Origin of the sequence: Kribbella hippodromi (genome assembly GCF_039531045.1) — a bacterium.
In the GTDB taxonomy this organism is placed as follows: domain Bacteria; phylum Actinomycetota; class Actinomycetes; order Propionibacteriales; family Kribbellaceae; genus Kribbella; species Kribbella hippodromi.
Genome location: NZ_BAAAPH010000040.1, coordinates 1 through 47,422, shown reverse-complemented (window position 1 = coordinate 47,422; position 47,422 = coordinate 1). Strand labels below are relative to the sequence as shown.

Sequence of the window (47,422 nt, the reverse complement as noted above, 5' to 3'; positions counted from 1 at the left end):
AAGGAGTTGGTCTTGTGAGTTGTCTTCCTAAGACCGCTTGGCCTCCGACTTCCAGACCTGCACCGACACCGAACACCCCGGCGCCATCAACCACCACCGCACGCCCAGCCTCACCAGTCCACGCCCCACACCCCGCGCCACCCACGTACGCACCACGCCCGACGCCGGCACCTCACCCCGTCAGCGCAGTACCCACCTCCACCACAGCACCTGCCACGTACGCGACACCATCCCCCGCACGCACCACCGCGCCGGCGCCCGGCTACTCCACCGGAGCGACCGCCACGTATACCCCCGCTTCGACCGCAGCAGCATCAGCCGCCGCGACCAGGTCCGCGCCCGTCGGCACACCGCGGCCCGTACCCCACCCAGCAACCACCACCGCAGCTACACCGGTCGGAGCGTCCACCCCCAGCACCAGCCACCGGCCCCGGGTAGGCGTGGGACAGGCGGTTTGCTGGCAGCTTGTGATTGGACTGCTAGCTGCCTCAGCGGGACACAGCTGGGTGTTCGAGGTAGTAGCTGGACTACTCGCACTAGTAGTGGCTGCAACAACAGCAACCTGGTGGAACGGGGCCTGGACGTACACCTGGGTCCACCTGGCAATCAGCTACCTGATCCGCGGCACCAGCTTCACCCCGCTGGAAGGCGTACGCGGCCACCTCACCCTGGCAACCAACGACCTAGGCACGATCGTCCGGTCAAACGGCATCACCGTCCTGCTGGAAAGCGACCTCCCCACCGACGTGACCCCCGCAGACCTGCTGGACGAACAACCCCACCCGAAACACCCAGCACTCCACCTGAAGCTGATCCGCCGCCCCGGCCGCGTCTGGATCGGAGTCACCGCAGTGCGCTCCCAGGAGCGGCCCCAAGACACCGACCTGGAGCTACTGCTCACCAACACCATCCGCCGCCTCACCAAACGCCTCCACCGCCGCGGCCTCCGAGCCGAGCCACTCACACCGGACGAGCTATCCAACCTCCTCACCACCCTCACCCCCAAGCACGTAACCGAGGAATGGGACGCGCTGGTCCTGGACCAAACCAACACCCGCTACCGCATGTACGCGCTGCCCGCCCACCTGGCCCTCCACCAGCCCGGAGCAGTCACCGTGACAACCGCCACCAACCTGAACCACGCCCTGGTACTGGCCCAAGCCACCGCCCCACAATCCCCAGCCGCAACCCGCCAGACCGCCCGCCACCGCACCGCCTACACCGCCGCCCTGCCCTGACCACCCGCTGCTCCAGGCGTTCCTGAACAACCGCTGTACCAGCGCAAACTCCCGCTGGACGGCCGCTGTATCAGGCGGCAATCACGCCCACTGGACAGGCGCTGTATCGGCTGTATCGGGGGTGGACCGCCGCAAGACGCCCGCTGGATGACGGTTCGCGATGGTTCTCGTGTTCACACCGAGTCCATCGACTCACCGAATCGAGCGAGGTGTCCCGTGTACCACTCAGAGCCCGCCGAAGGCCCTTCGTACCCCCGTGCGGCGCGCTACCCCCGCGCCGTACAAGCGGCTGTTCAAGCAGCCCCGCAGGCCCGCACCACCGGACTGCGGCTCGCACATCTCGGCGTCGACCCGACCGCCGAGCGGATGTACCTGGTAGTGCTCGAGCGCCCCTCCTGGACCGCCGCCGAGCTGGGCGAACGGCTCGGCCTGGACGACGTCTCCACCCGCCAGCTGATCGAGCAACTGACCGCCCTCGGCCTGCTCGCCCGCGGCAGCTCGGCTGACGTGGTCCGCCCGCTCAACCCACGGCTCAGCCTCACCGCACTGCTCGCCGAGCGGGAGGCGGACCTGGCTCGCGTCACCCGCGACCTGGAACGCAGCCGGGTCGCCGCGGCCGAGATCGCCGGTGAGTACGCCCGCCGGCACCCCGCTCCACTGGGCGACAGCAACGGCGCGGTGGACTGGGCGACCAGCCCGGCCGCAGCCCAGCGCACCATCGAGGGCCTGCTCCGAGCAGCAACCGGTGAGGTGCTGGTGAGCACTCCGGCTACTACAGCCGTCTCCGACCCGATAGCCGGACTCCGTGAGCTCGGCACCAGTCCACTCATCCCACCGGTTCGCTACCGCATTCTCGTACCGGATGCGGCCCGTACGGACCCGATGCTCTCCCGCCGGCTGCAGCAGCTGACCCGCAACGGTGCACAGGTCCGTACGGCAACCACTGTCCCGCTCTGCGCGATGATCGTCGACACAGCGACCGTAGCGCTGCCGGCCGACCGGACTGGTCGCGGAGCTGTCAGCATCCTCCGACTGGCCGCAGCAGTTGGCGCAGTGACCGAGCTGTTCGAGCGGGTCTGGCACACCGCCACTCCACTCCGCCAGCCGGCCGGTCTGGGTGACGCGTCCGGTCTGACTGTCCGCGAACGCGAAGTGCTCTCGCTACTGGGTGACGGCGGCACCGACGCCTCGGCAGCCGCTCAGCTCGGTGTATCCGTCCGGACCGTCCGGCGGATGGTGTCAGAGATGATGGCGCGGCTCGGCGCGCAGAGCAGGTTCCAGGCCGGCCTGAAGGCGGCCGAGCGCGGCTGGGTGGGTCCGCGATGAGCCGTACTCTCCTGGTCGCACCAGGTCGTCCGGGCGCGTACCCGAGCATCACCGCCGCCGTACTCGATGCTCCTGTCGATGCAGTCATCTCCATCGCACCGGGGGCGTACTACGAGACCGTCGACCTCGCAGACCGTTCATTGACACTGGTGGCTGACGCCGGTGAGGTCGTCATCGACGCAACCACCGCACCCGTACCTGCACTGCGCTGCTCCAATGGCCGACTAGCTCTCCGCGAGCTGACCATCCGTGCGGGTGACGCACCGGCCGTACAGCTCGACGGCGGCACCCTGCGAGCCGAACGCTGCGCTCTGTCCGCTGGGTTCGGTCCAGTGCTGCTCGTAACCGGTCCGGCTGAGCTGTCCGTGTCGCACTGCCAGGTAGACGGCGGCGAGCACGGCCTCGTACTGGAAGACTGCACCGCCCAGGTCGAACATACGAAGGTCAATGGCGTGTCAGCCGACGGTGTCATCGTCCGTCTCGGTGCGACAGCAGTACTCCGCGACTGTCAGCTCACCGATTGCGGACGCCGAGGCGTGTACGCGTACCAGTACGGTCGTCCGACTCTGGAGAGCTGCGAGATCTCCGGTACGGCAGAAGCGGGCGTACTGATCGCGTACGACTCCACCGCTGTACTACGCCACACGCTGGTCCGCGACACTGCGGGACCGGCCATTGTGTACGGGCGTCGCTGCCGCGGCGAAGTGGTGTCCTGCCGCTGGGAGAACACCGCCGAACCAGCACTGGATGTCGCCGAGCCGGAACTGGTGTCCGTGACAGCAGCGCCACAGGTGGAAGTACAAGCCGTCGAGCCCACTGCGGCAGATGTGGAGTCGCTATTGAAGGAGTTGGACGCGATGGTCGGTCTGGCGAGTGTGAAGGACGAGGTACGCAGCCTGATCGACGAGCTACAGGTCAACGAGTGGCGCCGCAAAGCCGGACTGCCAATCGGTAGCCTGAGTCACCACCTGGTGTTCGCCGGTGCACCTGGCACTGGCAAGACGACGGTCGCCCGCATCTACGGCAAGCTACTCGCGGCGCTCGGTGTACTCCCGAAGGGCCAGTTCAACGAGGTCGCCCGGCGGGACCTGGTCGGTCAGTTCCTTGGTCACACCGCCGAGAAGACCACGACGGTGTTCGAGAGCGCGACCGGTGGCGTGCTGTTCATCGACGAGGCGTACGCGCTGTCCCGGGCCGGTGCGGAGAACGACAGCTTCGGCCAGGAGGCGATCGACACCCTGGTGAAGCTGATGGAGGACCATCGCGACGAGGCAGCGGTGATCGTGGCGGGCTACAGCGACGAGATGGTGCGGTTCATGGACGCCAACCCGGGCCTGGCGTCCAGGTTCTCCAAGACCATCGACTTCGAGAACTACGCCCCGGACGAGCTCACACTGATCGTGCAGCGGATGGTCGCCGCGCAGCAGTACGACCTGGACGACGACGCCGCACCGATCCTGGAACGGCATTTCGCGGTGGTTTCCCAGGCCGCGAACTTCGGCAACGCCCGCGACGCCCGCCGCTTGTTCGACCGGGTACGCAAAGCTCAGTCACAGCGCCTGCGCCGATTGGGCGGCATGCCCAGCGTCAGCGAGCTACGGACGTTCCAGCTCGATGACGTGATCGCGGCGGTGTCATGAGACTGGTTCAAGTACAGCGACGAACTCCGAGAGCAGGGTGGATACGCCGTCCAGGACGATGTCGAGCTGGGCGTTCGGTGCGGCCGGTTCGCTCTCGTTCTGTGCGCCGATGGTCGCCAGTACTTCGCAGTGCGCCCACAGCGACGGTGCGACCCAACCCCACTGCCACAGCTCGTACACCGTCGCGTCCACCACAGCCAGCGGGTCCAGCCCTGGTACGCCAATGGCGAACCGGTCCGGGTCGCCGCGCCGGTTGCCGAGCCCAATGAACAGTGGAAGCAGCCGGTACTGCTGCGCGAGTGTCATTGCGTCATCGGCCGTCACTAGTACCCCGCGGTCCAGCAACGCGTGTACATGTCGTTCCGCGTCCTCGATGTCCGCGTCACTGCACTCAGTCAGCAGGTCAGGCAGATTGGACCAGCGATGCGCCAGTACCCAGACGCCGAACTCGGACTCGGTCAGCTGCTCGGCTGTACGACCTACGCGGACCATGTGCTCAGCAGAAGTGAGCGGACCGGCGCCGTGGCCGACTGGGAACACTGTGGCTGTCATGGCTGCTCCGGTGCGGCGAAGTCGAGGCATGCCGCGTTTGGTGTCAGTAGTGCGTGCAGCATGGTCAGTACGGCGGTGAGGTCGACTTCGTGTTCCTTGCAGGCAGTCAGCAGGTTGGGAGACAGGTGAGCCCACAACCACAGGTCGTACAGCGCGCGGGTCATACCGGCGAGCGGCAGGTCGGTAGTGCCCGATCTGAACATGGCTGGGACGTCGGTGGTGTTCCCGAGGCCGAGCTGCAACGGCAGGAGCCGGTGGCGGGCCGCGAAGGTTGTCGGGTTGTCCGGGTCGACCTCGGCCAGCAGATGCCTGGCCAGCAGGCTGTCGATCACTGCGACCGGGAAGTCGCTGGTCAGCAGGGTCATGATGCGCGTACGGTCCCAGACCGCCTGGCCGGCGTCGCTCAGCCCGTGGGCCAGCGACCAGACGGTGAACTCCTCGTCCGACAGTTCGACGATCTCGCCGCCGAGGCGGACCTGCTGCACGTGGTCGTCCGCGCTGTCGGTGTAGTACGTCCCGAGGCAGTGACCGATCGGGAACATCAACGTGGCCATGGAACTCACGGTGCCAGGACGTGCCGGTGCCGCACCGGTGCTTGCAGCATGTGGCCAGACTGTGGCCGCACCGGCCGGTGTCGCGGCGGACGACCTGTTCGCGCGGGAAGATGTGAGTTGTGACAGACAAAGGACCTGACTCCGTCCCGGCCATCCCAGGCTGTACGGACGTGGTGCTGGTCCGGTCCGGAATCCCCCGGGTGTACCGGTGCGTGCGGCAAGGTACTGCTGCCAGTGCGCTGGTGTACCCGGTGCGGGTCGATGCTGGTACTGCAGCCACGTTCAGCAAGCAGGCGAAGGTGCTGCAGGGGGTTGATCATCCTGCGGTTGCGCGGGTGCTGGAGTCGGGGCTGGCGGACGGGTATCCGTACCTGATCAGCACTGCGGACGCCGGGACGCTGGCGGAGCAGGTCCGTGAGCAGCTCCGCTCGCCTGCTGAGCTGGCTGTGCTGGGGCAGCAGCTGGCGGAGGGGTTGGCGGCGGTGCACGCGGCCGGTCTGGTGCATGGTGGGCTTACGCCTGGCGCTGTGGTGCTGTTGCCGGACGGCCGCCCGCAGCTGTCCGCGTTGACGCTGGGGCTCGGGCAGCACACCGGGCATGCTGCGCTGAACTCACCGAGTCAGTTGTACGTAGCACCGGAGACGCTGCGGGACGGGACTGTCAGTACGGCATCCGACTTGTACGCCCTGGGTGCTGTTCTACACGCGGCAATCAGCGGCAAACCACCACTGGCCGCACGGATGGGCGAGACCGCCGGCGAACACATCCTCCGCGTACTGAACGAGGCCCCGCCCCGGCTGGATGTACTTCCGGACGCGTTCGCGGACGTGATCGCCCAACTGCTGGAGAAGACACCCGGCAGCCGCCCCCAGTCCGCAACCGCCGCAGCCCACTCCCTAGCCGCACTAGCCGCCCCCACCACCCCACCCCTCCCCGCCGTCCGCCCCGTAACCGCCACACCCGCACCCACCACAACTCCCACCCCCACTGGTTCCCCCACCAAACCCCCAGCCCCACCCCGCCCCCGCCCAGCCCTAATGTCCCGAACCCACCTAACAACATGGCCCCCAGCAACCACCCCTCACCCCACGAACACGTCTTCCCCCAGCAACTCCCCCGCCGCGAACACCACACCCGCCACGTCCCCCACCACCCAGCCCCACCCAACAACAACCACCCCCACCGCGCCGCCCCACCCGGCCATCCCAAGCCTGAACCCACACCCCACCACCCCACCGCAGCCACCACACCCGGTGCAGCCGCACGCACCCAGCACAAACACCCAGCCGACCAGCACCCCACAAACCGCACCACCACGACCCACTGGCTCAGCACAGGGCGCAGCACCCGCGACACCCGCGCCGGGCGCACATGCACAACCCGGCGGAGCACCACCACACCCGCCAGCTCCCGGCGTACACACCCAGCCACCATCACCGGTGGGAGCTCCTGCACCGGGCGGATACGCACAGCCGGGTGAGGGCACAGCCCCACAGCCATCTGTTCGGGGTGGGCAGGCGCAGCCGTGGGGTGGGGTGGCCTCAGCGGCTTCCGTGCCGGATGTGCATGCGCAGCCGAGTGGTGGAGCGCCTGGTGGACGGGGGCGGACCGGTGCGGGCGGGCATGCGCAGCCGGCAGGCGCGGTGGAGGGTGAACCGGGTGGTACGCGGGGCCGGCCGGGTGCTAGTGCGGGTCAGACGGGTGCTGGTGCGGGTGGGAAGGCTCGGCGGCGTGGGTGGTTGGTGGGGGTGGGTGGGGTGGTGATGGCGGCTGTGGTGGTTGCTGCGTTGGCGGTTGTCAATCGGAAGGACCAGAGCGACCACCAACCGATTGCCGGCACGACACCATCGCCCGCGTCGACCCCGGCGCTTGTCGTCAAGCTGCAACCGCCTGCGGACCACAGCACGTACGTGGAGCTGACCTGGACCGGACCGGCTGACGTGAACTACGCCGTCGTCGTCGCACAGGTTGGCAAACCTGCTGACTTGAAGCTCGTCTACAAACGGACCAAGTACCGGGTCGCGGTGGTCCCGGGCGTCCAGTACTGCTTCGCCGTGCAAGCAACCGACGGCATCAACACCGCCGAAACCGACCCCCGCCCAGTCCGCGACGCCCAGTGCGCCCACTGACCGAGCCCGTACAGGTGCTCTCCGGCTGATCCAGCTCAACCGCCCCGCCGGCTCCGAGCAACGGACCCGGCTGCCGGTTCGGTTAGGTGAAGAGGCTGCGCGGGTTGAGGGCCGTTCGGATTCGTTGGGTCAGTCGGCCTTCGGCCAGACCCCGGCGCGCCTTGCGGACGGCGGACCAGGCGAACTCGCGATCCGGATCAGCATCCTGTCCCGACCACAGCGCACGGTCCAGGCAGCCGGCGAGCAGCGTCATCGCCTGCGACACCGGACCGTCCGACTCGCGCGCCAGATCGCGTGCGGTAGCAGCTGGTGTCACCCGCATCCCGTGGTCGCGAAGCAGGTCACGCGCCTCCGCCCAAGCACCGACCGTCCCCCGTCGCCGACGCCGCCGACGTCGTACGACCTTGACCAACGGCACCCCCACAACCCAAAGCAGCAGCGCCCCACCCACAGCCGCACCAGCCACCAGCAGCGCGACCCAGCCCGGCCAATCGTGGCCGGCAGAGCTCTCAACAGCAGGCAGCGTCGGCTCAGCCTGGTGCTCCCGCTCGATCTCCTTGGTCGACGGCAACTGCTTCCGCACCGCCTCGGCCGCACTCGCCAACCCGCCGCCACCTGTCTTGGACACAGCCGTCCCAGTCGGATCAAGCGGTACCCATCCCACACCAGCCACCGCAACCTCCGGCCAGGCAAGTACGTCGCGATTCCGCACCACGTACGTCCCATCCCGGCTCGGCGTATCCGGCTGCTTGAACCCAACCACCAACCGCGCCGGCAACCCCAGCAACCGAGCCATCACCACGTACGACGCAGCGAACTGCTCCGACGTACCGCGCTTGCTCCGCAACAGGAAGTGGTTGAGCTGCGGGTACCCATGCCCTGTCGGCAAGTCATCACCGGTAGCGAGCTTGTAGTTCGTCCGCAGGTACTTCTCGAGCACCAGCGCCAACTGGAACGACGGGCGTACGTCACCGGCAATCTCCCGCGCCAGTTCATCAATCCCAACGGGTACCTCGCCCAGATCAGCACCCGTACTCAGATCCGAAGCAACCCCCGCCGAAGCGAGATCGCCAACGTCAACAGCCGGTTCCGCCCAGTTGATCCGGTACTGGGACGGCCGCGACTGCGCAGCGAGCAGTGCACCGGACGCGGGGTCGACCAGCAACGGCTGCTCATCCACCACCGACAGAGTCCTGGTCTGACTGGGCAACCACGGCAGTGACCAATCAGCAAGAGCTACATCCGCCGACTGCCGACGGACCTGAACTGTCACGTGCGAGTCGAGCGGCAACTCCCGGCCAAGCCGCTGGAAGCGCGGTGCAGCCGTCCAGGTCACCCCATCGAAAGTGTCCAACGCTATGACCGGCCACCGATCCACCGGACCATCAGCACGAGCAGTGAACACCACCGTGTCAGGAGAACGCAGCCGCGCGGCAATCTCGGTGAGCGGATTGCTCAGCACAGTAGGCGAATCCGATGGAGCCGGTCTCGCCAGGTGTACGCCGGCACTAGTCGGCAATGTCAGTCCAAGGGTGGTCGCACCAACAACCATCGCAACCAATGCAGCAACCAGCCGGACCCAGGCACCGCGGTCACCAGGCCACTCCAGCAACACCAGCGCAAAACACCCAGCCAGTGCCAGTCCAACAACCAGTGCATCCACTCCGGCAACAGTCACGTACGCCTGCGACAGGCCAGCCACCAGAACAGCAGGCAGCAACGCCAGCACCCGCGAGCGCTGCAGCACGCGCACACCGACCAGACAGGCGAGCAGAACCAGCACAGGCACGAACGCCACCAAGTCAGGCGCCGGACTGGCAGGCCAAGTCGACTCAAGCGTACGGCGCCAGCCGGACGTCACCGCCTCCCACACACTGACCGGCCGCTGCGCCGCACCAGGAATGACCGCCAGCAAGGCGATCAGGCCGCCAATCAGCGTGAACGGCACCCGCCACCGCGCCAGCCCCGGCCGCCGCAGAATCGCTTCTTCCACCAGATAAACGACTACGGCAACAGCGAGCATCGGCCAAAGCACAGCAGTCGTGCCGAACACTGGCGCGAACAGACAGCCCGCCACCACCGCCGCAGCAAGCACTCCGACCACAGAGAGACGTCTCATGCCGGTACGGAGTTCCAGGCGTCGACTGCGTTCTGTGCCGAGTCAGCGTGCACCACATGTACTCCGAGCGCAGTGTGCACCGCCGGTTCGTCATGCGTGACGTCAATGCAGACAATCGGCCGGTAGCTCGACCGGAGCTTCGGCACCTCGGTCAGACCGGCGGCATCACCAGTCAGTACCGCCAGCGCGCCACCGTCCGGTCCTATCGGCAGGAACTCCAGCAGGTTGGCGGACTGCTGCGACTGCTCGAGCTGAGCAAGCTCATCAAGCAAATCGCTCACCGACTGCACGTCATGATCAGTACCGCAGGGAGTAGTAAGCCGCAGCCGCTGACCGGACTGCGCGGCAACCACAGCAATCGACGCAGCCACCGAAACCGCAGTGTCGAACTGATCCGGCGTCAGAGCGCTCGTACGAGTGTCCAGAAGCACCTGCAGCCGCGGCTGATCCGGATCGACGTACTCACGCACCATCAGCCGACCAGCACGGGCAGACGCCTTCCAGTGCACATGGCGTACCTCGTCACCCGGTACGTACTCACGCAGTCGCCGCAGATCGATCGAGCCACGTAGCGGCCCCGCCGACACCGGTCCTTCGAAGTGATGCCGTTGCCGGATGCCGGTCGCAGGACGAGCCGCGTACCGGCGTGGATGTACTAGCAGCGTGGCAGCCGTACCGATCGACACCCGGCAAGTCACCAGACCGAACGGATCGGACCGGCGAAGCACCAACGGACCGACCGGCACCGGTCCGCGCCGGGACGTCGGGAGCTCGTAGTGGTAGGTAGCAACGCCAGCAGGTGCCAGCGCCGCAACCGATACCTCGGACTGGTGCGGACCCACACTGTCCGCAGCCACGAACGCAGGCTGCCGCCTTGTGGACTCGTTCCTTACCACCAACCGCGCCAACGCCGGCTGCCCGCACTCCACACGATCGGGATACAGCACCCGCTCAACCGCGACCTTAGGACGGCGTACGACGGTCAGCACACTCACCAACACCACAGCGATCCCCGCACCGGCTAGCACCTGCAGCAGCGGGTACCCCAACAGCTGCCCCGCTACGAGCAGTGCAGCCGAGCCGGCCAGCACTGCCCAGGCTCGTAGCGTGAGCCGGGTGTTCATGACACGACGCCAAGAGACCGCTTGAGGTCGCGGCGCACCGGGTTGCCCGGCGCCGGGGTGTCTTCGAGGACATCGTCAACAACGCTCTCCGCCGTACGACGAGCCAGCGAGGCGTCCGCGGTCAGTACCAGCCGATGAGCCAGTACTGGGCGCGCAATGCTCTTCACGTCATCCGGTGTCACAAAGGACCGGCCATCGGTCGCCGCAATCGCCCGGGCCGCGCGTACCAGTGCGATGCTGCCGCGCGGGCTAGCGCCGTACCGAACCGCACTGTGCAGCCGGGTCGCAGCGGCGAGCCGGACCGCGTACGCCATCACTGCCTCATCCACGTACACGGACCGGACGGCCGCGACGACACCGCTCAGGGCCTCCGGGTCGATCACCGGCTCCAGATCGTCCGGTGTCGGACCTGCTCCGTCCAGCGCGACCACCTCGACCTCGGCGTCGTGGTCCGGGTAGCCGATCTCGATCCGGAGCAGGAACCGGTCCAGCTGCGCCTCCGGCAGCCGGTACGTACCTTCCATCTCGATCGGGTTCTGAGTGGCCAGCACCATGAACGGATCGGGTACCCGGCGGCTCTCCGCGTCGACGGTGACCTGCCGCTCGGCCATCACCTCGAGCAGCGCGGACTGCGTCTTCGGCGTACCGCGGTTCACCTCGTCGGCGAGCACGATGTTCGCGAAGATCCCACCCGGGTGGAAGACGAACCGGCCCTGCCCCTGGTCGTACACGACCACGCCGGTGATGTCACCGGGCAGCAGGTCCGGCGTGAACTGAATCCGGCTCCAGCGGCCGCCGATGCTGCGGGCCAGGCTCCTGGCCAGACTGGTCTTGCCCAGGCCCGGCAGGTCCTCGATCAGCAGGTGACCACCGGCGAACAGCGTCGCGATCGCCAGCCGAACCACCTGCGGCTTACCCCGGATCACCCGCTGTACGTTAGCCGCGATCAGCTCGTACGCCTGCTGCGGCTCCAGCACGTCCCGCTTCACTCAGTGTCCTTCCGTCGGCGCGTGGTATGTCGTACTGCAGTGGCCGGCGCACTTGCCGGTGCTCCTGGAGCGCGCTGCGCCGGAGCAGCTGATGTACTACCAGCCGCACCAGTCGCGGCGGCACTACCGGAGTTGTTGCGCTCCCGGGTGATCGCCTTGACCGTGAACGTCGTCGAGCCAACAAGCCCGGTGTAGCGCGTGCTGGTCGTCGTCACGGTCCGGTCCGCCTGTCCGGCAGCCGACACGACGTAGTGCACCAGCTGACCGCCATTGAGACTCGGTGCAGTCCAACTGAGTGACACGGCCCCCTTGCTCGGTACCGCGGTCACCTTTGGCGCCGCAGCCGGCTTGTACGGGTACACCGTGCGCGTAGACGCCGACGATGATGACGTACCCGAGCTGTTCGTCGCAGTGACCCGGTAGCTCACACCCTTGCCCAGTGCGGGGTTCAGAGTCGTGGAGGTTGTGTACGGCGGCGCCTGTGTCTTCGCACCGGTCGAGGCGATCACTGTGTAGCCGGAGATCGTGTAGTCCGTCGTACTCGGTGCGGTCCACGACACTGTCACCGAACCGTCGGGCTTCGCAGTAGCGCTGACCTTTGTCGGCGGACCGGGCGGCTCGGCCTTGCCACCGATCGACGTCACCTTGGTGTCCACAGACGGTCCGGTACCAACCCGGTTCGTGGCGGAGACGGTGAAGATGTAGCCGCCGCCGTTGAGCAGTTGCCCGAAGCTGTGACTGCGCGTACCACCTGACACGTTGACTGTGCCCGAGGCCGGTAGACCGACGACAAACGTGCCGGGAGCCACTCGGAAGCTCACCTTGTAGCCGGAGATCGCAGCACCGTTGGCCCGGGCAGCTGTCCAGCTCACGGTCGCCTTGCCGCTACCGCCCTTGGCAGACACGCCACCGGGTGCACCCGGCGCTGCCGCTGGCGGCGTGGTCGGCTTGGTCGGAGGCGGTGTAGTCGGTTTGGTCGGCCTGGTCGGTGCAGTCGGTCTGGTCGGCTTACTCGGCGGTGTGGTCGGCTTGGTGGTCTCCGGCTTCTTCGGCCTGCGCTCGTTCGTCCGCGGCGGTGCGACCGTCTCGGTCGCGTGCGGCCGCTCCGGTCCGATGGTCACGTGCACCGGCGGCAGGATCGGCCGATGCGCGGGCGGGGTCGCAGTCGGCGTGCTGCTAGGCACCGGCGGACTCGGCGTAGGCCTACTACTGGGTGTACTACTAGGCGTGGCAGACGGGGACACCGGCTTGTTTCCACCGTCGATGTTGACTTCGCTCACCGACCCGTCGCCGTCGACCACCGTGACAACAGCACCGGTCTCGTCGTCGATGTAGAGCCGCCCGTCCTCACCAGCAGTCACCCGCGGGTCGTGGCCCTTCGGCCCGCTGCCCTTCTTCTTACTCAGCTCATGCGTGTGCAGAGCCTTGCCGTCAGGTGCGAACGTACGGACCACTCGCTTGGCAGTGTCCAGTACAGCTACCGCCGCGCCTGTCGCTGCAACCGCGTCGTACCGACCTGGTGGCAGCGCGATGCTCTCTGCGGCCTTGGAGCCAGTCGCGTCCACCAGTAGCAGTCGCTGACCGGCCAAGATCGGGATCCGGCCGCCGACGTCCGACTGTGCGACAACAGAGGTAGTCGGTAGCGCACCGCTGACATCCATCGGCACCGCGCGACCAGCCTTGTCACCGGTCAACGGCGTCAAGGTCCGCTTGGACAGGTTGGCGAACGCAGGCTTCCCGGCAACGCTCAGCAGCGCCCCGGCGTCACCTGCCTGTGCCGGCAGGTCGCAGGCCAGTGCAGTCGAGGCCGGTGCGAGTCGGCAGAAGCGGTCGGCACCCCGGAGCCAGAGTGCACCGTCGGCAGTCGCGACCGCACTGGACACCGCACTGCCCACAGTGATCGTCTGCTGCTGGTCCCCGAGCCGGACGATCTGACCGTGCTTGCGATACACCAGGTACGGCCCGCTCTGTGCCTCGATGCCGAGCGGCTCTTCCGGAATCCCGATCCGCACCGTGCTCTTCACGGTCAAGTCCGACTTCCCGAACACGATCACGCCGTCGGAGCGTACGACGTACCCGTTGGTGCTGCCCTGGACAACCTGACTGCCCGCCTCGGCCTGGACACCGCGAACCTCGGCGTCCACGTTCTTGCCGCCGCCGTCGACCCGGAAGACCGCACCGAGCGTCGCGTTGTACACCCAGTGCCCAGCCTGCTGGAACGCGACGGCGGGCGCGCCGTGGCCGAACGCCGAGTACCCGACGAACGTGCCGAGCACCAGAGCCGCGACCACCCACCACGCAACGGGGCGGCGAATCGCGCGGGCGATACGAGTCATGGGGCTAAGCGTCCTCTCGGCTGTCCAGTTGTGGTCCAGCGGTGATACATCCGGCCAGTGGGCGTCCGGAAGCGGTCGTTCAGGAGGCCACCGACGACCTGGCCGGGTGCTCGGGTTCGCCCAGGTCAGCAAGGGCCTGGCGGGCCTCCGCGGCCGTGGCCGAGTCGGGCAGCAAGCGCAGCGCGCGGCGCAGGTACTCGGCCGCCTGCTGGCGCGCCCCACCGCTTGCCTCAGCCAGGGCCAGGTTCACCAGCACCGTGCCCTCCGCGTCCCGGTCGTCGTGCACGGAGGCAATGCGCAACGCCGCCGAGAACTCCGCCCGGGCGTCGTGCAGCCGACCGGCCCGCGTCTGCGCGATACCGAGGATGTTGCGAACGATGAGCTCGCCGTACCAGTCCTTACCTGCCCTGGTCGCCGCGACAACGTCAGAAACCACAGGAGCCCAGCCTGGTACGTCACCGCCGCTCTCGATGTACTGATGCACCGCGCTGGTCAACAGCCATGCGTTAGCGATGTCATTGGCAGCCAGCAGTCGACTGATGGCTGTAGGAAGCTCAGTGCGCCGGCTGACGAACCACTCACGCGCAGCGGCAGCATGCGGACCTACTAGTGCGGCGGAGGCGTCAACCACCGCCCGTACGTAGCTCTCCGACGGACCGGGCGCCGGCTCATCAGGTACATCCGACAGGAGCTGTTGCTGCAGTGCACGCAGCTCCGGGCCCGGCTCAGCACCCAGCTCGTCAACCAGTGCGCTCCGCGCCTTCTGGTACGTCGCTAGTGCGTCAGCCCGCCGGCCGGCGTCCCGGTACGCGACCAGCAGCCGCACCCAGTTCGTCTCCCGTAGCGGGTCCTCAGTGGTCAGGCTCTTGCCTAGCGCGATCGCATCGGCGAACCGGCCCGTTCCGATCAGGGCATCCGCCAAGCGCTCGCGTACAGACCAGTGCAGCTCAGTCAGCCGCGCCACCTCCGGCTGGTACCGATCAGTCACCAGCCCTTCGTACGGTGTGCCGCGCCAGAGCGACTGCGCCGCCTCCAGGTGCTTCAACGCACCAGCTGAGTCCCGCGCCGCCAGTGCGTCATCCCCTGCGGTCAGCAGCGTGCGCATCCGATCGGAGTCCAGTTCACCGGTCTCCACGCGGATGCGGTACGCCTTGGAGCGGCTCTCGATCCGCTGCCCGTCCGCGCCAAGCGGTGGGAGTGCCCGGCGCAGCTGCCAGATGTACGTGCCGATGTTGCGCTCAGCCGACACTGGTGGGGTACGACCCGACCAGACCGTGTCGATGATCTCGCCCACGCCCACCCACGTGTTCGCCTTGACCAGCAGCAACGCCAGCAACGCCCGTGGCTTGTCGGCCCGGATGTAGCTCACCGCATCGGTGCCATCGATCTCCACCGGCCCCAGCACCCGGAACAACACCGCCGCTCCACCTCCACACATGCTCACCGCAGGCCGACACCGAACCACTCGGGATCACTCGGACGCAACCTCCCCGACCCCGGTTCCGCGACTCACCGCCGATCTTCCATCACCGAAGGTAGTTACCCCGAGCCGCACCTGACGAACATAAAGGGCCGTAGGCTCAGATCCTGAGATCGGACTGTCGGATCGGGGCAGCAGCGTTCGTAGCAGGGGTGACGGGTCGCCCGCGAGGGGCACCACCGACGTACGGGAGACGACGATGCAGTACTTGGTTTCGGTGATCGACGACACGCCGAACTCCGCCACCGACGCGGAGATGGTCGCGATCAACGCGTTCAACGACGGCCTGATCGCCGACGGGCACTGGGTGTTCGCCGGCGGGCTCGCGGCGCCCGACTCGGCCACCGTCATCGACAACACCGGCGCGGCGCCGATCTTCACCGACGGGCCGTTCCTGGAGTCCAAGGAGTACCTGGCCGGCTTCTGGGTGATGGAGGCGCCGGACCTGGACGTGGCGCTCAAACTCGCCACTGCCGGGTCGAAGGCGTGCAACCGGAGGGTGGAGGTCCGGCCGTTCCTGTGAACTCGTACGAGGCCGCGATCACCCGGGTGCACCACGAGGAGTGGGCGCGGGTGGTCGCTTCGCTGGCCAAGCGGTTCGGTGACCTGGACATCGCCGAGGAGGCGGCGGCCGAGGCGTTCGCGACCGCTGTCGAGCGCTGGCCGGAGACCGGCGTCCCGCCGAACCCCGGTGCCTGGCTGACCACCACCGCGAACCGCAAGGCGATCGACCGGCTGCGCCGCGAGACCAAGCGCGACGACAAGCACAAGGAGGCTCAGATGCGGTACGAAGAACCGCCCGAGCCGCTGGGTGCGATCGACGACGAGCGGCTGCGGCTGATCTTCACCTGTTGCCACCCGGCGCTGGCGATGGAGACACGGGTGGCGCTGACGCTCCGGATGGTCGGTGGGCTGACCGTACCCGAGATCGCTCGTGCCTTCCTGGTGCAGGAGACCGCGATGGGTCAGCGGATCACCCGTGCGAAGGCGAAGATCAAGGCCGCCAACATCCCGTACCGGGTGCCGTCGGCGGAGGACCTGCCGACGCGGGTGTCCGGCGTACTCGCTGTGCTGTTCCTGGTGTTCAACGAGGGCTATCTGGCTAGTAGTGCGGACACCGACCCGGTACGGCAGGAGCTGACTGCTGAGGCGATCCGGCTGACCCGGCTGATCCGCACCCTGCTCCCTGCCGACGGGGAGGTTGCTGGGCTGCTCGCACTCATGCTGTTGACGGAAGCACGTCGCACTGCCCGGGTGTCGGCTACCGGTGAGTTGGTGTCTTTGGACGAGCAGGACCGTGGGTCGTGGGACACCACGCTGATCGCAGAGGGCCATCAGCTAGTACGGGAGCGGCTGGCCGCGCGGGTACGTCCTGGCCGGTACCAGATCCTTGCTGCGATCAATGCAGTACACACGTCTGCTCGCGACGCCCGTGACACCGACTGGTCGCAGGTTGTCGCGCTGTACGACCAGCTGCGCGTACTGGACCCGTCTCCGATCGTCGCGCTGAACCACGCGATCGCAGTGGCCGAACTAGATGGTCCTGAGGTCGCACTGGCCGCCATAGATCGACTGGAACCCAGGCTGGCCGCGTACCACCCGTACCACGCCGCCCGAGCCGACCTACTCCGCCGCCTGGGCCGCAGCCAGGAGTCCCGCGCCGCCTACGACAAGGCGATAGAGCTAACAGCCAACACCGCCGAAACCGCCTACCTAACCCGCCGCCGCTCCCAGCTCAGCTAGGCGCAACACCCAGAGCTGCGAAGCGGTCAGTCAGGTCAGCGACCCACTCCGGCGGGGTGCGATGATCCGGCAGCGGCACACCAGCTTCACTACGCCACAGCGCATCGCCCAGCGCATGCCGCACATGCCACGCCATAACCCGCTCCGGGTCGAGCTCTCCGGGGTAGTGGTGCATCGTCGCAGTCAGCAGCTCGACACCCGGCCCTGTACCGGGGAACGCGCGCAGGTCGTACTCGGGCTCTGCTAGACCAGCTGTCTCGAAGTCCACAACCGCACGGAGCTGTCCGCCGTCCCACACCTGATTGCCGCCGTGTAGATCGCCATGCACCAGTACGCTCCCCCGCGGCGTACCTAGTACCTTCTCCACCCACTCACACCACTTGATGACCGTCGCTTGCTGGTCAGGACGTGCCCACCGGCCGAACCGCTTGCGCAGTACATCCGTACTGGCCGGCTGCAACGTGGCTGGTGGATACGCGCCGCCACACGCATGCAGCGCCCCCAGGAAGGACGCGAGCTGGCGACCGGCCTCATCCCGATCGATCGAGTCGATCACCTCGAACAACGAAGCACCAGCCACCAGCTCAGTCACCAGCAACAACGGGTCCGTACTACTCGCAACCACCTTCGGCAAGTACGGCACCGGGAGCTCATCCAGTACGGCGATCTCATGCGCCAACCGCTCCGCCGCAGCACGTGACCACGCGAACTTGGCGACGTACTGCCCATCGATCACCGCGCTGGACGACCACCACATCGGGTCGTCCTTGTTCACCAAGGCGCGCGTGGTGATCGGGCGACCGTCCAGTTCCGGGGCTACCTGCCGGACTGCCTGGGCGATCGCCTCAAGGGAGTACTCCGCCAACCACCGCACTTGGTCACCCTTCCGCGGGCACCTTCTCCTCGACCGTGGCGCGGACGGCTTCGAGCTGGATCACCACGGCGCGGGCGCCGGGGTCGACGATACCGAGGACGCGGTCGCCGAGGTAGCTCGACCGTCCGCGCGCGGCCTGGATGTCAGCCGTCGACTCGGTGCCGGCGCGCGCCGCGATGACCGCATCACCCAACCGCCCCGTACGCAACGCGTCCGCCGCCGGAATCAGCGCGTCCAGCATGGTCCGATCGCCGATCCGGGCACCACCAAGCTCGGCGATCGCGCGTACGCCGGCATCGAACGCGACCGGCCACGATTCGCCGGCGTCCAGCGTCCCCGCGATCCGGAGCACGAGCGCCGCGTACAGCGGGCCGGACGTACCCCCGACCACGCGCCGTACGGTGCCCGCGATGCCGCGAAGTACAGCCGCGTCGTCGCTCCCGTCGTACTGCGCCTTGTCCTCGAGAACCGCCCGGGCACCACGAGCCAGGCTCAACCCCAGATCCCCGTCCCCGACCAGCTGATCGAGCCGGGTCAGCTCGTCCTCGGCCTCGATCAGGCTTGCGCAGATGGTCTCGACGGTGCGCCAGAGTACTGAATCACCATCGACCGGAACATTGCTCACGGCAACGTTCTCGACCAGGCTCACCGGGAACGACAGCTCGCTGGCGACCCGGCCGACATGCGCCGCCGGCCAGGTCGTGGTCTGCGTCGGAGCATCCAGCCGCGCCAGCACCTGGTCATCGACTCGCGCGAGACTCAACGAACAGCCGGCCATTTCCAGCGCGGTCAGGAACGTACCCACCCAGGCGCGCTCCACCTTGATCCCCTGCTCGCCGAGGTACGTCACGGCCCGGCGGGCGACGATGCCCAACTCCATCGTCGGCGTGCCACCGAGGTTGTTCACCAGCAGCGCGACGCGATCCCCGGCGCTGATGCCACGGTCCGCGACGAGGCGGGCCAGCAACGCGTCGACGACCTCGTCGGCGGGACGGATCGCACCACGCTCGACACCAGGCTCGCCGTGGATACCAAGGCCCCATTCGATCTCGTCCATGGCGAGCTCGAGCCCGGGCTTACCCGCGGCCGGGACCGTACATGCCGACAGCGCGACGCCCATCGTCGCGATCGAACCGGCCGCGGCGACCGCCTCCTGCTTGACCTCGGCCAGCGACAGACCCGCCTCGGCGGCGGCGCCCGCGACCTTGTGCACCAGCACGGTTCCGGCCAGACCGCGGCGCCCGGCGTTGCCTCCGTCGGCGGCGAGGGCCGCGTCGTCGGCGACCACGATCATCTCCACCTGGTGGCCCTCGGTGCGCGCGATCTCCGCCGCGAGACCGAAGTTGAGCCGGTCGCCGGTGTAGTTCTTCACGATCAGGAGTACGCCGCCCGGACCACCGACCGCGCGGATCGCGGTCAGGACGGCATCGACCGACGGCGAGGTGAAGACATCACCCACGACCGCGGCAGTCAGCATGCCGGGCCCGACGTACCCGGCGTGCGCCGGCTCGTGCCCCGCACCGCCGCCGGATACGAGCGCGACCTGGCCACGCTGCCGCAGTACGTCATGGTCGGCGCGAACCACCACGCCGTCGCCGGCCAGCCGGACCCCCGGGTTGGTCAGCACGAATCCCTGGAGCATCTCGGGGACGACCTTCGCCGGGTCGTTGACGAGCTTCTTCACGGCGAACCACCATTCCTTGAATCGAACTTCATTCGATAATGTCGAATGAAGTTCGGAGCATAGGGCGTGATTCAGCACGCTGTAAAGAGCCCGCACCGGAGCTCGGTCAGCGCGGATCCCGTCAGGACGGCAGCTCGACAGGACGTAGTCGTATGCGTACATCGCCCCGCCCGCCTGCACGGCCCGCAATTGACCGGCCGACGACCCACACCTCCTGTCGAACCGCCGACTTCAACCCACCCGAGCCCGGGCCAGCGCAGGTCAGCGGGGCCAGCGCGGGTGGGCCGGGGCGGCGCGGGTGGGCAGAGGCGGCGCGGGTGGGCAGAGGCGGCGCGGGTGGGCAGAGGCGGCGCGGGTGGGCCGGGGCGGCGCGGGTGGGCCGGGGCGGCGCGGGGTCAGCGGGGCTGGATTGGCCAGTGGGCGGCGCCGAGTTCGCGGGAGATGTTCCGGGCGGCCTCGCGGACCGCGCCGAAGGTGGCGTCGGCGGGCGCCCAGTCGACGGCCGGCAGGACGATCCCGATCGCGCCGACGACCAGCCCGGACGCATCGAAGATCGGCGCCGCGAGCCCCGCCTCGCCGAGCACCGCCTCTTCCCGCTCGGCGGCCAGCGCGTCCCGGGCGACCTCGTCGAGCTGCTTGCGCAGTTCGTCCCCGTCGATCACAGTCTCCGAGGTCATGCTGCGCAGCGGCCCCTTGGCGAGCAGTTCGTCCAGCTGATCCGGCAGGTACGCGAGCATCGCCTTGCCAAGAGCACTCGCATGCGCCGGAATCACAATCCCCACTTCGGGCATTTGCCGGCTGCCGTCCGGACGCGGCTCGTGATGAATGATCACCACCTCGTCATGCGTGAGCACGCCCGTACGTACCGCGCAACCGCTCCGCCGGGCGAGCTCCTCCGACCAGGTGACCGCCCGGGAGCGCAGCTCGAGGGTGTCCAGGTAGACGTTGCCGAGCTTCAAGACCGCCGGGCCCAGCTGGTACCGGTTGGAATCGCGATCCTGCAGCACCATGCCGTGCGCCTGCAGCGTCTTCAGGATGCCGTGCACCGTCGACGGCGGCAGCTCCAGCCGGGCGGCGAGATCGGACAGGCTCAGCCGGCGCGCGCCCTGCAGCACTCCGAGTATCCGGATCGCCCGATCGACGGACTGAATCATTGGCGAACCCCTCAGCTGAACGAGCAACTCTTTACAGCAGTGAACCACAGGCGTACCTTCCGAGTTGCGTTCGACAATGTCGAATACGCTTCGACGCACTCACCCGGCTCGTGGAGGAACTTCCATGCCTGACAACAACCTGCGGCAACGGCTCGGTACCGAACTGCTCGGCACCGCGATCCTCGTCTTCGTCGGCGTCGGCGCGGTGCCGGCGACGCTGCTCCTGAACGGTTCGGCCCCGATGACGATGGCCGATCTCGGGATGATCTCGTTCGCCTTCGCCGCCGCGGTCATCGGCACCGCGTACGCGCTCGGCCCGATCTCCGGCAACCACATCAACCCGGCCGTGACGATCGGCCTCGCGGTGTCCGGCAAGTTCCCCTGGGCCCAGGTGCCCGGGTACCTCGCGGCGCAGCTCGCCGGGGCGTTGCTCGGCGCCGGCGCGATCATCGGCGTACTCGGTTCGAAGGCGAGCGATCTTGGACTGGGCATCGCCGCGTACGGGCCGGGGGTCGGTACGGGGCAGGCGTTCATGGCGGAGTTCGTCGGAACGTTCATCCTCGTACTGACCGTCTTCGGCGCCACGCACCGCAGGGCCGCGGCCGGGTTCGCGGGCCTCGCGATCGGCTTCGTGGTCTTCGCCGTGATCATCCCGATCGCTCCGATCACAGGCGCTTCGGTCAACCCCGCCCGTACCGTCGGCCCGATGCTCATCCAGCAGCTCGCCGGCGGCCAGGTCCAGTTCAGCCAGCTCCCGATCTACGTACTCGCCGAACTCACCGCCGGCGCCCTGGCCGGCCTGACCTTCCTGGCCCTCTCCCGAACCACCACACCGACGACCGCACCGGTAACCGCGCCCGCGACTGCTCCGGGAACTGCCGCGGGGACTGCCCCGGCGACCGCGTCCGCCACTGCGCCGGCGACTGCTGCGGCTTCCGCTCCGGCTTCCGCTTCGAGTTCCGCCCCGACCGCTCCGAGTTCCGCTCCGGCGGCCGCTCCGAGTTCCGCTCCAGCTGCGAAAGGCTGACGATGCGTCCACCCGGCCTGACCGCGCCGATGCTGGCCGAGTGGCTCCGTGAGTTCGCCCGCCTGGTGAGCGAACACGAGGACCAACTCAACTCCCTGGACGCAGCGATCGGCGACGCCGACCACGGCACCAACCTCACCCGCGGGTTCCGCGCCGTCGCCGCCGACCTGCGCCCAGGCATGTCCCCCGCCGCCCTCCTCACCGCCGCCGGCCACACCATCATCAACAAGACCGGCGGCGCGGCCGGCCCCCTCTTCGGCACGTTCTTCCTCTACTTCGCCGATGCCGTAGGCAACGACCCCCTGACCCCAGCCACCTTCACCACCGGCCTCCAAGCCGGCCTGGCCGGAGTAGTAACCCGCGGCCGCCCCGACCCCGGCGACAAAACCATGTACGACGCCCTGGCCCCCGCCGTTACCGCCTTCACCAAAGCCATCCACCCGACCGGTCCGCCTGCCCGCAGCAGCAGCGCTTCGTACGCACTCCAAGCAGCCCAGCGCGCCGCCGAATCCGGCCGCGACGCCACCATCCCCATGCTCGCCCGCAAAGGCCGAGCCAGCTACCTAGGCGAACGCACCATCGGCCACCAGGACCCCGGCGCCACCTCAGCCGCCCTCCTGTTCACCGCAGCCGCAACAGCCCTACCCCTCCTCGACTAAGGCCGCCGCACCAACAGCTCCGCTTCACCGAGTCCGAAACATAGCCGCAACCTCAACCGGACTGCCAGTAGGCAACGCACTAACCCCAATAGCCGCCCGAGCATGCCGCCCAACCTCAGCGCCAAACGTAGCGATGAACAACTCAGTAGCCGCATCAGCCACCAGATGCTGCTCGTAGAAGTCCGGCGTACATGCGACCCAGATATTCACCATCCGCACCGACACAACAGACTCCAACGACCCCAAGGCCTGCTGAGCCGCCGCCACCACATTCACCGCACACTGCCAAGCACAAGCCCGCCCCTGCTCAACAGACAGCTCCGCCCCCAACCGCCCCCTCATCAACAACTCCCCAGACTCCCCCACCGCAGTCTGCCCAGAAACCGAAAGCAACCCCCCATCCAACGTCGCAGGCAACACCACCGGCCGCTCCCCCCGCACCGGACACCCCTCTTCAACCACCCGCAAAAACCCCTGCTCCACGCCAATCCCCTTAATCCCAAATCCCGAAAATAACTTCCCCATATCGTACCGTTTCGCGCCCAGGCCCGCCTAGGAGCGGCTGGGCTGATGGGTTCAGGCGGGGGTGATAGTCGGGTTGAGGAGGAGAAGCCCTTTGGGGAGGGTGTCGGCCCAGGCGGCGAGTTCGGGGGTGACTCGGACAGGTTCGGCTCTGGCGAAGGGTTGGCCTTGGGGGTCGGAGTTGCCCGTGCCGAAGGACTCCAAACGCCACTCCTGGAAATGGGCAAGGAGGACGTCGCGGACCTCGTCCAGTTGGGCGCGGGTGAAGCGGCTTCGGACCACGCAGAGCTGATTCGGGAAGCTCGGGGACAGCCTGCGGGTGACCGCTTCGACGTCGGTCGCGGCTACGACGAGAACTTCCTGGTCTTCGGAGGGACGAAAGATCGCCCGATGGACCATCGCCCCGGACGATTCCAGGTCGCGGATGTCCAGATCCAGATCCGAGACCGCGCTATGCGGCCAGCCCTCGTACCAGAACACATTCCGTGGCCAGCCCCCTGGAGGTGGTGGGCATGGTGGATGAGTCCGGTCCGCGCGTGGCCGTGGATGAGGACCTTCCGGAGTCTGTGTCTCGACCTCGATACTCTCGTCACCGAGCCGTACCTGCTCACCGGATGCGGGAGCATGCCATCTCCCGACCACGGTGATGCGACCGGGGAAGTGGTTAGGGTCGAACTCGGAGGGGACGGCCGCCGCGCCGGCACCGATCAGGCGGACCGACAGATCTGACTTCCAGCCGGGTGGCTTGATCAGCAGATCGTGGACGCGTTGCAGGTCGAGCCAGTCGCCGTCCGGGCCGGAGACGAAACGGCCGGAGGTACGGACCCTGTCGCCCGGCTGGAAAACCAAGTCTCTGGCGGCCATGCATCCATGATGACCCGGCCGCAGGTGAGTGTCCTGTGGAAGGGGGACGTAGCCGACGACAACGGGCCGCCGCTCTACGCCGCCTTGAGGTCGAGGCCGATACCGGAGGGGGCGATCAAGGTCAGCTGGTTGTGATCGATGGTGTACGAGACTGCGGTCCCGAGGGTCGCCAGCATCGCGGCCTGCACCTCGGCGGTTTCGGCAGTGCAGGCGTGGTCGGTGACAGCGACATCGGTGAAGGTCAGTTCGGTGTTGTTGCGGGTGACGGCACCGGAGAGTTCATTGCAACCGGTCCAGCCGGTCAACCGGCCGCTGCCGAAGCTGATCCACGCAGGCTCGGCCTGATAGCGATGCTGGCGCAGGTCGCCGTACGCGATGGTGGTGATGACCTTCCACCGGACCCCTTCCAGCCGACCTGGGTGCCACTGAGGCCGTCGACCCGCAGCGTCCCGTCGGTCAGCAGTTCACCGGCTCCGATGGCCGTGCCCAGCTGGTTGCAGCCGACATGCGCTCTGATGACATCCCACACCCGCGGCCCGTCCACGTCCTTGTTCGGCACTCTCGCAAACCCCAGCCGGATCCGCGTGTTCGGCAGCAACGGCCTGGTCACTGCGGTAGACAGATAAGTCTTGCCCAACGGCGACGGGGTCGATCCATCCAGTCGCGCGACCGCAGATCGGAACTCGCGCAGTCGCTCGAGGATCAGGTCCGCTCCTCCGGCCAGCTGGTCCTGGATACCGGATCGATGGAGGGTGAACCTGCCGTTCGGCTCAACCCGGAGCGTCGTGCTCGCTCCGTATGCGGCTGTCTGCTCGCGGAGGTGGTCGGCATCGATGATCAGGATGCCGTCCGGGAACTGCCTACGGGCCTCAGCGGCAGCAGGGGCCGGCGCTTCGCCGGTACGGTTGGCGCTACTTCCGTACAGGAAGGGGAAGCTCGTCCACAGAAACGCCAGCTGCCCCCAGGACCCGTCGAAGAACATCACCCAGCCGTTCTGGATCGCGGGCGCCAGCCACTCGGGCATCGCCGGGTCCGGACGGATCGGCGCCAGCACGGTGATTCGCTCGGCGAGGGCGAAGTCGATCGCGGCGAGGGTGTCGGTCCCGACGTCGAGGTACCGGAACAGCTGGTCGTGCGCGGCTTCACTGTGGATCGAGATTCCGACCGGCTGGTCGACGGGCCGGCCTTTCAGACGATTGATCGCCCGGGCATCACGGGCCACCACGCCGTACGACATCGGACTGGGTCTGGTCACGACAACAGCCCCACCACCACGCAGTACTCCAGCCGCCCGAAGTTCCGCACGATCCAGCTCAGGCAGGTCCACCTCCGCCATGCCACAAGTATCAGACGTACACCGCGATCAGACGTTCCACGGCGGCGGCACGCCCCTCATCATCGGCCCCACCTGTGGGTTGGCAGCCGACCCAGCCGGTCGTGTGAGGCGCAGGTCGCGCGGCCTCCGAGGAGGGGGCTCGGCGGGCCGGCATCTTGCTAGACCAATTGGCGGAGATTGCTCTCGCGCGAGGCGAGCCGCGCAGCAGCCGTTGAGCGTTGCCCACGCCAATCGAGCTGAGCCTGCAATCACGCGAACACGCACTGCTGACGCAATCGGCAACTCGATGACATGCCTCCTCCTTGAGCTGCCCTTACGGATGCGTTATAGTCGCTTCTAACGGAACCGTAAGGGTGGAGGCTGTGGGTGGACGACCGAGTCTTTATGGCCGATGTCGCTCGGGTGCTTGGGGTGTCGCGGCCTCGGGTCTGGCAGTTGCGGAAACGGGATGACTTTCCGGAGCCTGCGGGACGCGACGGCGGCCGGGATTACTACTACGAGACAGCGATTCTGCGGTGGGCTGCACAGGCTGGACGGGATCTGCAGGGGCGCGCGCCGTTGCTGTTCCAGCGCCCAGTCGAGGAGCAAGCGTCGAGGTTTCAGAACGCTCTCGTGTCCAGCGGGAACACCGTTCTGATTTGGGATACGAGCCTGGGACGGCTAGGGCTGATCTATCCGTCATACGCGGCGTCTGGGCTGCCCGATCAGCGTCTGGTCCGCCGGGTGCTCGAGGACACACGTCAGTTGGATGCTGCAGTGGTTGTGAGAGACGGCTACGACGCATTCGGGCCAGAACTAATCGCTGTTGATGCTCAAACGCCGGACCGAGAGTACTCACCAAACTGGGAGGATCTGGCTGAGATCTTCGGCAGCCCAGTTCCGTGGTGGCCGACAGCTCTGCGGAAGCCGAAGGAAGTCATGCGTTGGCGGCCCGGGGCAAAACAGGTGACGTCGGCGCCACTGAATGACGTCGATGTCGATGTCTTCTCCAATGCTGCGCTGGACGAACCGGCAGACTCACCCATCGCGCGGACTCTGACGGCATTCACCCGTGAGATGCGCCGGGGATCGAGGCGCCTCTGCGAACACGACGTTGCCCTCGTGTCAGAGTGCCTCGCGTGCCGGAACGGACACCTTCAGGTCGCTGCTCGGCCGATTCAAGCCGACGACACCGAAGTCGGGGTACCCGACGTTGTCCGTCGTGCGGCTTGGATCGAGATGCTGAAACGTAAAGATACCACAGCGCGCGACTGCGTTCGCGAGATGATCGCCTGGAATGGTGGCCAAGACTTTCCATACGCCGCGATCACCTCGATCAACCCCCAGGAAGACAAGAGCGCAGCCGAGTGGGTTGCAAGCCTTGAACAAGGTGATTCCGAGATGGCGGCATACGCGCTGTTCGACGACGCAGATCAAGCGCTAGCTCACCTGGTGGATCCACGCACCGATGTCCCAGTCGTCCAGTTCGACGATGAAGACGAGCCCTACAAGGTAGCCGCGCCTATCTGCCTTCCGGCACGATCGGCACTGCGCGAGATCATCCTGGGCGCGAACAACAGCATCTGGATCCGGACCGAAGACGGGGAGCTCTACCCAGCACCTCACCGATGGGGCGCCGGGCTCAGCTACGGGTACTCCGGCGGCGGGCCGAGCAACCTAGCGATCCTGCTCGAGCACCTACTGGACGACATCACCGCCGCGGCCCCAGTTGGCAACGAGGAATTCAATCGCAATCTCCTCGCGCTCATCGCCAAAGACTGGCCAACGGGAACGGCCCTTACCCGTGCGCACTTGACATCTGCCCTCAAGGGCCAGCTCTAGCAGTCGCCCGGGATAAGTCTGCCGGCCGACTGAGACACGGATGGACAGTTGAGACGGCACGCGAACTAAGCCGCTGACCCGCATCTGACAACAACTGACGCGTTCACGCACCTACGCCCCGGTTCGAGGTGGTCTGGCGGTGTGCACGAGATCCGAGGCCGGCGCAACCCGTATCTGAAGATCCTCATCGCGTGACCGAAGGCTGCTTCCGCGAGCAAGTTGCCATTGACGTAGCCGCAAGCATCAGACGTGATATCTGCGGACGCAGCGACGACGAATCCCTGAGCCATCGATCGACCTTCTCTCAAACAGGAGCCTTGGTTGAGCCGCATCGCCCCGATCCAAACGCACTACGCTGGCTGCCACTTCCGTTCCCGACTTGAGGCACGCTGGGCAGTCTTCTTCGACAGTCTCGATATCCCGTGGCTATACGAGCCGGAGGGCTACCATCTTGGCGACGCTGGCACTTACCTGCCGGACTTCCTTCTGTACCCAGACACCACAGATGCGTTGTGGTTCGAGGTGAAGGGCGGCTTCCCGCGCTCGGACGAAATCCGCAAGAGCCAGGCACTCAGCGCCGGAACAGGGATCCGAGCCTTCATCTACTACGCCCCGCTCGGCCTACCCGCCCCCGACAGCTTGAAGTCGATGTCAGCTGACGAATTCACGACTCGCGAAGAACTATGGCACTGGGATAACCAGGACGGATGGTTCTCCTTCGCTGGTGGTCCGATGCGGTGGGCGACCAACTTCGCCCCGACTGCCTTCATGTTCAGTCCTGACGACACCGGAACATCACGAACGGACGCATGGTGGTGGACCGACTGCGACCACTGCGGGCTGCTTCTCTTGAAGATCCACGGCCAAGTGGGACACTGTCCCGATCTCGGCGAGGATCCGTCCGCGAGTTCCAAGGTGTCCCCGAGCTTTGGCCACTCATCGCAGCGACTGCTGGAGGCTTACACCGCCGCTCTATCTGCGCGCTTCGAGTTCGGCGCCGCGGGACGGCCGCGAACCATCCCAACCAATAGACAGGCCCTCAGCCAACCGATCAAACGACCCGCATTGCGCCGGAGCCGCAAAAGCGAGCTACTTCATCTCCACGAACACGATCGTGGCGTCGGCTGATCCGGCAGGATGCACCGGGAACCCCTAGTCGGAGATGTCGCACGTGTTGTCGTCGACCCGTCGGAGCGACTCCGGTCAGGGAACTGCTCGTCTCAGCCGAGCGTTGGCGCTCGGGCTTCGCGTACGCTTCAGCACCACATACGATCCGCGGGAACCACAACCGCGAATCAATGTGTAGGGGGAACCCAGCAAAGCAAACACAACACGCCGCGCCGGGCAGACAAGCGAATTGGCAGCTACGTTTGGATGCCGTGCAATGAGGGATGCACCGGTCCAGGGGAGGCAGTGTGCAGCAGGACATGATTCAGGGCAAGGCGGTGACGATCCAGGAGGTGTTCACCGCACGCCAGTACCGGCTGGACAGCTACCAACGTGACTACACATGGGGTCGCGAAGACATTCGCCGGCTGATCGATGATCTTCGCGCCAAGTTCATGACGAACTGGAGCCTGGAGCACGATCGCGAGGACGTTTCCCGCTACAGCCCGTACTTCCTCGGACCGTACGTCTATCACGAGGATGCTCATATCACGTTTCTTGTAGATGGGCAGCAGCGCATCACGACACTCCACCTGATGCTGGTCTACTTGCGCGAGCTCCTCCTTGCACAAGATCTCGAAGGCGAGGCAGCCCATCTCAGCAGCCTGATCCAGTCACGCAAGTTCGGAAAGCCCGTATACACGCTCGATATCCCGGACCGCGGCCCGTTCCTCGAGCAAGTGTTCAGCGCGCAGGATTACGCTCTGCCCGACAACGCGCCAGGTGACCTTCGTCGCCTTTGGGAAGGAGCACGGGTACTTCAGGAAGAGTTTCCGGAGGAGCTTCGCGGCGATGCGCTGCCGTACTTTGTCGACTGGCTGCTAGACGGGGTCTGCATGGTGGGCATCCGTGCGGCGACGTCCGAGCAGGGATGGGAGATCTACGAGTCGATGAACGACCGCGGGGTACGCCTCGGGCCGATTGATCTGCTCAAGAGTTTCCTGCTATCGAGGATCGGGGGCGAGAAGGGCGGCGTTGACAAGATCTGGCGGCAGATGGTCTCTGAGCTGGCAGGAATCGACGCGAACGCGCCGAGCGAGTTCATCAAGACTTTCCTGATCAGCCGTTACGCAGACGTGAGCATGGAGCCGGGCGACAATCCGACCGACGTCGAGCGCATCAATGGCCCATTCCACGCCTGGGTCAAGGACAATGTGGAACGCCTCGACCTGCACAAGTCATCGGATTTCCGTGGCCTGGTCGACGATCTTGCCAAGTACTCCGAGCGCTTCCGAACGCTGGCAGCAGCGTCCAATGCCTATGACCGCGAACTCCAAAGCGTCTTCTTCAACGCATACAACGGCATCAAGTCCCAGGCGGCGCCCATTTTGGCTGCCGTTGAGCCGAAGGACGACTCCGCGAGCTTCAAGACGAAGGCACAGCTGATCGCCGACTACCTCGACCTGTTGTTCGCCCGCCGTATCGTTAACGATCTTCCCTCATCAGGGCTCGATAGCTACGCCGTGCGCCTGGTCGAGAGGGTGCGTGGCGGTGTCAGCGTGGACAAACTACGCACAATCCTCGCCGAGGAAGTCTCCGCGCTCGACTACGACTTCAAGAACATGAAGGCGTACGGCCTACGGTCGAACAACAGCGGTCAGGTGCGCTACCTCTTGGCACGCCTGACCGGGTTCGTCCAGACCAGCTGCGGCCTGACTGATGACATGGCCGCTTACCTCGACACTAGTCGCCCCTTCGAGATCGAGCACATCTGGGCGAATCACTTCGAGCGCTACCAACCGGAGACGAATACGCGCGCCATGTTCGACGCGTACCGGAACCGCCTCGGCGCGCTGCTGCTCTTGCGGAAGTCGGATAACGCAAGCTACCAAGACCTCCCTTACGAGAAGAAGGTCGTGTACTACCAACGCCAGAACCAGATAGCTGGCTCGCTGCATACTGGCCACCGCGAACGGAACCCGACCTTCAACAGGTTCGCGAAGCAATACAAGCTCGACAGACTGCTCCGCGCCTTTGCGAAGTTCGACAAGAAGGCGATTGATGAGCGTCAGGCCCTCTACCAACGGTTGTGCGAACTTATCTGGGACCCGACCACGTTCGGCACACTGCCGACGGCCGCTGCTAGACGGCCAGATCCGTCCCGCACACGGACCCGGGCACGTTACGACGTCAGCGTCGCTGATCTCATCACCAAGGGTCTCCTGCCGGCCGATGCTGAGCTGATCGGTCAGCGCCGCGGCGAACGTTTCCAGGCTCAAGTCCTAGCCGACGGCAGGATCCAGGTCGCATCCGGCGAGACTTTCCGATCACTGTCCGGAGCGGGCGAATTTGTTCTGCAGACCAAGGCATGCCCTGGATGGAACTTCTGGCAGACACAGCTCGACGGTCGTCTTGTGCGCCTCATCGACATCCGCCGCGACGCCTTGGAGAAGGGTCTTGTATGACGCCGTCTGGCAGGCATGTATCCCGGCCGCTGTAACAAAACTGGTTCTGGCTCGATAAGTACGTGCACAGAGGCATGGGGGTGTACCCGTGATCCAGCGTTCCTGTCGGTGCGGCAACGGGACATGGTTCGCGATGACCGCGGCGGATTCGCTGGACCGGTAGATGACAACTTGATGGCGCTCAGGGGGTCGTGATGCGCGATGATGCAACCGTGACGCACAGTTGCTGCGACTGTGCGCCGTCTTCTGGGTCGGCGCACGCGGCGTCGCGCTGGGCGCCACCGCAATATGCCGTCGACCGGGTCTTGTAAGGAGTCTTGTGAGCACTCTTGGCAGTTTTATTTGGTCGATAGCAGACCAGCTTCGGGGACCCTACCGCCCCAACCAGTACGGCAACGTAATTCTCCCGCTCACGATCTTGCGTCGCCTCGACTGCATTCTAGAGCCTGACCTGGAAACGGTGCGCGAACTGGCGGCAACGTACTCCAGCCCCGGCCGGTGTAAGCTCGAGGTCAACAAGGCCACCGGGCGGCCGTTCTACAACACCTCGAACTACTCGTTCGCCAACCTTCTCGAAGATGCCGATGGGCTGGCGGACAATCTCGCCGACTACATCGACCAGTGGTCTCCCGACGTCGACGTTTTCGAATACTTCGACTTCAAGAAGGAGATCCTCGCCCTGGAAAAGGCGGGGCTCCTGCGCCAGGTCATCACATCCTTCAAGGCCGTTGACTTGCACCCGGACGTCGTTTCCAACGCCGACATGGGCGATGCTTTCGAGTTCATCATCCGCAAGTTCAACGAGGCCGCGAACGAGACCTCCGGTGACCACTACACCCCGCGAGACGCGATCCGACTGCTGGTCGACCTGCTCCTCGCTGAGAAGGACGCCGACCTGACAGAGGCTGGCATCGTCCGCACGCTGTACGACCCCACCGCGGGCACCGGCGGCATGCTCGCCCTGGCCGAGGAGCACCTGCTCGGGCAAAACCCCGACGCGAAGCTGAGTCTGTACGGTCAGGAGTACAACCCGCAGTCGTACGCGATCTGCAAGTCCGACCTGCTGGCCAAAGGCCACGACGCGTCCAATATCGCGTTCGGCAACACGCTCACCGACGACGCGTTCAAAGACCGCCAGTTCGACTTCTGCATGTCCAACCCGCCGTACGGCGTCGACTGGAAGCAGTATGCGAAGGCGATCACCGAGGAGAGAGCGTCTGCGGGCCCCTACGGCCGGTTCGCCCCCGGCCTACCGTCGACCTCCGATGGGCAGATGCTTTTCCTGCTCCACCTGGTTCACAAGATGCGCGAACCGGAGGACGGCGGTGGTCGGGTCGGCATCGTGATGAACGGCTCGCCACTTTTCAACGGTGCCGCCGAGTCCGGCCCATCAAACATCCGCAAGTATCTGCTAGAGGAGGACCTGGTCGAGGCAATCGTCGCCCTGCCGACCAACATGTTCTTCAATACAGGCATCGCCACCTACATCTGGATCCTGGACAACATCAAGCACCCCGATCGCCAGGGACTCGTCCAGCTCATTGACGGCACCTCGTTCTGGACCAAGATGCGCAAGAACCTCGGCGCCAAGAACCGAGAGCTCAGTGAGGAGGATCGCGACAATGTCCTCCGCTTGTACGCCGATTTCACCGACGCGGACCCCGACTACTCCAAAGTGCTGCGCAACGACGAGTTCGGGTACTGGACCATCGCCGTCGAGCGCCCACTCCACGATGACACCGGCATGCCGGTAGTCGACCGCAAGGGCAAGCCCAAGCCGGATCCGAAGAAGCGCGACACCGAGAACGTCGCGTTCACCTTCGGCGGTTCATCCGCCGGCGCCGCAGGCAAGATCGAGGTCATCCAGGCATACTTCGACGCTGAGGTGAAGCCGCACGTCCCCGACGCATGGATCGACTGGGCCAAGGTCAAAACCGGCTACGAGATCCCCTTCACCCGCCACTTCTACAAGTACGTCCCACCTCGCCCTCTAGCCGAGATCGACGCTGATCTGGAGAAGCAGGTCGCCAAGATCCTCGATCTGCTGCGAGAGGTGGAGCAGTGACGGGTCCGCTCTGGGGCACCTTGCCGGACAAGTGGCAGGTCGGCCAGGTCAAGACAGCCGCGACTGTCACGCTCGGCAAGATGCTGCAGAGTAAGGACTCCGGCAGCGACGTTTGCGCCCCGTACATGCGCGCTGCGAACGTGCAGCCCGACGGAGTACTGGCCCTCGACGACGTGAGCGAGATGTGGTTCGGTGAGGCCGAGTTGGCGCAACTGAGCATCCGAGCCGGCGACGTTGTCGTCGTCGAGGGCGGTCAGGGCGGGTTCGGCCGTGCCGCGTATATCGACGAGGATCTCCCGGGTTGGGGCTTCCAGAACTCGATCAACCGGCTTCGACCGATTGATGACTTCGATGGCCGGTTCATTGCGTTCTATCTGATCGCTCTGCGCACTAGCGGCTTCATCCGCGCCTACTCCAACGTTGTCTCAATGCCGCACCTCACCGCTGAGAAGCTCGCGAGGATTCCGATACCGCTGCCGCCCCTGGAGGAGCAGCGCGCTATCGCCGACTACCTCGACAACGAGACCGCCCGCATCGATACGCTCATCGAGCAGCAGCAGCGCCTGATCGAGATGCTCGGGGAGCGTCGTCAGGCCGTTATCGAGTCCGCGGTTGGGCGCGGGTTGGACCCAAGCGTGCCGATGAGACCGAGCGACCTGTTCTGGACGGCCGAGATTCCTGGGCACTGGACAGCTTCAAACATCCGCAAGGTAGCAAAGATGAAGACAGGTCACACTCCAAGTCGGAGTAAACCCGAGTACTGGGTCGACTGCACCATTCCATGGTTCACTCTCGCGGACGTGTGGCAATTGCGGGACGGTCGTCGGACCTACCTCGGCGAGACGAAGAACTTCATCAGTGAGGTCGGCCTCAGCAACTCGGCAGCCGAGCTGTTGCCCGCCGGAACTGTCGTGCTTTCTCGGACGGCCTCCATCGGGTTCAGCGGAATCATGCCGGTGGCGATGGCGACCAGCCAGGATTTCTGGAACTGGATCCCAGGCGACCGTATGACCGCGGAGTACCTGATGTGGACGTTCCGAGCAATGAGGAGCGAGATCCAGTCGCTGATGATCGGATCAACTCACAAGACCATCTATCAGCCCACTGCTGCCGCGTTCCGCGTCCCGGTTCCGCCGGTTGATGAGCAGCGGCGCATCACTGCGTATCTCGATGACCAGATCGGGAAGATCGACACACTCATCATTGAGTCTGAGCGGCTCATCGATCTGTCGCGTGAGCGGCGGTCGGCGTTGATCACGGCGGCGGTGACGGGGCATATCGATACGCGGGATATGGTGTGATGGCTGATCACAAAGAGGTCGTCTTCGAGTCGGAGATCTGCGCGTGCCTGGAGTCCCGCGGGTGGCTCTGCTCGGCGAACGACGCCGGATATGACCGGGAGCGGGCGCTCTTTCCCGAGGACCTGTTCGCTTGGCTGGCGCAGACCCAAGAAATGGCGTATGCGAAGGCGCTGAAGGCTGCGGGGTCGGAGGCAAAGTTCCTTGACGTGCTGGCTACGGCGCTCGACAAACCTCTCGAACACGGCGGTGGGACGCTCAATATCCTGCGCAACGGGGTCCAGTACATCGGTGGTGGTCGGTTGAAGATGGCGCAGTTCCGGCCTGAGACCAGCCTGAATGCCACCACCAATGAGCAGTACGCGGCAATGCGGGTGCGCGTAATGCGGCAGGTGCGCTTCTCCACCGCTGACCAGCGCAGCATCGATCTGGTCTTCTTCGTCAACGGGCTCCCGGTCGCGACGGTGGAGTTGAAGACTGACTTCACCCAGTCGCTGGAGGAGGCGATTAACCAGTACCGCAAGGACCGACACCCGCTCACGAACGGGCGGCCGGAGCCGCTGTTGTCGTCCGGGCATCGCGCGCTGGTGCACTTCGCGGTCTCCAACGATCTGGCCGCGATGACCACGCGGCTCGAGGGCGAGAAGACACACTTTCTGCCGTTCAACGTCGGCCATGAGCATGGCGCGGGCAATCCGCCGGGCGAGGGCGGGTGGTCGGCGACGGCGTACCTGTGGGAGCGGGTCTGGGAGAAGCACGCCTGGCTGAACATCATCGGCCGGCTGATGATCGTGGAGTCCAAGGAGGAGTGGGACGTCACCACGGGCACTTCGGTCCGGCGTACCAGCATGCTCTTCCCTCGCTTCCACCAGTGGGAGGCAGTGACGAACATCGTCGCCGCAGTGACCGAGGAAGGCGTGGGGCAGCGCTACCTGATCGAGCACTCTGCAGGGTCGGGTAAGACCAACACGATCGCCTGGACCGCTCACCGCCTGGCGCGACTGCATGTGAACGATAAGAAGGTCTTCGACTCCGTAATCGTGGTCGTCGACCGCACTGTCCTTGACGGGCAGCTCCAGGACGCGATCCGGCAGATCGACGGCTCGGGGAAGATCGTGGCCACGATCAGCCCGGAAGACGTCCGCAAGGCAGGGGCGAAGTCGAAATCCGGGCTGCTGGCGACCGCGTTGAAGAACGGAGAGCTGATCATCGCGGTGACGGTGCAGACTTTCCCGTTCGCCCTCGACGAGATCCGTGCCGACTCGTCCTTGAAGGGACGCCACTTCGCGGTGATCGCCGACGAGGCGCACTCCTCGCAGTCCGGCCAGATCTCGTCCAAGCTCAAGGCTGTGCTGACCGCGGAGGAGGTCAAGGAGATCGAGGAGAGCGGCTCCGTCGACGTAGAGGCGATCCTGGCATCGGAGATGACCGAGCGAGCCGAGTCGGAGAACATCTCCTACCTCGCGTTCACGGCAACGCCGAAGAACAAGACGCTGGAACTGTTCGGTCGCAAGGGTCCTGGCGGGAAGCCGGTCGAGTTCCACCTCTACTCGATGCGGCAGGCGATCGAGGAGGGCTACATCCTCGACGTGCTCAAGGGCTACCAGTCCTACGACACCGCGCTGAAGATCGCCGGCAAGGCCGAGAGTGGCGACGGAGGCGAGGTGGAAGAGGCCGCCGCTCGCAAGGGACTGATGCGGTGGGTAAAGCTGCACCCAACCAACATCAGCCAGAAGGTGCAGATCATCGTCGAGCACTTCCACGCCAACGTCGCCCACCTGCTCGAGGGCAAAGCAAAGGCGATGGTCGTGACTGACTCACGCAAGGCCGCGGTGAAGTACAAGAAGGCGATCGACGCCTACATCGCCAAGCGGGCCGGCGAGGACGCCTCGTACAACTACCGCACCCTGGTCGCCTTCTCCGCATCGGTGACGATGGCCGAAGACGAGGAGTGGGTCTCAGACTGGGGGCCTCGGCCGGGCGAGGACGACGAGTTCACGGAGGCCAACCTGAACCCTGGCGCCGGCTCGGATCTTGCCGCCGCCTTCAAGGGCACGACCTACAAGATCATGCTGGTCGCAAACAAGTTCCAGACAGGTTTTGATCAGCCGCTGCTCTCGGCGATGTACGTCGACAAGAAGCTCTCCGGCGTCACCGCCGTGCAGACGCTGTCCCGGCTCAACCGAACTCACCGCACTGCGGGCGGAGAGCAGAAACGCAAGACTTTTGTGATCGACTTCGTGAACAAGCCCGAGGACATCCGGGAGGCGTTCGAGCCCTACTTCACCAACGCCATGCTGGAGACCGAGACCGACCCGTACGTCGTCATCCACCTCGCCACCAAGCTCGCCCAGGCCGGAATCTACACACAAGAGCAAGTGCGTGAGGTCGCCGAACTGTGGGTCACTCGGAAGGGCAACAACGCCCTATCGGCTGCGATCAGCCCGGCCAAGAACGACTTCGCCCGCCGCTACGCGGCCGCGATCGAGGCTGACGACAAGGTCACCCTCAACACCCTCGATCTATTCCGCAAGGACGTCTCTACCTACGTCCGGCTCTATGACTTCATGAGCCAAATCGTCGACTATGGCGATCCATACATGGAGATGCTGTCCATCTTCCTGCGGCTCCTCGAGAAGGTCATCGCAGACTCGTCCTGGACTGCGGAGGTCGACCTCTCTGACGTGGTCCTGGTCGGGGTCAAGCACAGTAAGGGAATCGCGGTCAACATCTCGCTGACCGGAGACGGCGAACTCAAGGGCATCAGCGGCGCGGGCACGGGGGCCCGGAAGGAGCCCAAGTACGTCGCACTCCAGGTCGTCATCGACAAGATGAACGACCTCTTCGGTGCTGAATCCTTTGCCGAGTCTCAGATCCGTGAGTTCGTGCAAGGGCTGGTGCAGCGGTTGCTCGCATACCCCGACCTGGTGAACCAGACCAAAGTGAACTCGAAGAAGCAGTTCATGGAGTCGCAAGACTTCCAGGCAGCGGTCACCGAGGCGGTTGTCGACAACCAGGAAGCTCACAACACCATGGCCGACTACTTCTTCAGCGACGGACCCGGCATCAACGCTGTCATCGTCGCGCTCGCAGACGCCTTCTACGAGGCCGCGATCGATCAGCCGACTGGTACATGAGCAGCCAGGTCTGAAGGCCTCAGCTCAGCGGACCTGCCACTCTTCCTCCGGGATGTCGACGGCGCGTGAAGGCTGACCCCCAGGCGGCGCCGCAAAGGGATCAGCTTTCAGCTGCCATTGACACGATCCTCAGCCTCGTCATCATTCCAATTCGCCGCCACCAGCCGCGCCAGCAGTCGCTCGCACACGACCACGCCCCTCCCTACTCTTTCGCCGATACCACCCGCCGGCCTCCGCACGGATGACTGCACGGCCGGACCACACGAGCATGTCGATCAGGAGTCAGTTGATGGTTGCTCGGCCTCCTCGCCAGGTTGCTATGTGGGCTCTTGCTCCGCACTTTTGGCCGCTCGGCGTGCGCGTGACTCCTCGACCCTGAACCGCTCCTTCTCATCGACCTCATCCAAGGTTGCTGCGTCGATCGGGAACGGCGGCTGAGCGAGACGTTCGGTGATGCCGAGATACGGAACCGAGGCTGCGAGGAGCTCTATCGACCCGTGGCCGGGATAGATCTCGCCGCCACGCTCGAACACCTGCACCATCGGCTCATACGGATCCTCGAACTCAGGAAACCGCTCCTTCGGGCGATCGCCGAAAGAAGCCCACCGGAACATGGCGGTGAGTACCTGTTCCGTCAGGGTCCCGAGCTCGCGCCCAACCTTGGCCTCGAGGCGCCCGACCCAGCCTGCGTCAGTCTCGACCGATGGATCGAACACCACAGCCAACTCGAAGAACGGCCATCGGCCCCGCACATCAAGCGCCTCGGCCCAGATCGACATCCGCCGCAAATACTCAAGCGCCAACAAGCCCCGCGACGCTGAATGCCGTTCCTCGGCCTCATGGTTATCCCAGGCCCGCCGCCGCAAGACGCATCAAGAGCCGTCCGCACGCTCCTGTATCCATCACAATCCCAGCCTCTACTTCGCCACGCTTACCACTTCGTCCAGATTCGACAGGCCGTCCGCGGCCCACAAGTCTCCTGAGGCCGATGCCACGGCGCTGGTGAGTTTGCGAGATGAACCACTCCTCCAGATAGAGCCAGTCAGTCCGACGGGCTGGCGAGAGGAACGGCTACAAGGCAAGGCCCATAGCAGTGTCACCATCAAACGCGAGCCTGGCGTGGACAGCCGGGAGGTCACTAGACAGCGCCTTCTCCTGCGCAACGACGGCGCCGCAGCTCAGGCGGGTCGAGCTTGGTCGCGCCCAACCAGGTCGGTCAGGGATCTAGCCATCTGTTCGGGCGGTTCCACCTCTCGATCTGCACGCAGACCAACTAACCGGTCGAGCGGCACTCCCAAGACGATCACGAGTCAGTCGGCGGCTCGCCCAATCGGCACATTACTCGGCCGGTTTCGCAGCTCTACGGGCGCGTGACTGCTCGGCCCGAACGCGCTCCTCCTCGTCGACCTTGACAAGACTCACGGCGTCGATCTCGAACGGCACCTGGGCCATCCGCTCAGCAATACCGCGGAACGGCAACGAGCCGCCATAGAACTCGATCTCCCGGTGACCGGGCCAGATCTCGCCGCCTCGTTCGAACAGTTGCACCATCGGCTCGTACGGATCCTCAAACGTCGGAAAACGTTCCTTCGTCCGGTCGCCTAGCGACGCCCAGCCGAACATGTCCGTGACCACCTTCGTCGACATCGTGCCCAACCGATGCCCGATGCCTGCCTCCAGCCTCTGCATCCAGACCGGATCAGTCTCCACCGACGGATCAAACGTCACAGCCAGGTCGAAGAACGGCCACTTTTCTGGCACGGCCAGGGCGTCGGCCCAGACTGCCATTCGGCGCAGGTACTCAGCCGCCAACAGCCCGCGCGACGCAGCGTGCCTCAACGCGGCGGCATCATCGTCCCAGTTCGCCGCAACCAAGCGCACCAACAGCCTCTCACACGCCGCAATGTCCGTCACAAGCCGAGCCCCTTCTTCGCTACACGTACCACTTCGTCCAGATTCGACAGATCCTCTGCCACCCGAAGATCACCCCTGGGCAATCCCAACGGATCGTCCCAGAGCCTCAGCAGATCCTTCGGTCTCGATTGTGCGCTCAGCGGAGCAATGTTGTGGGCCGATGGGTAGTCCATTGAAACCCTCGCCATCCCTGCGTCGGTCCAGGCCCCCGGATCCGCTGACTTGTACGGCACCCCAGCCTGCATCAGCTTCGACTCGACGTACTCGTGCGCCAGCAGCGATCGAAACTCCTGACGCTGTCCGTCAGTCAAATCGTCGCCTGAGGCCACACGCTCCCACAGGTCACCGAACTCTGCGAACGGCGTGAAGTAGCCATGCCTGACCTCGGCCGGGCCGATTGCCACATCGTGCTGGCGCTGGAACAAGTGTTGCTTCGCCTCGTCGATGACCTCGCGCGGCATCCCGCTGTTCTCTGCAAGAGCGTCCAGATCGTCGGCTTCCCGGATACGGCGATACTGGTCCATTTCCGCAGTAGTCGCGTCTTCCACGAACTCATGGCCGGCCTCAACAGGCCCATCGACGTCGGCAACCTGCTCCTGAACAGAGTCGGTGCCAACGGCAACATCATCCGCATCTGGGATGGCGGGCGACCCGACCGGATCCCGATGAACGTCCCGTTCACGATCCCTCGTCTCGACAAACTCGACGGCGTTTGGCGGATCATCGCGGCGAGGCCGGTCAGCATTATCGGGAACGACCGCCTCGCTGGGTAGCCACGCGGTTGACGAACTGCGGTCGTCAGCCGCCGACCCGGCAACCTCTGTTTCGCCGCGCTGGTCAGCCTCAGACTGCGTGTCGCGATCGCCCAACTCCGCGTCCCTCGGAGAATCTCCCCGTCGGGACGTCGACTCCGCCTGGGAGTCTGGCGGACTGAGGTACTGGAGACGTGCCAAGGTGTCGTCGTGAAGCAGGTGGGCCCGAAGCTCCGGCGAGTACGAGGCGAACGGGTCCTTCGGCTCGAGTCGGTCATCGGCTGGCGTCATCGCGGTGGCCGAGGGAGGATCGACCGGTCGTCGCTCGGCCGACTCCTCATCGCTCCGCTCAGTTGACGACCACTTGGAGTACCCCGGCCAGTACATCTCATCGAGACGTTGCTCAAGCTTTTCGCGAGCGGTCAACGGCCGTGAGGACTGACCGTCCTCGGCCTCCTGTTCGTCGCCTGATTCGGTCTCGGATGCCTGCGCTTCCTTCAGCCGAGGGTCAGCGGACGCCCGCCGCCAATCCTCCTGTCTGCCTTTCGGATCCCGGTCCGCGCCATCGGCGGAATGCCGGCCGATTGAGCCATCACCTTGCTCAGCCGATGCTCCGCGCGCGTTCCCCAACCTGTGGACGTCATCGTGGCGCTGTTCGGACTTCTCGCGAGCAGTAAACGGATGCAGCGTCTCATGATGAGTAGCGACGTGGCGATCCGGAGTCGGAGCATCTCTACGGCTTGCCTGCTGATCAGGCACGTCGCCGTCGGACCGCTGAGACGTCTCGTTCTCACGACGCCTGGTTTCGCCAGCCTGATCCCCAAGCGTGTCGCCCTTGCTCGGGTCGTCGCCGCCACGACGACCTCTCAGCTCGGACACAGCCATCCCCTATCCACGCGATCACAAACCCGAAGTAGCAGAACCATCACGAACAGTATCTCCCGCGAGGCGGGGCAGTGATCGCCGGTGCCGATTGACAAGCCACGCCGCGCTGCTGCGTCTTCATCTGTTCGACTTGGGACATGTATGGCTCCTCACTTGGTTAGACGGTCAGCGAGCTGCTGTGGTCCGGATTGACAAGCCGCGCGGTGGCACGGCAATGATGTTCGCGATACGGGAGGACGATCAGGCAGATGATTCGACGCAAGAACGCCTTGTTGGACACGGCTCTCGCCTGCGTGGAGCGCGGGATTCCGGTGCGGGCGGCAACTATCACGGGTACGCCGGATAGCGACTGGATCACCGATGCCGACGCAGCCCGCACCGTCTGGGACGTCGCCGAGCCACCGAACCTCGCGGTCACGTCGTGCCCGACCGTGGCGACCTGGCGGCTGCCGCGGATCACCGGCGGCTACGGCAAGCGGCTGTACGAGCAGGAGCGGCCTGGGATCTGGCCGCCAACGATGAAGCTGCCGGACGGCGACTGGATCACCTGTACGCTCCAGCCCGAGACAGACCTTGGCCAGCTGGCTACGGGCGTCGAGTACGTCGAGCCGGGGACCCCGTAGTCATCCCGCCTTCGACGATCGTCGACGGCCGGCTGAGGTGGGACGGGTCGAACTTCCTACTCCATCCACTTCCGAGCGCCGATGCTGTGTTGTCGAAGGTGTTGCGTGCGGAAGAGGAGTATGTCGAGCTGCACGGCCAGCTGGGCTAACGCGACGCCGGCCATGCAGCAGGACACCGTGGCTTCAGCCCTTCTGGCCTACGGCCAGGAACAGCGAGCTGGCTGCGACCAGCTCTGGCATTCGGTCTGCGAGGCGGGAGCACTCCAGCGCGGTGTCGAGCGGGTCGTGCTCGGCCAGCTTGTCGGTGTAGGGCTGGTTCTTGAAGTGGGCGTCGATCATCACGGTGAGCCAGCCACCTGGGCCGGTGAGGCCGAAGATGTTGACCGGGCGCAGCCCGGCGCTGATGAGTTCGCTGCGTAGCTCGCCCTCGCGGTGGTAGCAGCAGTGCGCCATCCGCTCGTTGTCGGCACTGTGGCCGGTCTCCAGGATGTCTCGCACGATGCCGTGACGCGTCAGAAGCGTGTTCGCGAGTGTGGAGCCAATCAGATTCGCTGCTCGATTGATCGCTACCGCAGCCAGCACGCCGCCAGGACGCAACACCCGCAAAGCCTCACGAAGTGCGAGCCGGCGGTCGCTTGCCTCCGGCAAGTGGTAGAGCGGCCCCGCCATGAGTACGGCATCAAACGACTCGCTCGGCCACGAGAGTCGACGTCCGTCGCCAAGCTCGGCGGTGATACCCGCTGCGTTGGCCTGGTCGACGTGACGCTGGACCGGGTCTAGCAACACGACCTCATGCCCTTGATCACGGAGCCAACCTGCATGCACGCCAGGACCGCCGCCGATGTCGGCCACACGAGCCGGAGGGGCCGGGAACCACTGGCTAAGGAAGTCGTAGAGCCGGGCCTGTTCCAAGCGCCCCTTGACGGTCGAGCTCAGCCGGGCGGACTCGTCCGAGCGGCTCGAGTAGTGATTCTCTATCGCAGGATCGACGGTCGGCCGATCCAGCGGGATTACGGGCGTATCCACTGCACTCCTATCATCGAGGTGGAACAGCGGGCGGGCGTCCGCTCTGCAGGCTGTGCGCCCGCCCGCTGGTCTTGAACGGCGATGGCTGAGTGGCTGCTCGCCCAGGCGCGTACGCCCAACCACCCAGCTGACCGGCACCGAGGCACCCGTCCGTGCCTCGGCACTTGAGCGGCGGACACGGAACGGACTCGCATTTGCGTCCCGTGCCAGCCGGCACCTGCGCGGTCCTTGGCCGACCCCTCCACAGGGGAGAAGAGGACTCCAACTCGACGCCAAGAAACGCTACGGGCCGGCCATCGCCGCCTCCGGCCTCGGCCCAGCCGACCAAGCAGCGCTCCAAGCCTCTCCCGCCTACGGACCGCTCATCGCCGAACTCCGCCGCGCCGAGAACGCCGGCCTCAACATCACCGACATACTCCACAACGCCGTCAACCAATCACCGCTCACGACCGCCAACGACCTCGCCGCCGTCATCCATCACCGAGTGCACCGCCTGACCACCCGGTCATTAGACAAGACCGGCCGCCATCCCGCACGGATCCTCGGCCTCATTACCCCAGCCACGAACGTCGACGACCCCACATTGATCGGGCCACTGCTCGAACTCGAGTCTCAGATCATTGAACGAGCCAACTGGCTCGCGGACGAGTTGCATGCCAACCCACCCGCCTGGTATTGCGAATTGCGTCGTACGGCGAGCACAACATCAGACCAGGAACTTCGCGAACTCGCCCGTGCAATCGCCGCCTACAGAGAGCGCTACGAGATCCCGAGCGACTCAATCCTCGGAGACGCGCCACCGGCCAACGCTGGCGAGCAACACCGCGAGCGGTCCCGACTCTTCAAAGCGATGGCCGGGTTCTCATCACAAACTCCCAACCAACCGACACACGACCACGGCATTCAGGTTGTGCCGACGCGGTCCGTTTCACCGCAACCAGACTGACCTCGCCATCGCCGACTCAAGCGCAGTAAGCGCCGGCCACGGTCGTGCTCGTTCAGCGGCGTCTCGAGCACAGTGACGGGGCAGATAGGCAGCCGGAGCCGGTGCCTACGGATGGTCTGAGATCAGCGCAAGACCCAGTCCACAAACACACATGTCGCCCATGGGCGGGTTCGCAGAGGGCAATCCAGTCCGGCGTCGTCCTGGACATCTGATGCTCATCCGTTCGCGAGGCCACGATGAGCCCCGTCCAGCGAGGCGGACGCTGAGCCGACGCATGGAAGCTCTGATAGTGGACACCCACCCGAGGGCTATGTAGAGTTTCGATCATGGTGGAGCTGAGGATCACCGTACCGGTGCTGAAGGTGCTTCAAGTCTTCATCGCGGCCGGACCCGACGAGCACCTATATGGATTGGCGCTCTCGGAGCACACAGGCTTGAAAAGCGGGACGCTGTATCCGGTCCTGGCGCGGCTCGAGAGGGCCAGCTGGATCACGAGCGACTGGGAAGAGGTCGATCCGCGGGAGGCCGGGCGGCCACGGCGTCGCTACTACCATCTGACTGGTCTTGGCCGCCGGGCCGGAACTGCAGAACTTGCGAAGTTCGGTAGGCCTTCACTTCCTCCGAACAGGAGTCGAAAAGTTGCGCCAAACGCTGCTCGGCCGGCGTGGGGGCAGGCGTGAGTCTCGTACTTTGGGCACTGGCTGCGCTTGCAGCAGGGGTCATCACGGAAGAATTCCTTGGTTGGATCACTCCCGCCTGTCGCTTCATCATTCGGCTGGCCACACGACAACTGCCTGATGACTCCCGGGAGCGCTACGTCGAAGAGTGGTACGCGGAACTGCTTGAGCTGCCACAGGGGGCATTGACCAGATTGGTCTGGACCGTGCGAACACTGATCGGTATCCGCTCCATCCGATCGACGCTCCTGGAGCCCTCGCCGGAGAAGAACGAGACCGATCCAGGTATTGCCGATGTCGCTTTGCGCCAGGCGATCGCATGGCCGTCATCAGCCCGGCAGCCGACTGTCTTGAGGATTGCGCTCGGTGCTGAGCTTCGTCATCTTCGCATCGCGTCCGGCATCAGCCGCGCGGACGCAGGCTGGGCAATCCGGGCGTCGGAGTCCAAGATCAGTCGACTTGAAAATGGCAGGGTCGGCATCAAACAGCGCGATGTCGTGGATCTGCTCACCCTCTACGGCATAACGGACCAAGCCACAATCGAGTCGTTCGGCCGACTGGTCACGCAGGCCGAGCAGACTGGCTGGTGGCACCAGTCTGCCGATCAGTTGCCAAGCGGACTTCCTGCGTACGTCAGCCTCGAAGCATCAGCATCACTGATCCGCTTGTACTCCACCAGTCACATCCCCGACCTGTTCCAGACACCCGACTATGCTCGGGCAATTCTCCAGCTCGGCCTGGGGACCCGCCGATCTGGCGAGCTCGAGCGGTCTGTAGAGCTGCACGTGCAGCGGCAGAAGCCGCTCACTCGCCAAGACCGACCCATACGGCTGTGGGCCATTCTCGACGAAGCGGCATTGAGAAGGCCGTTCGGCGGTGTGACGGTGATGAGGGCGCAGCTCGAGCATCTGATCATGCTGTCCCAACAGCCGAACGTGACCATACAGGTGCTGCCGTTCAGTTGTGGCGGCTCCATGACGGAAGCGTTCACGCTCCTCCAGTATCCCCACACAGACCTCCCGAATGTCGTCCACCTCGAGCAGCGGACCAGTTCCCTCTACCTGGACGACCCTTCGGACGTCGACTACTACACAACACTGATGGACGGACTCGGTGTACAAGCTCCAGCACCAGGCAAGACACGAGACATCCTCTCGGCCATACTCGACTCCTTTGACGCGTGAAGGCGCCCAACTGCTCCGCTGAAAGTCGCCCTGGGCATCAGGTCGTTCGGCATTTGTTGGCAGATTTGCTTCGTGCTACCCGCCGTGCACACGCAGATCCGATCCAGGTGACGTCCTCTACCGATTACAGCGGAATTGCCCGACTGGAACGCTGCCAGCTCGCTGGCCGACCGACGTCCTAGAAACTAACCCGGCGGACACGACACCAGGACCAGCAGCCGACGCAAGTTCGACCGGACGTTCAGCGACCAACGCGCGGTTTCTCACCAGAGGTCGAGGTCTGCGAACTCTTGGTCCAGGGCGGTTGCTGCGGAGGGGTTGTGGATTCGGCGGCCCATGTAGACGTCTTGGGTTATGGAGACTTGGGCTTGGCCTAGGTGGTCGGCTATTTGGCGAGCGGATTGGCCTCGGCGGTCCAGGGCGGTGGCTGTGGTTTTGCGGAAGGTGTGGGAGCGGATCCAGGTGAGAGCGTCTGAGGGTGAGGGTTGGGCTGCTTGGTCGACTTGGGCGCTGAGGGTGGGGGATGCGTCGAGGTTTATGCGGTAGGGCTTGACGAGGATGGCTACGAGTTCGCGGTCGAGCTTGACGCGGCCGTTCTCGATTAGCTCGAGTCTGGTCTTTGGCCAGCCGAGTTTCGTGACGACCTGTTTGCGGGTGAGGCCGGCTTGAAGGCGGATGGAGCGCAGAGTCTCGCCTAGGTCGCGGCGGGCGGGTGCTGGCTACCGGAGACAGTGCGCGGCGGAGGGCTCGGCGGACGTTGGATGGGTCTCGGAAGCCTCCGAGGGAGTCGGCGAAGATGGGTTCGTCAGGGCAGACGCCGGCGGCGTGGCGGCGGCGGAGCATGGTGATGGCCCAGTCTGGGAGGGGTAGGGCGCGTACGCCGGCCTTGGACTTCGGGGCCTTCCGAATCAAGCCTTGGCCTGGGACGCGAACCATGGTGTGAGTGATCTCGACTGCGCCCGACTCGAGGTTGACCTGTGACCACAAGACCGTCAGCGACTCGCCGATTCGGACTCCAGTTCCGAGCATGAAGAGGACCAGGTCCGGCAGGTCGGCTCGAACGGCGGTCTTGTCGGTGGTCAGGAGTTGCCGAAGGCCGGCAATCTCTTCGTTGGTGAGTGAGCGGGGCGGGTCCTTCGGGCGGGCCTCGATCGCTTCGACCTCGCGGACCGGGTTGACGGTCAGGGCGCCGTACCGGACGGCTAGTTGCATCATGCCGGAGATGACCGCGCGGCAGGTCTTCGCGGTGGACCGGCCGGCGTTGCGCTTGATGGTTCCGATGATTCTGTCGATGCGTGGTGTGGTTGCCTCGCCGATCAGGAGTTCGCCGAGGGCAGGGCGTACGTGGTTCTTGATGGCTGTGCGGTACGTCGTCAGCGTCGTCGGTGATCGACGGCCGTCTTCGATGCGTTCCTCGAACTTCTCGATCCAGAGGTCGATGAGGTCGTTGATCTTGTCCGTCGGGCTCAGCTCGCCGGACTGCGTGAGCTTTGCGCGGTCTCGCAGCTTCGTGAGTAGGCGGTGCTCGGCTGCGCCCTTGGTCTTGGCGGACGCGGTGACCTCACGGGCACGTCCGTCGTGGTCACGGAAGTACGCGGACGCGCGCCAGGAGACCACCTTGCCATCGGCGTCCTTCCTCTCAGCACGGGATCGGACGTGGCCCCACGTTCCGATCGGCAGGTGCGGTCTGCTCATCTCTGCCCTCCACGGTCCAGCTGCACGTGGGAGCTCAACGGTCGGGCGGGCCGGAGATCGGGCGAAACGAGAGCAGTGCGAAAGGATGCGATACGTCGCTCAACGACGCGTCGCCTGCTGGCTGTGCGGGGCTGCCGATCCCCCTCAGACAGGCATGCATCGGCCACTCTGAGTATTGGCAGAGTTTGCGCAGACCCGGCTTTTCGGGCCGAGGCGCCGACCTGCGCCTGACCTGCGGAAAGAGGTAGGCCCCGTGGGACTCGAACCCACAACCCGCGGATTAAAAGTCCGCTGCTCTGCCAATTGAGCTAGAGGCCCTCGGGGGGCGTGGGGAACAGTGTGTCAGGTTTGGTGGGGAAATGCTCGGTGGGGTCGGTGTGCGGGCGTGGGGGTGGGTTGAGGGGTTGTGGGGTGGGGTTGGGGGTGGTATAGATCGAAATTCGCTCGGGGGCCGGGTGGGATGAGCTCGTCGCGGGG

At 65.5% G+C, this 47,422-nt stretch carries 37 protein-coding genes, 1 tRNA gene and 3 pseudogenes; 19 read left to right on the top strand and 22 right to left on the bottom strand.

Annotation, left to right across the window (positions count from 1 at the left end):
• Positions 1-262: 262 nt before the first annotated feature.
• The gene (locus ABD260_RS36645; RefSeq protein ID WP_344241453.1) at positions 263-409 is read right to left on the bottom strand and encodes a hypothetical protein; all 147 of its coding nucleotides are present in this window, start codon (positions 407-409) and stop codon (positions 263-265) included.
• 97 nt (positions 410-506) lie between these two features.
• Between ABD260_RS36645 and ABD260_RS36640 the strand changes: the two genes are divergently transcribed.
• From ABD260_RS36640 to ABD260_RS36630, 3 genes are all read left to right on the top strand, one after another.
• Positions 507-1,238, top strand: a complete 732-nt coding sequence (locus ABD260_RS36640) for a type VII secretion protein EccE (RefSeq protein WP_344241452.1) — start codon at positions 507-509, stop codon at positions 1,236-1,238.
• 216 nt (positions 1,239-1,454) lie between these two features.
• Complete coding sequence (locus ABD260_RS36635) at positions 1,455-2,564, top strand: helix-turn-helix transcriptional regulator (protein ID WP_344241451.1); 1,110 nt, start codon at positions 1,455-1,457, stop codon at positions 2,562-2,564.
• The gene (locus tag ABD260_RS36630) at positions 2,561-4,204 is read left to right on the top strand and encodes an AAA family ATPase (protein WP_344241449.1); all 1,644 of its coding nucleotides are present in this window, start codon (positions 2,561-2,563) and stop codon (positions 4,202-4,204) included. Before ABD260_RS36635 ends, ABD260_RS36630 begins: the two co-directional genes overlap by 4 nt.
• Here ABD260_RS36630 and ABD260_RS36625 read toward each other — a convergent pair.
• Positions 4,199-4,756, bottom strand: coding sequence for a hypothetical protein (locus tag ABD260_RS36625; RefSeq protein WP_344241447.1), 558 nt, complete (start codon positions 4,754-4,756; stop codon positions 4,199-4,201). The genes ABD260_RS36630 and ABD260_RS36625 overlap by 6 nt on opposite strands.
• Entirely contained in the window at positions 4,753-5,310 is a 558-nt protein-coding gene (locus ABD260_RS36620) for a hypothetical protein (RefSeq protein ID WP_344241445.1), read from the bottom strand. Before ABD260_RS36620 ends, ABD260_RS36625 begins: the two co-directional genes overlap by 4 nt.
• A gap of 119 nt (positions 5,311-5,429) precedes the next feature.
• On the opposite strand from ABD260_RS36620, the pseudogene ABD260_RS37725 reads away from it, so the two are divergent.
• Both ABD260_RS37725 and ABD260_RS36615 read left to right on the top strand, forming a co-directional pair.
• Positions 5,430-6,194: pseudogene (locus ABD260_RS37725) on the top strand (protein kinase domain-containing protein); the annotation flags it as partial.
• 879 nt (positions 6,195-7,073) lie between these two features.
• Entirely contained in the window at positions 7,074-7,439 is a 366-nt protein-coding gene (locus ABD260_RS36615) for a hypothetical protein (protein ID WP_344241443.1), read from the top strand.
• Positions 7,440-7,521: 82 nt separating this feature from the next.
• Here ABD260_RS36615 and ABD260_RS36610 read toward each other — a convergent pair whose 3' ends face one another.
• From ABD260_RS36610 to ABD260_RS36590, 5 genes are all read right to left on the bottom strand, one after another.
• Positions 7,522-9,558, bottom strand: a complete 2,037-nt coding sequence (locus ABD260_RS36610) for a transglutaminase TgpA family protein (protein WP_344241441.1) — start codon at positions 9,556-9,558, stop codon at positions 7,522-7,524.
• Positions 9,555-10,682 (bottom strand): DUF58 domain-containing protein, encoded by a 1,128-nt coding sequence (locus tag ABD260_RS36605; RefSeq protein WP_344241439.1) that lies wholly within the window; start codon positions 10,680-10,682, stop codon positions 9,555-9,557. The genes ABD260_RS36610 and ABD260_RS36605 overlap by 4 nt, the downstream gene beginning before the upstream one ends.
• Positions 10,679-11,671 carry an AAA family ATPase gene (locus ABD260_RS36600; protein ID WP_344241437.1) on the bottom strand — a complete coding sequence of 331 codons (993 nt, stop codon included), beginning with the start codon at positions 11,669-11,671 and terminating at the stop codon, positions 10,679-10,681. Before ABD260_RS36600 ends, ABD260_RS36605 begins: the two co-directional genes overlap by 4 nt.
• Positions 11,668-14,007 (bottom strand): fibronectin type III domain-containing protein, encoded by a 2,340-nt coding sequence (locus ABD260_RS36595; RefSeq protein WP_344241435.1) that lies wholly within the window; start codon positions 14,005-14,007, stop codon positions 11,668-11,670. The genes ABD260_RS36600 and ABD260_RS36595 overlap by 4 nt, the downstream gene beginning before the upstream one ends.
• Before the next feature lie 79 nt (positions 14,008-14,086).
• Positions 14,087-15,424: an AfsR/SARP family transcriptional regulator gene (locus tag ABD260_RS36590; RefSeq protein WP_344241433.1), complete on the bottom strand. Its 1,338-nt coding sequence runs from the start codon at positions 15,422-15,424 to the stop codon at positions 14,087-14,089.
• A 262-nt stretch (positions 15,425-15,686) separates the two neighbouring features.
• Between ABD260_RS36590 and ABD260_RS36585 the strand changes: the two genes are divergently transcribed.
• Both ABD260_RS36585 and ABD260_RS36580 read left to right on the top strand, forming a co-directional pair.
• Positions 15,687-16,010: a YciI family protein gene (locus ABD260_RS36585; RefSeq protein ID WP_344241431.1), complete on the top strand. Its 324-nt coding sequence runs from the start codon at positions 15,687-15,689 to the stop codon at positions 16,008-16,010.
• The gene (locus ABD260_RS36580) at positions 16,007-17,230 is read left to right on the top strand and encodes an RNA polymerase sigma factor (protein ID WP_344241429.1); all 1,224 of its coding nucleotides are present in this window, start codon (positions 16,007-16,009) and stop codon (positions 17,228-17,230) included. The genes ABD260_RS36585 and ABD260_RS36580 overlap by 4 nt, the downstream gene beginning before the upstream one ends.
• On the opposite strand, the gene ABD260_RS36575 is transcribed toward ABD260_RS36580, so the two are convergent.
• The 3 genes from ABD260_RS36575 to ABD260_RS36565 all read right to left on the bottom strand — a co-directional run bounded on the left by ABD260_RS36575 (position 17,223) and on the right by ABD260_RS36565 (position 20,942).
• The gene (locus ABD260_RS36575; RefSeq protein WP_344241427.1) at positions 17,223-18,104 is read right to left on the bottom strand and encodes an aminoglycoside phosphotransferase family protein; all 882 of its coding nucleotides are present in this window, start codon (positions 18,102-18,104) and stop codon (positions 17,223-17,225) included. The two genes, ABD260_RS36580 and ABD260_RS36575, sit on opposite strands and share 8 nt — an antisense overlap.
• Positions 18,105-18,108: 4 nt before the next feature.
• The gene (locus ABD260_RS36570) at positions 18,109-19,788 is read right to left on the bottom strand and encodes a dihydroxyacetone kinase family protein (RefSeq protein ID WP_344241425.1); all 1,680 of its coding nucleotides are present in this window, start codon (positions 19,786-19,788) and stop codon (positions 18,109-18,111) included.
• A 395-nt stretch (positions 19,789-20,183) separates the two neighbouring features.
• On the bottom strand, positions 20,184-20,942 hold the full coding sequence (locus ABD260_RS36565) for an IclR family transcriptional regulator (RefSeq protein WP_344241423.1): 759 nt from the start codon (positions 20,940-20,942) through the stop codon (positions 20,184-20,186).
• A gap of 124 nt (positions 20,943-21,066) precedes the next feature.
• Between ABD260_RS36565 and ABD260_RS36560 the strand changes: the two genes are divergently transcribed.
• Positions 21,067-21,969 (top strand): MIP/aquaporin family protein, encoded by a 903-nt coding sequence (locus ABD260_RS36560; protein ID WP_344241421.1) that lies wholly within the window; start codon positions 21,067-21,069, stop codon positions 21,967-21,969.
• Positions 21,966-22,628 carry a dihydroxyacetone kinase subunit DhaL gene (gene dhaL / locus ABD260_RS36555; protein ID WP_425553496.1) on the top strand — a complete coding sequence of 221 codons (663 nt, stop codon included), beginning with the start codon at positions 21,966-21,968 and terminating at the stop codon, positions 22,626-22,628. Before ABD260_RS36560 ends, dhaL begins: the two co-directional genes overlap by 4 nt.
• 24 nt (positions 22,629-22,652) lie before the next feature.
• Here the strand turns inward: dhaL and ABD260_RS37720 are convergent, their stop codons facing one another.
• The 4 genes from ABD260_RS37720 to ABD260_RS36540 all read right to left on the bottom strand — a co-directional run bounded on the left by ABD260_RS37720 (position 22,653) and on the right by ABD260_RS36540 (position 25,350).
• A complete protein-coding gene (locus ABD260_RS37720) occupies positions 22,653-23,153 on the bottom strand; it encodes a RidA family protein (RefSeq protein WP_425553495.1) in 501 nt (166 codons plus the stop codon).
• A gap of 51 nt (positions 23,154-23,204) precedes the next feature.
• Positions 23,205-24,014 (bottom strand): hypothetical protein, encoded by an 810-nt coding sequence (locus tag ABD260_RS36550; RefSeq protein ID WP_344241417.1) that lies wholly within the window; start codon positions 24,012-24,014, stop codon positions 23,205-23,207.
• A gap of 74 nt (positions 24,015-24,088) precedes the next feature.
• Positions 24,089-24,376, bottom strand: a complete 288-nt coding sequence (locus tag ABD260_RS36545) for an META domain-containing protein (RefSeq protein WP_344241454.1) — start codon at positions 24,374-24,376, stop codon at positions 24,089-24,091.
• Positions 24,316-25,350, bottom strand: a complete 1,035-nt coding sequence (locus tag ABD260_RS36540) for a Sua5/YciO/YrdC/YwlC family protein (protein WP_344241415.1) — start codon at positions 25,348-25,350, stop codon at positions 24,316-24,318. The genes ABD260_RS36545 and ABD260_RS36540 overlap by 61 nt, the downstream gene beginning before the upstream one ends.
• A gap of 366 nt (positions 25,351-25,716) precedes the next feature.
• Here ABD260_RS36540 and ABD260_RS36535 point away from each other — a divergent pair, with 366 nt between their 5' ends.
• The 6 genes from ABD260_RS36535 (at position 25,717) to ABD260_RS36510 (ending at position 37,243) form a co-directional block, all read left to right on the top strand.
• Positions 25,717-27,171, top strand: coding sequence for a helix-turn-helix transcriptional regulator (locus tag ABD260_RS36535; RefSeq protein ID WP_344241413.1), 1,455 nt, complete (start codon positions 25,717-25,719; stop codon positions 27,169-27,171).
• A gap of 321 nt (positions 27,172-27,492) precedes the next feature.
• Positions 27,493-28,299, top strand: a complete 807-nt coding sequence (locus ABD260_RS36530; protein ID WP_344241411.1) for a PDDEXK family nuclease — start codon at positions 27,493-27,495, stop codon at positions 28,297-28,299.
• Positions 28,300-28,586: 287 nt separating this feature from the next.
• Complete coding sequence (locus ABD260_RS36525) at positions 28,587-30,743, top strand: GmrSD restriction endonuclease domain-containing protein (RefSeq protein ID WP_344241409.1); 2,157 nt, start codon at positions 28,587-28,589, stop codon at positions 30,741-30,743.
• 319 nt (positions 30,744-31,062) lie between these two features.
• Complete coding sequence (locus ABD260_RS36520; RefSeq protein WP_344241407.1) at positions 31,063-32,808, top strand: type I restriction-modification system subunit M; 1,746 nt, start codon at positions 31,063-31,065, stop codon at positions 32,806-32,808.
• Positions 32,805-34,109: a restriction endonuclease subunit S gene (locus ABD260_RS36515; RefSeq protein ID WP_344241405.1), complete on the top strand. Its 1,305-nt coding sequence runs from the start codon at positions 32,805-32,807 to the stop codon at positions 34,107-34,109. The genes ABD260_RS36520 and ABD260_RS36515 overlap by 4 nt, the downstream gene beginning before the upstream one ends.
• Positions 34,109-37,243, top strand: coding sequence for a type I restriction endonuclease subunit R (locus ABD260_RS36510; RefSeq protein ID WP_344241403.1), 3,135 nt, complete (start codon positions 34,109-34,111; stop codon positions 37,241-37,243). Before ABD260_RS36515 ends, ABD260_RS36510 begins: the two co-directional genes overlap by 1 nt.
• A 317-nt stretch (positions 37,244-37,560) precedes the next feature.
• Here the strand turns inward: ABD260_RS36510 and ABD260_RS36505 are convergent, their stop codons facing one another.
• From ABD260_RS36505 to ABD260_RS36495, 3 genes are all read right to left on the bottom strand, one after another.
• Entirely contained in the window at positions 37,561-38,022 is a 462-nt protein-coding gene (locus tag ABD260_RS36505) for a hypothetical protein (RefSeq protein WP_344241401.1), read from the bottom strand.
• 559 nt (positions 38,023-38,581) lie between these two features.
• Positions 38,582-39,124: a hypothetical protein gene (locus ABD260_RS36500; RefSeq protein WP_344241399.1), complete on the bottom strand. Its 543-nt coding sequence runs from the start codon at positions 39,122-39,124 to the stop codon at positions 38,582-38,584.
• Between the two features lie 29 nt (positions 39,125-39,153).
• On the bottom strand, positions 39,154-40,794 hold the full coding sequence (locus ABD260_RS36495) for a hypothetical protein (RefSeq protein WP_344241397.1): 1,641 nt from the start codon (positions 40,792-40,794) through the stop codon (positions 39,154-39,156).
• A 248-nt stretch (positions 40,795-41,042) separates the two neighbouring features.
• Between ABD260_RS36495 and ABD260_RS36490 the strand changes: the two genes are divergently transcribed.
• Positions 41,043-41,417: a hypothetical protein gene (locus ABD260_RS36490; RefSeq protein WP_344241395.1), complete on the top strand. Its 375-nt coding sequence runs from the start codon at positions 41,043-41,045 to the stop codon at positions 41,415-41,417.
• A gap of 183 nt (positions 41,418-41,600) precedes the next feature.
• On the opposite strand, the gene ABD260_RS36485 is transcribed toward ABD260_RS36490, so the two are convergent.
• Positions 41,601-42,443, bottom strand: a complete 843-nt coding sequence (locus tag ABD260_RS36485; protein WP_344241393.1) for a class I SAM-dependent methyltransferase — start codon at positions 42,441-42,443, stop codon at positions 41,601-41,603.
• 484 nt (positions 42,444-42,927) lie between these two features.
• Between ABD260_RS36485 and ABD260_RS36480 the strand changes: the two genes are divergently transcribed.
• The 3 genes from ABD260_RS36480 to ABD260_RS36470 all read left to right on the top strand — a co-directional run bounded on the left by ABD260_RS36480 (position 42,928) and on the right by ABD260_RS36470 (position 45,250).
• Positions 42,928-43,389, top strand: coding sequence for a hypothetical protein (locus tag ABD260_RS36480; RefSeq protein WP_344241391.1), 462 nt, complete (start codon positions 42,928-42,930; stop codon positions 43,387-43,389).
• Between the two features lie 326 nt (positions 43,390-43,715).
• The gene (locus ABD260_RS36475) at positions 43,716-44,069 is read left to right on the top strand and encodes a PadR family transcriptional regulator (protein WP_344241389.1); all 354 of its coding nucleotides are present in this window, start codon (positions 43,716-43,718) and stop codon (positions 44,067-44,069) included.
• Positions 44,066-45,250, top strand: coding sequence for a helix-turn-helix domain-containing protein (locus ABD260_RS36470; RefSeq protein WP_344241387.1), 1,185 nt, complete (start codon positions 44,066-44,068; stop codon positions 45,248-45,250). Before ABD260_RS36475 ends, ABD260_RS36470 begins: the two co-directional genes overlap by 4 nt.
• Positions 45,251-45,513: 263 nt before the next feature.
• Here ABD260_RS36470 and ABD260_RS37715 read toward each other — a convergent pair.
• From ABD260_RS37715 to ABD260_RS36465, 3 genes and pseudogenes are all read right to left on the bottom strand, one after another.
• A pseudogene (locus tag ABD260_RS37715) lies at positions 45,514-45,939 on the bottom strand (helix-turn-helix domain-containing protein); the annotation flags it as partial.
• Between the two features lie 481 nt (positions 45,940-46,420).
• Positions 46,421-46,945, bottom strand: a pseudogene (locus ABD260_RS37710) (phage integrase central domain-containing protein); the annotation flags it as partial.
• Positions 46,946-47,190: 245 nt separating this feature from the next.
• A tRNA-Lys gene (locus ABD260_RS36465) sits at positions 47,191-47,263 on the bottom strand.
• Between the last annotated feature and the right edge of the window lie 159 nt (positions 47,264-47,422).

What these genes read in the sequence shown, in the direction of transcription:
- ABD260_RS36505 (WP_344241401.1), bottom strand. Translation starts at nt 38,022, where the DNA reads ATGTCGATCTGGGCCGAGGCGCTTGATGTGCGGGGCCGATGGCCGTTC.
- ABD260_RS36550 (WP_344241417.1), bottom strand. Translation starts at nt 24,014, where the DNA reads ATGGCCGCCAGAGACTTGGTTTTCCAGCCGGGCGACAGGGTCCGTACC.
- ABD260_RS36625 (WP_344241447.1), bottom strand. Translation starts at nt 4,756, where the DNA reads ATGACAGCCACAGTGTTCCCAGTCGGCCACGGCGCCGGTCCGCTCACT.
- ABD260_RS37720 (WP_425553495.1), bottom strand. Translation starts at nt 23,153, where the DNA reads ATGGGGAAGTTATTTTCGGGATTTGGGATTAAGGGGATTGGCGTGGAG.
- ABD260_RS36540 (WP_344241415.1), bottom strand. Translation starts at nt 25,350, where the DNA reads ATGGCGGAGGTGGACCTGCCTGAGCTGGATCGTGCGGAACTTCGGGCG.
- ABD260_RS36585 (WP_344241431.1), top strand. Translation starts at nt 15,687, where the DNA reads ATGCAGTACTTGGTTTCGGTGATCGACGACACGCCGAACTCCGCCACC.
- ABD260_RS36475 (WP_344241389.1), top strand. Translation starts at nt 43,716, where the DNA reads ATGGTGGAGCTGAGGATCACCGTACCGGTGCTGAAGGTGCTTCAAGTC.
- ABD260_RS36630 (WP_344241449.1), top strand. Translation starts at nt 2,561, where the DNA reads ATGAGCCGTACTCTCCTGGTCGCACCAGGTCGTCCGGGCGCGTACCCG.
- ABD260_RS36560 (WP_344241421.1), top strand. Translation starts at nt 21,067, where the DNA reads ATGCCTGACAACAACCTGCGGCAACGGCTCGGTACCGAACTGCTCGGC.
- ABD260_RS36605 (WP_344241439.1), bottom strand. Translation starts at nt 10,682, where the DNA reads ATGAACACCCGGCTCACGCTACGAGCCTGGGCAGTGCTGGCCGGCTCG.
- ABD260_RS36615 (WP_344241443.1), top strand. Translation starts at nt 7,074, where the DNA reads ATGGCGGCTGTGGTGGTTGCTGCGTTGGCGGTTGTCAATCGGAAGGAC.
- ABD260_RS36495 (WP_344241397.1), bottom strand. Translation starts at nt 40,794, where the DNA reads ATGGCTGTGTCCGAGCTGAGAGGTCGTCGTGGCGGCGACGACCCGAGC.
- ABD260_RS36595 (WP_344241435.1), bottom strand. Translation starts at nt 14,007, where the DNA reads ATGACTCGTATCGCCCGCGCGATTCGCCGCCCCGTTGCGTGGTGGGTG.
- ABD260_RS36490 (WP_344241395.1), top strand. Translation starts at nt 41,043, where the DNA reads ATGATTCGACGCAAGAACGCCTTGTTGGACACGGCTCTCGCCTGCGTG.
- ABD260_RS36565 (WP_344241423.1), bottom strand. Translation starts at nt 20,942, where the DNA reads ATGATTCAGTCCGTCGATCGGGCGATCCGGATACTCGGAGTGCTGCAG.
- ABD260_RS36610 (WP_344241441.1), bottom strand. Translation starts at nt 9,558, where the DNA reads ATGAGACGTCTCTCTGTGGTCGGAGTGCTTGCTGCGGCGGTGGTGGCG.
- ABD260_RS36620 (WP_344241445.1), bottom strand. Translation starts at nt 5,310, where the DNA reads ATGGCCACGTTGATGTTCCCGATCGGTCACTGCCTCGGGACGTACTAC.
- ABD260_RS36510 (WP_344241403.1), top strand. Translation starts at nt 34,109, where the DNA reads ATGGCTGATCACAAAGAGGTCGTCTTCGAGTCGGAGATCTGCGCGTGC.